The 56,689-nt window shown below is 69.4% G+C and carries 55 protein-coding genes (2 of these 55 running past the window's edge); 30 read left to right on the top strand and 25 right to left on the bottom strand.

Annotated features, from left to right (window positions below):
* From ABD164_RS02140 to ABD164_RS02115, 6 genes are all read left to right on the top strand, one after another.
* Positions 1-885: the 3' portion of a metal ABC transporter permease gene (locus tag ABD164_RS02140; RefSeq protein WP_344292926.1), read on the top strand. 75 nt of this gene lie to the left of the window's left edge; the window shows 885 of its 960 coding nt (coding positions 76-960); the start codon falls outside the window, past its left edge; it ends in the stop codon at positions 883-885.
* Positions 885-1,727 (top strand): metal ABC transporter permease, encoded by an 843-nt coding sequence (locus ABD164_RS02135; protein WP_344292925.1) that lies wholly within the window; start codon positions 885-887, stop codon positions 1,725-1,727. The genes ABD164_RS02140 and ABD164_RS02135 overlap by 1 nt, the downstream gene beginning before the upstream one ends.
* Positions 1,724-2,122, top strand: coding sequence for a Fur family transcriptional regulator (locus ABD164_RS02130; RefSeq protein ID WP_344292923.1), 399 nt, complete (start codon positions 1,724-1,726; stop codon positions 2,120-2,122). Before ABD164_RS02135 ends, ABD164_RS02130 begins: the two co-directional genes overlap by 4 nt.
* 151 nt (positions 2,123-2,273) lie before the next feature.
* Complete coding sequence (locus tag ABD164_RS02125; RefSeq protein ID WP_344292921.1) at positions 2,274-2,516, top strand: twin-arginine translocase TatA/TatE family subunit; 243 nt, start codon at positions 2,274-2,276, stop codon at positions 2,514-2,516.
* Positions 2,517-2,634: 118 nt separating this feature from the next.
* Positions 2,635-3,792 carry a sugar phosphate isomerase/epimerase family protein gene (locus ABD164_RS02120; protein WP_344292919.1) on the top strand — a complete coding sequence of 386 codons (1,158 nt, stop codon included), beginning with the start codon at positions 2,635-2,637 and terminating at the stop codon, positions 3,790-3,792.
* 87 nt (positions 3,793-3,879) lie between these two features.
* The gene (locus tag ABD164_RS02115; protein ID WP_344292917.1) at positions 3,880-6,651 is read left to right on the top strand and encodes a PQQ-dependent sugar dehydrogenase; all 2,772 of its coding nucleotides are present in this window, start codon (positions 3,880-3,882) and stop codon (positions 6,649-6,651) included.
* A gap of 857 nt (positions 6,652-7,508) precedes the next feature.
* Here ABD164_RS02115 and ABD164_RS02110 read toward each other — a convergent pair.
* Together ABD164_RS02110 and ABD164_RS02105 are read right to left on the bottom strand one after the other, a co-directional pair.
* Positions 7,509-8,558, bottom strand: coding sequence for an ABC transporter permease (locus ABD164_RS02110; protein WP_425545884.1), 1,050 nt, complete (start codon positions 8,556-8,558; stop codon positions 7,509-7,511).
* Positions 8,555-10,075 carry a sugar ABC transporter ATP-binding protein gene (locus tag ABD164_RS02105; protein ID WP_344292916.1) on the bottom strand — a complete coding sequence of 507 codons (1,521 nt, stop codon included), beginning with the start codon at positions 10,073-10,075 and terminating at the stop codon, positions 8,555-8,557. Before ABD164_RS02105 ends, ABD164_RS02110 begins: the two co-directional genes overlap by 4 nt.
* 294 nt (positions 10,076-10,369) lie before the next feature.
* On the opposite strand from ABD164_RS02105, the gene ABD164_RS02100 reads away from it, so the two are divergent.
* The 3 genes from ABD164_RS02100 to ABD164_RS02090 all read left to right on the top strand — a co-directional run bounded on the left by ABD164_RS02100 (position 10,370) and on the right by ABD164_RS02090 (position 13,746).
* Entirely contained in the window at positions 10,370-11,380 is a 1,011-nt protein-coding gene (locus ABD164_RS02100; protein WP_425545883.1) for a substrate-binding domain-containing protein, read from the top strand.
* Positions 11,381-11,498: 118 nt separating this feature from the next.
* Positions 11,499-12,662 (top strand): Gfo/Idh/MocA family protein, encoded by a 1,164-nt coding sequence (locus ABD164_RS02095; RefSeq protein WP_344292912.1) that lies wholly within the window; start codon positions 11,499-11,501, stop codon positions 12,660-12,662.
* Between the two features lie 82 nt (positions 12,663-12,744).
* Positions 12,745-13,746 carry a sugar phosphate isomerase/epimerase family protein gene (locus ABD164_RS02090; RefSeq protein ID WP_344292910.1) on the top strand — a complete coding sequence of 334 codons (1,002 nt, stop codon included), beginning with the start codon at positions 12,745-12,747 and terminating at the stop codon, positions 13,744-13,746.
* 101 nt (positions 13,747-13,847) lie between these two features.
* Here ABD164_RS02090 and ABD164_RS18055 read toward each other — a convergent pair whose 3' ends face one another.
* On the bottom strand, positions 13,848-14,018 hold the full coding sequence (locus tag ABD164_RS18055) for a hypothetical protein (protein WP_486303290.1): 171 nt from the start codon (positions 14,016-14,018) through the stop codon (positions 13,848-13,850).
* Here ABD164_RS18055 and ABD164_RS02085 point away from each other — a divergent pair.
* Positions 14,007-14,357, top strand: coding sequence for a hypothetical protein (locus tag ABD164_RS02085; RefSeq protein WP_344292909.1), 351 nt, complete (start codon positions 14,007-14,009; stop codon positions 14,355-14,357). The genes ABD164_RS18055 and ABD164_RS02085 overlap by 12 nt on opposite strands.
* A gap of 108 nt (positions 14,358-14,465) precedes the next feature.
* On the opposite strand, the gene ABD164_RS02080 is transcribed toward ABD164_RS02085, so the two are convergent.
* The 3 genes from ABD164_RS02080 to ABD164_RS02070 form a co-directional block, all read right to left on the bottom strand.
* Entirely contained in the window at positions 14,466-14,903 is a 438-nt protein-coding gene (locus tag ABD164_RS02080) for a helix-turn-helix domain-containing protein (protein WP_344292907.1), read from the bottom strand.
* Between the two features lie 437 nt (positions 14,904-15,340).
* On the bottom strand, positions 15,341-15,685 hold the full coding sequence (locus ABD164_RS02075; RefSeq protein WP_344292905.1) for a type II toxin-antitoxin system PemK/MazF family toxin: 345 nt from the start codon (positions 15,683-15,685) through the stop codon (positions 15,341-15,343).
* The gene (locus ABD164_RS02070) at positions 15,682-15,918 is read right to left on the bottom strand and encodes a hypothetical protein (RefSeq protein ID WP_344292903.1); all 237 of its coding nucleotides are present in this window, start codon (positions 15,916-15,918) and stop codon (positions 15,682-15,684) included. The genes ABD164_RS02075 and ABD164_RS02070 overlap by 4 nt, the downstream gene beginning before the upstream one ends.
* A 56-nt stretch (positions 15,919-15,974) precedes the next feature.
* Here ABD164_RS02070 and ABD164_RS02065 point away from each other — a divergent pair, with 56 nt between their 5' ends.
* Positions 15,975-16,709: an NYN domain-containing protein gene (locus ABD164_RS02065; RefSeq protein WP_344292901.1), complete on the top strand. Its 735-nt coding sequence runs from the start codon at positions 15,975-15,977 to the stop codon at positions 16,707-16,709.
* 86 nt (positions 16,710-16,795) lie between these two features.
* Here ABD164_RS02065 and ABD164_RS02060 read toward each other — a convergent pair whose 3' ends face one another.
* From ABD164_RS02060 to ABD164_RS02015, 10 genes are all read right to left on the bottom strand, one after another.
* A complete protein-coding gene (locus ABD164_RS02060) occupies positions 16,796-18,022 on the bottom strand; it encodes an ROK family transcriptional regulator (RefSeq protein ID WP_344292899.1) in 1,227 nt (408 codons plus the stop codon).
* Positions 18,023-18,093: 71 nt separating this feature from the next.
* Positions 18,094-18,645: an isopentenyl-diphosphate Delta-isomerase gene (gene idi, locus ABD164_RS02055; RefSeq protein WP_344292897.1), complete on the bottom strand. Its 552-nt coding sequence runs from the start codon at positions 18,643-18,645 to the stop codon at positions 18,094-18,096.
* The gene (locus tag ABD164_RS02050; RefSeq protein WP_344292895.1) at positions 18,642-20,075 is read right to left on the bottom strand and encodes an alkaline phosphatase family protein; all 1,434 of its coding nucleotides are present in this window, start codon (positions 20,073-20,075) and stop codon (positions 18,642-18,644) included. The genes idi and ABD164_RS02050 overlap by 4 nt, the downstream gene beginning before the upstream one ends.
* A complete protein-coding gene (gene eboE, locus ABD164_RS02045) occupies positions 20,072-21,304 on the bottom strand; it encodes a metabolite traffic protein EboE (RefSeq protein ID WP_344292893.1) in 1,233 nt (410 codons plus the stop codon). Before eboE ends, ABD164_RS02050 begins: the two co-directional genes overlap by 4 nt.
* The gene (locus ABD164_RS02040) at positions 21,304-22,182 is read right to left on the bottom strand and encodes a TatD family hydrolase (RefSeq protein ID WP_344292891.1); all 879 of its coding nucleotides are present in this window, start codon (positions 22,180-22,182) and stop codon (positions 21,304-21,306) included. The genes eboE and ABD164_RS02040 overlap by 1 nt, the downstream gene beginning before the upstream one ends.
* Before the next feature lie 2 nt (positions 22,183-22,184).
* Positions 22,185-22,826, bottom strand: coding sequence for an EboA domain-containing protein (locus ABD164_RS02035; RefSeq protein WP_344292889.1), 642 nt, complete (start codon positions 22,824-22,826; stop codon positions 22,185-22,187).
* Positions 22,823-23,713, bottom strand: a complete 891-nt coding sequence (locus ABD164_RS02030; RefSeq protein WP_344292887.1) for a sugar phosphate isomerase/epimerase family protein — start codon at positions 23,711-23,713, stop codon at positions 22,823-22,825. The genes ABD164_RS02035 and ABD164_RS02030 overlap by 4 nt, the downstream gene beginning before the upstream one ends.
* Complete coding sequence (locus ABD164_RS02025) at positions 23,710-24,612, bottom strand: SCO3242 family prenyltransferase (RefSeq protein WP_344292885.1); 903 nt, start codon at positions 24,610-24,612, stop codon at positions 23,710-23,712. Before ABD164_RS02025 ends, ABD164_RS02030 begins: the two co-directional genes overlap by 4 nt.
* A complete protein-coding gene (locus tag ABD164_RS02020; protein ID WP_344292883.1) occupies positions 24,609-25,937 on the bottom strand; it encodes an inositol-3-phosphate synthase in 1,329 nt (442 codons plus the stop codon). The genes ABD164_RS02025 and ABD164_RS02020 overlap by 4 nt, the downstream gene beginning before the upstream one ends.
* Entirely contained in the window at positions 25,934-27,067 is a 1,134-nt protein-coding gene (locus tag ABD164_RS02015; protein WP_344292881.1) for a polyprenyl synthetase family protein, read from the bottom strand. The genes ABD164_RS02020 and ABD164_RS02015 overlap by 4 nt, the downstream gene beginning before the upstream one ends.
* Positions 27,068-27,417: 350 nt before the next feature.
* On the opposite strand from ABD164_RS02015, the gene gad reads away from it, so the two are divergent.
* Together gad and ABD164_RS02005 are read left to right on the top strand one after the other, a co-directional pair.
* Entirely contained in the window at positions 27,418-28,788 is a 1,371-nt protein-coding gene (gene gad, locus ABD164_RS02010) for a glutamate decarboxylase (protein ID WP_344292879.1), read from the top strand.
* A gap of 7 nt (positions 28,789-28,795) precedes the next feature.
* Positions 28,796-29,464, top strand: a complete 669-nt coding sequence (locus ABD164_RS02005) for a hypothetical protein (protein WP_344292877.1) — start codon at positions 28,796-28,798, stop codon at positions 29,462-29,464.
* Positions 29,465-29,493: 29 nt separating this feature from the next.
* Here the strand turns inward: ABD164_RS02005 and ABD164_RS02000 are convergent, their stop codons facing one another.
* Positions 29,494-29,886, bottom strand: a complete 393-nt coding sequence (locus ABD164_RS02000; protein ID WP_344292875.1) for an MmcQ/YjbR family DNA-binding protein — start codon at positions 29,884-29,886, stop codon at positions 29,494-29,496.
* A 410-nt stretch (positions 29,887-30,296) separates the two neighbouring features.
* Here ABD164_RS02000 and rpmB point away from each other — a divergent pair, with 410 nt between their 5' ends.
* The 5 genes from rpmB (at position 30,297) to ABD164_RS01975 (ending at position 33,791) form a co-directional block, all read left to right on the top strand.
* Positions 30,297-30,533: a 50S ribosomal protein L28 gene (gene rpmB / locus ABD164_RS01995; RefSeq protein ID WP_232497630.1), complete on the top strand. Its 237-nt coding sequence runs from the start codon at positions 30,297-30,299 to the stop codon at positions 30,531-30,533.
* Positions 30,533-30,700: a 50S ribosomal protein L33 gene (gene rpmG / locus ABD164_RS01990; RefSeq protein ID WP_022892462.1), complete on the top strand. Its 168-nt coding sequence runs from the start codon at positions 30,533-30,535 to the stop codon at positions 30,698-30,700. The genes rpmB and rpmG overlap by 1 nt, the downstream gene beginning before the upstream one ends.
* Before the next feature lie 3 nt (positions 30,701-30,703).
* A complete protein-coding gene (rpsN, locus tag ABD164_RS01985) occupies positions 30,704-31,009 on the top strand; it encodes a 30S ribosomal protein S14 (protein ID WP_344292873.1) in 306 nt (101 codons plus the stop codon).
* A 428-nt stretch (positions 31,010-31,437) separates the two neighbouring features.
* On the top strand, positions 31,438-31,722 hold the full coding sequence (locus ABD164_RS01980; protein ID WP_344292870.1) for an HU family DNA-binding protein: 285 nt from the start codon (positions 31,438-31,440) through the stop codon (positions 31,720-31,722).
* 92 nt (positions 31,723-31,814) lie between these two features.
* Positions 31,815-33,791 (top strand): bifunctional copper resistance protein CopD/cytochrome c oxidase assembly protein, encoded by a 1,977-nt coding sequence (locus tag ABD164_RS01975; RefSeq protein WP_344292868.1) that lies wholly within the window; start codon positions 31,815-31,817, stop codon positions 33,789-33,791.
* Between the two features lie 199 nt (positions 33,792-33,990).
* On the opposite strand, the gene ABD164_RS01970 is transcribed toward ABD164_RS01975, so the two are convergent.
* Entirely contained in the window at positions 33,991-35,037 is a 1,047-nt protein-coding gene (locus tag ABD164_RS01970; protein WP_344292866.1) for a hypothetical protein, read from the bottom strand.
* A 216-nt stretch (positions 35,038-35,253) separates the two neighbouring features.
* On the opposite strand from ABD164_RS01970, the gene ABD164_RS01965 reads away from it, so the two are divergent.
* The 4 genes from ABD164_RS01965 to ABD164_RS01950 all read left to right on the top strand — a co-directional run bounded on the left by ABD164_RS01965 (position 35,254) and on the right by ABD164_RS01950 (position 41,219).
* Positions 35,254-36,561 carry an ATP-dependent DNA helicase gene (locus tag ABD164_RS01965; RefSeq protein WP_344293374.1) on the top strand — a complete coding sequence of 436 codons (1,308 nt, stop codon included), beginning with the start codon at positions 35,254-35,256 and terminating at the stop codon, positions 36,559-36,561.
* A gap of 60 nt (positions 36,562-36,621) precedes the next feature.
* On the top strand, positions 36,622-37,959 hold the full coding sequence (locus ABD164_RS01960) for a serine hydrolase domain-containing protein (protein WP_344292864.1): 1,338 nt from the start codon (positions 36,622-36,624) through the stop codon (positions 37,957-37,959).
* A 135-nt stretch (positions 37,960-38,094) separates the two neighbouring features.
* A complete protein-coding gene (locus ABD164_RS01955; protein WP_344292862.1) occupies positions 38,095-39,768 on the top strand; it encodes an MFS transporter in 1,674 nt (557 codons plus the stop codon).
* The gene (locus ABD164_RS01950) at positions 39,765-41,219 is read left to right on the top strand and encodes a DUF2252 domain-containing protein (protein ID WP_344292860.1); all 1,455 of its coding nucleotides are present in this window, start codon (positions 39,765-39,767) and stop codon (positions 41,217-41,219) included. Before ABD164_RS01955 ends, ABD164_RS01950 begins: the two co-directional genes overlap by 4 nt.
* Before the next feature lie 22 nt (positions 41,220-41,241).
* Here ABD164_RS01950 and ABD164_RS01945 read toward each other — a convergent pair whose 3' ends face one another.
* The 4 genes from ABD164_RS01945 to ABD164_RS01930 are packed head-to-tail and all read right to left on the bottom strand — an operon-like array spanning position 41,242 to position 43,644.
* Complete coding sequence (locus ABD164_RS01945; protein ID WP_344292858.1) at positions 41,242-41,823, bottom strand: YdeI/OmpD-associated family protein; 582 nt, start codon at positions 41,821-41,823, stop codon at positions 41,242-41,244.
* A gap of 9 nt (positions 41,824-41,832) precedes the next feature.
* Positions 41,833-42,945 carry a DUF998 domain-containing protein gene (locus ABD164_RS01940; protein ID WP_344292856.1) on the bottom strand — a complete coding sequence of 371 codons (1,113 nt, stop codon included), beginning with the start codon at positions 42,943-42,945 and terminating at the stop codon, positions 41,833-41,835.
* Between the two features lie 29 nt (positions 42,946-42,974).
* A complete protein-coding gene (locus tag ABD164_RS01935; RefSeq protein WP_344292854.1) occupies positions 42,975-43,187 on the bottom strand; it encodes a hypothetical protein in 213 nt (70 codons plus the stop codon).
* A 1-nt stretch (position 43,188) separates the two neighbouring features.
* Positions 43,189-43,644, bottom strand: coding sequence for a DUF6325 family protein (locus ABD164_RS01930; protein WP_344292852.1), 456 nt, complete (start codon positions 43,642-43,644; stop codon positions 43,189-43,191).
* Between the two features lie 67 nt (positions 43,645-43,711).
* Between ABD164_RS01930 and ABD164_RS01925 the strand changes: the two genes are divergently transcribed.
* The 3 genes from ABD164_RS01925 to zwf all read left to right on the top strand — a co-directional run bounded on the left by ABD164_RS01925 (position 43,712) and on the right by zwf (position 46,709).
* Complete coding sequence (locus tag ABD164_RS01925; RefSeq protein WP_344292850.1) at positions 43,712-43,879, top strand: hypothetical protein; 168 nt, start codon at positions 43,712-43,714, stop codon at positions 43,877-43,879.
* A 299-nt stretch (positions 43,880-44,178) separates the two neighbouring features.
* Positions 44,179-45,192 (top strand): phosphogluconate dehydrogenase (NAD(+)-dependent, decarboxylating), encoded by a 1,014-nt coding sequence (gnd, locus tag ABD164_RS01920; RefSeq protein ID WP_344293372.1) that lies wholly within the window; start codon positions 44,179-44,181, stop codon positions 45,190-45,192.
* Entirely contained in the window at positions 45,189-46,709 is a 1,521-nt protein-coding gene (gene zwf / locus ABD164_RS01915; RefSeq protein WP_344292848.1) for a glucose-6-phosphate dehydrogenase, read from the top strand. Before gnd ends, zwf begins: the two co-directional genes overlap by 4 nt.
* Before the next feature lie 55 nt (positions 46,710-46,764).
* Here zwf and ABD164_RS01910 read toward each other — a convergent pair whose 3' ends face one another.
* Complete coding sequence (locus ABD164_RS01910; protein WP_344292846.1) at positions 46,765-48,210, bottom strand: DUF1254 domain-containing protein; 1,446 nt, start codon at positions 48,208-48,210, stop codon at positions 46,765-46,767.
* A 224-nt stretch (positions 48,211-48,434) separates the two neighbouring features.
* Between ABD164_RS01910 and ABD164_RS01905 the strand changes: the two genes are divergently transcribed.
* From ABD164_RS01905 to ABD164_RS01885, 5 genes are read left to right on the top strand one after another with little or no spacing between them, the layout of a single operon-like run.
* Positions 48,435-49,883, top strand: coding sequence for an APC family permease (locus ABD164_RS01905; RefSeq protein WP_344292844.1), 1,449 nt, complete (start codon positions 48,435-48,437; stop codon positions 49,881-49,883).
* A gap of 3 nt (positions 49,884-49,886) precedes the next feature.
* On the top strand, positions 49,887-51,191 hold the full coding sequence (locus tag ABD164_RS01900) for a type I glutamate--ammonia ligase (protein WP_344292842.1): 1,305 nt from the start codon (positions 49,887-49,889) through the stop codon (positions 51,189-51,191).
* Positions 51,181-52,365, top strand: coding sequence for an amidohydrolase family protein (locus tag ABD164_RS01895; protein WP_344292840.1), 1,185 nt, complete (start codon positions 51,181-51,183; stop codon positions 52,363-52,365). The genes ABD164_RS01900 and ABD164_RS01895 overlap by 11 nt, the downstream gene beginning before the upstream one ends.
* Positions 52,362-53,615, top strand: coding sequence for a M20 metallopeptidase family protein (locus ABD164_RS01890; protein ID WP_344292838.1), 1,254 nt, complete (start codon positions 52,362-52,364; stop codon positions 53,613-53,615). Before ABD164_RS01895 ends, ABD164_RS01890 begins: the two co-directional genes overlap by 4 nt.
* Positions 53,612-54,949, top strand: coding sequence for an aspartate aminotransferase family protein (locus ABD164_RS01885; RefSeq protein WP_344292836.1), 1,338 nt, complete (start codon positions 53,612-53,614; stop codon positions 54,947-54,949). The genes ABD164_RS01890 and ABD164_RS01885 overlap by 4 nt, the downstream gene beginning before the upstream one ends.
* Positions 54,950-54,992: 43 nt before the next feature.
* Here the strand turns inward: ABD164_RS01885 and ABD164_RS01880 are convergent, their stop codons facing one another.
* Both ABD164_RS01880 and ABD164_RS01875 read right to left on the bottom strand, forming a co-directional pair.
* Positions 54,993-55,853, bottom strand: a complete 861-nt coding sequence (locus tag ABD164_RS01880; protein ID WP_344292834.1) for a MurR/RpiR family transcriptional regulator — start codon at positions 55,851-55,853, stop codon at positions 54,993-54,995.
* A 50-nt stretch (positions 55,854-55,903) separates the two neighbouring features.
* Positions 55,904-56,689, bottom strand: the 3' portion of a protein-coding gene (locus ABD164_RS01875; RefSeq protein WP_344292832.1) for a LysR family transcriptional regulator. The gene runs 123 nt beyond the window's last position; only the last 786 of its 909 coding nucleotides appear in the window; its start codon lies off the right edge, out of view — the gene reads right to left on this strand; the stop codon is at positions 55,904-55,906.

Genomic DNA, 56,689 nt, shown 5'->3' with positions numbered 1-56,689 from the left:
CTCGCCGTCGTCGCGGGCGTGGTCGGCGTGCTCGTGAACCTGCGCGGTCTCGAGTTCATCAGTGACGGCCTGACGCACGCGGTCTTCCCGGGCCTCGCGATCGGCCTCGTGGTCGGAGGAACCGCGGGCCTCGTGCCCGGGGCGACGATCGCGGCGCTGGCCGGTGCGGTCGCCCTGACCTGGCTCGACCGGGCCGGAATCACCGCCGACGCCGCGATCGCCATCGTGCTGACGGCGACGTTCAGCATCGGCGTGATCGTGGTGTCGAAGAGCGACGACTACACCGGTGCGCTCGAGGCGCTGCTGTTCGGGCGGGTGCTCACGATCCCGCCCGGCGAGGTCGTGCCGCTCGTGGTCGTGAGCCTGATTGCGCTCGCGGCGACCGCAGTGACGCTGAAGCAGCAGTTGTTCCGCGCGTTCGACGCGCGGGGAAGCCGGGCGGCCGGCAACTCGCCGCTCACACTCGACCTCGTGCTGAACGCGTCGATCGCGCTGGTCGTGGTCGCCGCCGCCAGCACGATCGGCACCCTGCTCGTGCTGGCGTTGCTGATCGTGCCCGGCGCGGTGGCGCGGCTGACCACGCGCCGGCTGTGGTGGCTCTTCCCGATCGCTGCACTCTTCGCCGCCGTCGGCTCGTGGCTCGGTCTCGCCGCCGGATTCGCGTTGTCGGTCGGCGCCGGCGTCGACCTTCCGGCCGGGGCGACGATCGTCGGGGTGTTCGTGGTCGGGTACGCGTTGGTGCTGCTGGGGTCGTTCGCGGCCGGGCGTATACGTGCGGGTCTCGATACGCGTCCTCCTTCGTCGGGCGCTACTCGACCGACGGTTGTTCCTTCGTCGGGCGCGCCTACTCGATCGGCGGTCGGTGCCGCGGGGGAGGGGCGCTGATGGGCTACTTCGAGCGCGCGCTCCTCGCCGCGGTGGTGATCGGCGCCGGGGCCGGATTCGTCGGCGCCCTCGTGGTGCTGCGCCGCCGCACCTTCTTCGCCCAGGCGCTCACCCACGGCACCTACCCCGGTGCCGTGGCCGCTGCAGCACTCGGCGTGAGCGTGCCCGCGGGCGCGGCAGCGGCATCCGTCATTCTCGTCGCGGTCATGGCCGGCATCGCGCGTATTCGGCAGCAGGGCGCCCAGGTCGCAGCCGGCATCGTGCTCACCGGTGGATTCGCCGCTGGGGCGCTGCTGCAGGCGATGATTCCCGGACTCCCCGTGCAGGCGGAATCACTGCTCGTCGGCTCGATCCTCACCGTGAGCGACGCCGATATCGCGCTCGCCGCCGCCGTCGCGCTGATCGCCTTCATCGCGGTCGCGTTCGTCGGCAAGGAGATCGCCTTCTCGACCTTCGACCCCGCCGGGTTCCGGGCCGCGGGCTACCGCGAGTGGCCGGTCGACCTGCTCGTGCTCGCCCTGACCGCCGCAACCGTCGTCAGCGCCCTCCCCGCGGTCGGTGCGATCCTCGCCATCGCCCTCATCGCGGCCCCGGCCGCGGGCGCGCGCCTCGTCGTCGGCTCGTTCCGCGGAGTGCTGCTCGCGGCGCCGGTGATCGGCGCGGCATCGGGCGTGATCGGCGTGCTCGCATCGCGGGCGTACGCGGTCGCGGCAGGACCGGCCATCGCCTTGGCGGCCACCGCCTTCTTCCTGCTCGCCTTGGGAATCTCCAAGGTGCGGGGGCTACCGTGGAAGCGAGTCGACATTCCCGTCGAGACCGCAGAGGACGCACGAATCGCATGAAACGCAACACGTGGCAACGCGAGGCGGTCCGCGAGGCGCTCGACGCCACCGAGGGCTTCATCAGCGCCCAGGCGCTGCACTCCACGCTGCATGCGAGCGGATCGCCCATCGGCCTCGCCACGGTGTACCGGGCGCTCGGCGACCTCGCCACGAGCGGTGAGGCAGATTCCCTGCAATCCCCCGAGGGCGAGTCGCTCTACCGTGCCTGCACCACGACCGCGCACCACCACCACCTCATCTGCCGCAACTGCGGGCTCACCGTAGAGATCGAGGCCGACGAGGTCGAGGCGTGGGCGAAGCGCGTGGCCGCACGCCACGGCTTCACGCAGGCGGCACACGTGGTCGACGTCTTCGGCCTGTGCGAGAACTGCACGAGGCTCGCGGCGGGGGAGTGACCGGGGCGCGCAGCGGGGGCGTGGGGCGACGGCGCCGCATACGCGGTACGCGTTTCCAGCGTCGAACAGTCGACTTTCACCAGCGAGTGTGATTAGTCTGGCCAAGCCTGCGGCGCCGCCGGCGTCGAACGGGCCTTCGACTGGAGGAATCATGTTCGCGAATCTCAACGGATGGCACGCCGTCATCATCATCGCCGTCATCCTGCTGCTCTTCGGCGCCCCCAAGATCCCGCAGCTCGCCCGCTCGCTCGGGCAGTCGATGCGCATCCTGAAGACCGAGATCCGCCAAGAACCGGGCGCGAAGGGCGCTTCGGACACCCCGACCGCCGGGGTGGCGGACGGAGTCGAGTCGCGTGTCCCCACTTATGACGACACTTCGACTAAAGCTATCTGAGAACCCGCCAGCTTTTGCTTGACCCGTTTATCATTAATGCCGTAGCGTTCCGAAAAGCGAGCATGTGGTTCCCCTACCTGTGAGCTGAATCACCCCTCTTCTCGTGCAAAGGAGCATCATGAACGACGATCTCATCGATCGCAGCGACGATCCTCAGCTGGGGCGCAGCCTCGGTCTCTCCCGACGCCAGCTGCTCGCGGCGACGACGGGCATGGCCGCGGCCGCCGCACTGGGAGCCGCCGCATTCGGCGCAGGCAGCCCGGCCCGTGCCGCGACCGCGGCAGCGGCTCGAACCGCCCCCGGCGCCAACGGAGTGCTGATCCCGCCCGGCAAGCGCGGCATCATCCTCTACACCGTGCGCGACGCCATCTCGCGCGACCCGAACACGACCGACCTGGCCTCGGGCTTCAAGGAGGTGTTCCAGGAGCTCTCGCGCATCGGCTACAAGCAGATCGAGTTCGCCGGCTACGGCCAGCACGCCAATGCCGAGGGCGGCAACGTCAACAATGTCGCCGGCGCGCACCTGCTGCGGTCGTGGCTCGACGACAACGGGCTCGAGGCCGAGGGCAACCACGGCTCGATCCCCTCGACGATCACCGACGCGTCGCTCGCGGCGTTCGACGCCCAGTGCGAGGTCGCGAACATCCTCGGGTTCGGCCACATCGGCACCGGCGGCGACCCCACGGGCAGCGCCTACGTCGCCGACTGGCAGGCCGCAGCCGATCGGTGGAACATCCTCGGTGAGCGCGCAGCCGGTCACGGGCTGAAGCTGTACACGCACAATCACGACGTCGCGTACAGCTTCCTGCTCGACAGCGGCCCGCTCGACGCGCTCGGCCGCCCGACCCGGTCGAGCGGCACCCGGCGCCTCGAGTACTTCCTGGCGAACACCGACCCGAACTACGTGTACCTCGAGATGGACATCTACTGGGCGCACGTCGCGCAATACAAGCACAAGGTGTTCACCGCCCCCGATGGCAGCTCGGTCGAGAACATCTTCGACCCCGCCGCCGTCGCCGCAGCCCAGACCATGCGGTTCCCGCTGTTCCACGCCAAAGACGGGCGCAGCAACCCGAACACGGGCAACGGCTACGACATGGTTCCGTTCGGCACTGGAGACATCGACTACACGACGTTCTTCCAGCGCATCGGAGCGGGCGGCTACCACAACCCCATGTGGGAGCAGGACACGGCCCCGGGCGGCGCAGCCAACCCCGGCCAGTCCCTCGCGTTCGCGCAGACGTCGTACGACAACATGGCCGCTCTGCGCGGCTAGCGCACCTGCCCCGGGCCGGCCCGTAACGCCGGCCCGGGGCATCCGCAATTTCCTTTCTCATGACACCCCTCTTCCAAGGAGACACTCATGTCAACACCCCGGTTCCGCTTGGGCGCGCTCGTGCTCAGCGGACTCCTGGCGGTCACGTCGCTCGCGTTGAGCGCCGGGCCCGCCTCTGCCCATGAAGGGCACGACCATGGCGACGAGGTCAGCGCCACCACGTGGGCCAACTACGAGCGCGTGACCCTGTCACGCGACGTCGGCGAGCCGATCGACCTCGCCGTGCTTCCCGACTCGAGCGTGCTGCACACGACCCGCAGGGGAGAGGTGCGCCTCACCGACCCCACCCAGGGCACGACGACCGTCGTCAACACGATCGACGTCTACGCCAACTCCGAGGACGGCCTGCAGACGATCGCCCTCGACCCAGGCTTCGAAGAGAACAACTGGGTCTACCTCTACTACGCGCCCCGCACGATGACGGCGCCGTATCCATCGACGACGCCGACCGGTTCGGCGCCCAACACCCTGCCTGCGGGTGCCGACGAGTCGTACTGGGACCAGTGGAAGGGCTACAACCAGCTCAGCCGCTTCACCTGGAACGCCGAGACGAAGTCGCTCGACCTCGCGAGCGAACAGGTGATCATCAAGGTCGACGTGCAGCGCGGCCAGTGCTGCCACGTCGCCGGTGACATCGCCTGGGACAACGACGGCAACCTGCTTCTCTCGACGGGCGACAACACGCCCGCGGGCACCCCGGGTGCCAACGGGTACGCGCCGAACAATGACCGGGTCGGCTACAACCCCGGTCTCGACACGCGTCGCGGTGCCGGCAACTCGAACGACTTGCGCGGCAAGATCCTGCGCATCGACGTGCAGGACGACGGCTCCTACACGATCCCCGCGGGAAACCTCTTCGCACCGGGAACCCCGCTGACTCGACCCGAGATCTTCGTCACCGGCCTGCGCAACCCGTTCCGCATGGACTACAACGCCGAGACCGGCGCGGTCACGTGGGGCGACTACGGTCCCGACGCGGGCACCGCGAGCGACTTGCGCGGCCCGATGGGCTATGTCGAGTGGCAGAGCACGACCAAGCCGATCAACGGCGGATGGCCGTACTGCCATGGTCCCAACGCGAACTACAACGACTGGGACTACGAGAACCTGACGCAGGGTGACTGGTTCGACTGCGAAGCCGGTCCGCTCAACACCTCGCGCCACAACACCGGTCTCGAGCAGCTGCCGCCCGCAACCGCACCGCAGATCTGGTACGGCGACCAGCCGACGCACCAGCCGTGGCCCGAACTCGGGGCCGGAGGCCAGGCGCCGATGGGTGGCCCGACCTACCAGTACGACGAGGAGAACCCGGCGACGACCAAGTTCCCCGAGTACTGGGACGGCAAGGCCTTCATGGCCGAGTTCTCGCGCGACCGCATCTTCGCGTTCAGCCAGGACGACCCCGACGGCGAAGTCACGAAGATCGAGGACTTCCTGCCGAACTCCGCGCTCAACGCCGCGGGCATGCCCCCGTGGGACAACGTGATCGACTTCGAGTTCGGCGCTGACGGCTCGCTCTACGTGCTCGACTACGGCGACGGCTTCTTCCGCCCGAACCCCGACGCCGGCCTCTACCGGGTCGACTACGTCGAGGGCACCAAGGGTCCGCGCGTCCAGCTCGACGCATCGGTGACATCGGGCCAGGGCCCGCTCGCGGTCGACTTCTCGGCCGCCGAGAGCACCCACCCCGACGGCCTCGCGCTCAGCTTCGCGTGGGACCTCGACGGCACGGGCACGTTCACCGATGGTGAAAGCGAGATCAGCCACACCTACACCGAGGACGGCCAGTACACCGCACGTGTGCGGGTCACCGACTCGAGTGGGCGCGTCAGCCTGTCGTCGGTCGTCATCACGGTGGGCAACACGGCACCGACGATCGAGATCGTGACTCCCGAGAACGGTTCGTTCGCCGACTGGGGCGACACCGTCGCCCTCGAGGTGAAGGTCACCGACGCCGAAGACGCCGAGATCGACTGCTCGCGTGTGCTCTGGAGCTACGCCCTGGGTCACGACAACACGCACTCCCACCCGCTGTTCACCGGAACCGGCTGCACCGCGGAGATCGAGATGCAGGAGGAGGCCGGCCACGGCGAGACCGAGAACATCTACGCCCAGATCGGCGCCTCGTACACCGACGGCGGCAGCGCGACGGCTCCGGAACTCTCGGCCGACGACGTGACGCTGATCAACCCGCGCGAGCTGCAGGCCGAGCACGCCGACGCGAAGGGTGGCGAGACGACGATCGTCGATGACGAGACCGCGCACGCGTTCCGCAAGGTCACGTCGTTCGACCCGGGTGACTGGCTCGCCTTCGACCCGGTGAACCTCGTCGGGATCACGGGCGTCGAGGCGCGGGCGACCGGCACCGGCACCCTGGCCCTTCGCTGGGGCAGCGATGACGCCGAGCCGTTCGCGACGATCGATGTCGCGAGCACCGGCACCGAGTGGCAGAACGCCGCGACGCCGCTGGTGAACGTGCCCGAGGGCACCGACCGGCTCTACGTCACGAGCACGGGCGGGGTCGACCTCGACCAGCTGGCGTTCACGACGTCGGCGAGCGACATCGGGGCGCTGCTGAACGCGCTCGACGCCGATGGCCGCATCACGCACGGCGCGGCGACGTCGTTCGGCGACACACTGGCGGAGATCGACGCGGCGCTCGCTGCCGGCGACACCGCCACGGTCATCAGCAAGCTCGAGTTCATCGTCACGCAGGTCCCGAACAGGATCCGCACCGACGATGACGCAGCGGCGCTGGTCATCCGCGCGGCAGAGGCGGTGATCGCCGACCTCGAGTAGCCCGTCGCGAGACGCCTGCCACGGAAGCCCCGGTTCGTACGCGAACCGGGGCTTCCGCCGTCCCGGGCCGGGGCTTTCGGCTGCCCGCGGTCGGTCGGCTCGGTCGACGCCCTCCCGCTCTGCGCGAATCACCCCAAAGTGTCGCCCGGCGGCTTCGAGGACGGCATTTTCGGGTGACTCGGTAGTGCGAGCAGCGAGTCGGACGGTCGGGTCGGTGCTCTGGCGGGTGATCGGATGTCGCAGCGAAGTGTCGAGGCTTTCGGCCGTCGATCGACAGGCTCGATCGACGCGCTCTTGCGCGAGTCACCCCGAAGTGCCGCCTGGCTGCGTTGCGAACGGCATTTTCGGGTGACTCGGCAGTGCGTGCGGCGAGTCGGACGGTCGGGTCGGCGCTCGAGCGCGGCGAGCGGATGTCGCAGCTGGGTGCCGGGGCAGGCGGCCAGGTCACGAGCAGTCGGATGTCCCGGCCGCGGCTGTCTCTCGCACAGACGCGCTCACCGGGGCGAGGCGACATCTACGGTCGCCGCGAGCGCATGGATCGTGCGCCGGGGGAGTGGCGCAGCATGACCGTGAAACGCGTTCTGGGCCGCACCCGTAACGTGCGACCCAGAACACTGCGGCACCCCTCTTCCAAGAGGACCAGCCCCAGAATTCTAGTTCTCGCAGCTGGATGCAAGCTCCCCCCCAGCCCGGGGGTGAACTGCGCACGAGCATGGCCGGGGCAGCGGCATCCGCTCGCTTGCCGGTTACTGCCCCGCGAACAGGCCGTCGAGCCCACGACAGACGGCGCCGAGCACACGACTGCGCCCCGACGACCGATGATCGCCGGGGCGCAGAGAGGGGGATGGGTCGCCCCGCTAACTCGATCGGCCGGGGCGGCTCGCGAAGCGCTGCTGCAGCAGCACCGCCACCACGATGATGACGCCCTTGACGATCTGCTGCACCGATTGCGAGAGGTTGTTCTGGGTGAACACGTTCGTGAGCGTCGAGAAGATGAGCACGCCGAGCACGGTGCCGACGATCGTGCCGCGGCCACCGACGAGCAGCGTGCCGCCGACGACGACGGCCGCAATCGCATCGAGCTCGTAGAGCAGGCCGTGGGTCGAGGTTCCGGCGGTGGTGCGGCCGAGCATCATGACCGCGGCGATGCCGGCGCTTACCCCGACGAGCACGTACAGCCAGACGAGGTGGCGCTTCACGCGGATGCCGGCGAGGCGCGTCGCCTCGAAGTTGCCGCCGATGGCGACCGTGCGGCGACCGAAGGTCGTGCGACCCAGCAGGAACCAGCCCGCGACGGCGGCGAGCAGGAAGATCCAGTTGAGCCACGCGATGCCGAGGAAGTCGCCGCGGAAGAAGTCGAGGAACCCCTGCACCGAGACGACCTGCGTCGTCTTGTTCGAGAGCAGCTCGGCCAGCCCGCGCGCACCTACCAGCATGGCCAAGGTCGCGATGAACGGCACCACCTTGCCGTAGGCGATCACGATGCCGTTGACGAACCCGGCGGCACCGCCGACGGCGAGGGCGACCACGACCATGAGCAGCCAGCTCGTCTGGTCGGCCGCGGCCTGCACCCACGACAGCGAGGCGACGACCGAGGCCAGCCCCATCACCGAGCCGACCGAGAGGTCGATGCCGCCCGCCGTGATGACGAACGTCATGCCGATGCTGATGACGCCGATGATCGAGGCGAACCGGATGATCGTGAGGAAGTTGTCGACGTTCCAGAACCGGTCGCCGGCCGTGATCACGCCGACGACGATGAGCAGCGCGAGTGCGATGACGAGGCCGAGGTTGCGCCCTGCGGCACCGCTGAGGAATCGCTGCATCGCATTGGCCGACTTCTCAGGAGGGGCCGCCTGGGTCGGCGCCGACGGCTCGTTGACGGTGGTGGGGGTCTGCTCGCTCACGCGGCCGTTCCTTTCATGACGAGGTCGAGCACGCCGTGCTCATCGATCTCGGTTGCGGGGGTGGAGTGGAGGACGTGGCCGTCGCCGATGACGAGCACGCGGTCGGCGAGGCCGAGCACCTCGGGGATCTCGCTCGACACCACGACGATCGCGGTGCCGGCGTCGGCGAGTCGACGGATGAGGGCGTAGATCTCGGCACGGGCTCCGACGTCGACGCCGCGGGTGGGCTCATCGAGCAGCAGTACCCGGGTGCCGTGCACGAGCCAGCGGGCGAGCATGATCTTCTGCTGGTTGCCGCCCGAAAGGGTGCCGGCGGGGCGATCGGGATCGGCCGGCCGCAGCTCGAGCGCTTCGATCTGCTCGCGCGTGACGGCCCGTTCGCGGCGCTCGTTGAGCAGGGCGCCCCGCGCATAGCGGGCGAAGCTCGAGAGTGTGACGTTCTTGAAGATCGGCTCGTCGAGGATCAGGCCTTGGCTCTTGCGCTCTTCGGGAGAGAGGCCGATGCCCGTGGCGACCGCGGTGTCGACGGCGCCGGGGCGCAGCCGCTTGCCGTCGACCGAGACCCTGCCGGTGGTGGCGCGGCGCGCGCCGTACACCGTCTCGAGGATCTCGGAGCGGCCCGAGCCGACCAGGCCGGCGAGCCCGACGACCTCGCCGGCTCGCACCTCGAACGAGACATCGGTGAACACGCCGCGTAGACTCAGCCCGGCGACATCGAGCACGACCGGCGCGTCGGCCGGCAGTTCGCCGCGCGGCGGGAAGACGAACTCGACGTTGCGGCCGGTCATGAGGCGGATGAGCTCGGGCGTCGGGGTGTCGGCGACCGCGAGGCCGCTCGCCATGCTCGCGCCGTCTTTGATGACCGTGATGCGGTCGCCGATCTGGCGGATCTCTTCGAGGCGGTGCGAGATGTAGATGATCGCGATGCCCTGCGAGGTGAGCTCGTTGACGACGCGGAACAGGTTCTTCACCTCTTCGGCGTCGAGCACGGCGCTCGGCTCGTCCATGATGATGAGCTTCGCGTCATGCGAGAGGGCGCGCGCCATGCTGACGATCTGCTTGTTCGCCGCCGACAGCGTGCCGACCTCGCGGTGGGGCGAGAGGTCGCCATGCCCGAGCCGCTCGAGCAGCTGGCGTGTGGTGCGCGCGGCGCGGGCGCGGTGCAGCACCCCGCCGGTGGCCAGTTCGTGACCGAGGAAGATGTTCTCGGCGATGGTCAGGCCGTCGACGACGTCGAGCTCTTGATACATCGTGGCGACGCCCATGTGGATCGCCGCAACCGGATTGGGGATCTCGCGTTGCTCGCCCTGCCAGAAGATCTCGCCGCCCGAGGGCTGGTGAGCGCCGGCGAGGATCTTGATGAGCGTCGACTTGCCCGCACCGTTCTGGCCGAGCACGCAGTGCACCTCGCCCGCGACCACGTCGAGATCGACGCCGCGAAGCGCCTTGACTCCGGCGAACTCCTTCGTGATTCCGCGCATCGAGAGTAATGACGCCGTGTTATCACCTTTGATCATGCGATGAACATAACAGATGTACCCGTCGCGGTACCAGTCTCTTCGGACGAACGTCTTCGCATGACGCGCGCGCGATGTGCGTGCGCGCAGCATCCTCAGGCGGGACATCCGCACTTATGACGATTGACAGAATTAAGTTGACAACGAACGAGCCACTTATGCTACGGTGACGAAGTCAGCGAGGACGACACACGGCCAGCCTCCCCGGGCAGACGCCGGCACCCGCCCCGCCGGCACTTCTGCGAATCACTCACATTTGGAGGAACCATGCGCGCAGCGCGTACTCGAGGGCGAATGCTCGCCGCAGCCGGCGCCATGCTGGCGGTCGCCGGGCTCGTCACCGGTTGTACAGCCGGCACCGACAGCACCAGCTCCGGTCCGACGAACAACGCCAACAACACCGAAACCGGCGAGACCGTTCGCATCGGCTGGTCGGGCCCCGCCGCCGACCACGGCTGGCTCGGTGCCATCAACTCCGCGGCCATCGCCCAAGCCGAGCAGTACGACGACGTCGAACTGATCGTCGCCGAGGGCACGAACGACGCGAACCTGCAGATCAGCCAGGTCGAGACGTTCATCAACGACGAGGTCGACGCCATCGTGCTGCTGCCGACCGACGGCGCAGCGCTCACCGAGGTCGCAATCAAGGCGATGGAAGCCGGCATTCCGGTCATCAACGTCGACCGCGAGTTCTCGAGCACGTTCGCCGCCCGCGTCACCGTGCTGGGCGACAACTACGGCATGGGCGTCAGCGCCGGCACCTACATCTGCGAGCAGCTCGGCGACAACCCCGACGCCGTCGTCGCAGAGATCGCCGGCATCGACTCGCTGCCGCTCACGCAAGATCGCTCGCGCGGCTTCGCCGACGCGCTCGAGGACTGCGGGCTCGAGGTCAGCAACCGCGTCGCCGCCGACTTCACCGTGCAGGGCGGCGAGGCAGCGGCATCGCAGCTGCTCGCCGCGGCGCCCCAGATCGACGCGCTGTGGAACCACGACGACGACCAGGGCGTCGGCGTGCTCGCGGCGATCGACGCGGCCGGCCGCGACGAGTTCTTCATGGTCGGCGGCGCCGGTTCGAAGAACGCGATGGAGGCCATCAAGTCGGGTGACTCGGTGCTCGAGGCGACCGTCATCTACCCGTCGACGCAGGGTGCCGACGGCGTTGCACTCGCCCGTCTCGTCGCCCAGGGCAAGTCGCTGAGCGACCTCGTCGAGCAGGACGTGCCGACCCGCATCGTGCTCTACGCACCCGTCGTGACGGCCGACAACGTCGACGAGTACCTGCCGACCGCCTTCACCTCCTGATCGCGTGGGGTGCCGCCGCGACGGCGGCACCCCCGCAACACCCTCGGAACGCCCGCGTCGCATCCACGATGCGGGCGTTCCCCAGACTCGCCCAGCGCGGCAGACGAGAGAGAGAACGATGACCTCGATGCGGGTAGCCATGGTCGGCTACGGATTCATGGGTGCCGCGCACTCGCAGGGGTGGCGCGTCGCGCCCCGCTTCTTCGACCTGCCTGCGCAACCCGAGATGTCCCTCCTCGTGGGGCGCAACGGCGGGCCCGTCGCCGACGCGGCAGCCAAGTGGGGCTGGGCCGAGACCACGACCGATTGGCGCGAGGCCATTCGCCGCGACAACATCGACGTGATCGACATCGTGACGCCGGGCGACTCGCATGCCGAGATCGCGATCGCCGCCCTCGAGGCCGGCAAGCACGTGCTGTGCGAGAAACCCCTTGCCAACACCGTCGACGAGGCCGCCGCCATGGCTGACGCAGCCGCGAGCGCCGCCTCCCGCGGGGTCTATGCAATGGTCGGCTTCACCTACCGCCGCGTCCCCGCAGCCACGTTCGCTCGCGACCTCGTCACGAGCGGCGCCATCGGCGAGGTGCGCCAGGTGCGCGCCGAGTACTTGCAGGACTGGCTCGTCGACGAGAACGCCCCGCTCGCGTGGCGCCTGCAGAAGGAGCACGCCGGGTCGGGCGCGCTCGGCGATATCGGCGCGCACGCCATCGACCTCTCCCAGTTCATCACCGGCCGGCGACTCACCGGCGTCTCGGGCATCATCGACACGGTCGTCGGAGAGCGCCCGCTGCTCGCCGAGGGCAGTGGCCTCTCGGGCACGGCCGGCGCGGGGTTCGGCACCGTCACCGTGGACGACATCGCGTTGTTCAACGGCCGCTTCGACGGCGGCGCCCTCGGGTCGTTCGTCGCCTCGCGTATGAGCACCGGCCGCAAGAACGCCCTGCGCATCGAGGTCTCGGGCTCGCGCGGCGCGATCGCGTTCGACCTCGAAGACATGAACGCGCTCGGCTACTACGACAGCACCGCCCGGGCCGACCGGCAGGGCTTCGCGAAGATCCTCGTCACCGAGCCCGAGCACCCCTACGTCGCCTCGTGGTGGCCCGCGGGCCACATGCTGGGTTACGAGCACGGCTTCGTGCACCAGGCGAAGGACTTCGTCGAGGCCATCGCCACCGGCACCCAGCCGCGACCCTCGTTCGACGATGGCTACCAGGTGCAGCGCGTGCTCGGCGCCGTCGAGCAGAGCTCGGGCGCAAACGGCCGCTGGACCCCCATCGACTGACCACCGTAACGTCGCCAAGGCAACATCAGGCACCAAGGCGGCACCCGACACGAACGCATCACCAGGCATCATGGAGGATTCAGTGACTCGACCGATCACCCTGTTCACCGGCCAGTGGGCCGACCTTCCGCTCGAGGAGGTCGCACGGCTCGCCTCGGGGTGGGGCTACGACGGCCTCGAGATCGCCTGCTGGGGCGACCACCTCGACCCGTGGCGATGGGACGACGACGACTACATCGCCGACCGGCTCGCCCTGCTCGAGCGGCACGGCCTCAAGCTCTACGCGATCTCGAACCATCTCAAGGGCCAGGCCGTCTGCGACGATCCGATCGATGCCCGGCACCGCGACATCCTCTCGGCGAAGGTCTGGGGCGACGGCGACCCCGAAGGGGTTCGGCAGCGCGCCGCCGAAGAGATGAAGCACACCGCGCGTCTCGCGGCCCGCCTCGGCGTCGATACCGTCGTGGGCTTCACCGGCTCGTCGATCTGGAAGTACGTGGCGATGTTCCCGCCGGTCTCGCAAGAGATGATCGACGCCGGCTACCAGGACTTCGCCGACCGCTGGAACCCGATCCTCGACGTGTTCGACGAGGTGGGCGTGCGCTTCGCGCACGAGGTGCACCCGTCAGAGATCGCGTACGACTACTGGACGACCGTGCGCACGCTCGAGGCCATCGGCCACCGCGAGGCGTTCGGCCTGAACTGGGACCCGAGCCACATGGTCTGGCAGGACATCGACCCGGTCAGCTTCCTGTGGGACTTCCGCGACCGCATCTACCACGTGGACTGCAAGGACACGAAGAAGCGCATGGGCAACGGCCGCAACGGCCGCCTCGGCTCGCACCTCGCGTGGGCCGACCCGCGCCGGGGCTGGGACTTCATCTCGACCGGTCACGGCGACGTGCCCTGGGAGGACGCGTTCCGCATGCTCAACACGATCGACTACCGCGGACCGATCTCGGTCGAGTGGGAGGATGCCGGCATGGACCGGCTCATCGGGGCGCCCGAGGCCCTCGAGTTCGTGCGCCGGCTCGCCTTCGACGCGCCCGACGCGGCCTTCGACGCGGCGTTCAGCACGAAATAGCGTCGCCGCCTGAGAACGACGGATGCCGCGGGGTGGGTCTTCCCCCGCGGCATCCGTGATCTGCGTGCGCGGGCTTCGCCCGCAGCGCGTCGCCGACACTTTCAGACCCTTCGCGAGGCTGGGCGCTCCGACGACCGTCTATCCCAGTCCGTCGTCAGCCAGCATCTCGCCGACGGCTTTCGCGACTTCGGAGCCCCGCTGCGGGCCAGTCTCGCCAACAGCACTTCGGCCGCGACCGGCGGATGTGTCATCGCCGCAGCTTGCTCGGTGATGACCTGGCACGTGGCGGCCGGTCCGAGGTCGAACTGGTCCAGCAGGAAGTCATCCAGCCGGATGGCTGCCAGACCGAAGGGCTGGAGGGCAGAATCGGGAAAGTCGCTGACGTTCTCGGTGACGATCACATCAGCACGACCGCGAATCGCTGCCGCAACGACATGGCGATCGTCGGGGTCAGGAAGCTCGATCCCGCGCTCCAGGGGCTCCCACCCTTCGACGAGAGCATCGTCGAAGGCCTCACCCATGGACCGAAAACGGCTCTGGAACCTGCTGGGGTCGATGTGGGGGTGAATGCGCTCAAGCGCACGCAGCGCCTCATCGACAACGCGTTGTGATCACAACGGCCGGAACGCACCTGAGTCGGCCATCCTCAGCATGTTGTCGCACGGCGCAATCGGAACCACCACGCAAGCATCGAGGAACGCCGTGAACAGCGCCACCGCCTAGGACTTCCTCGCCTCGGCAAGGGCGCTCCGATACGCCCCGGCGTCGACGTCGTACAGGCCGTCCTCGCTCGCCTGACGGGTCAACTCGTCAAGACGACTGCGACGATCGATCCGCTTCCGCTCACGGTACGCAAGCACATCCTGAAGACGAAGACGGCGATGCCGGGAGGCCCCGAGGCGTTCAAAGGGCAACTCATGCTCGTCGAGCAGCCTGACCAACGTGTTCCGACTCACGCCCAGCAAGTTCGCCGCCTGTTGGGTGGTCAGTTGACGGTCAATCGGCTCGACGCTGACAGACGCACCGCTTCCCATGGCGCTCACGACCTGCCGCAGCACCTCGTCAACCTCAAGAGGCAGAGGGATCTGCTCACCGTCGGGCCCGAGGAGCATCGCGGGGGCGGAGCAGTCCTCGAGCAGTCGCGCGAGGTTGAGCATCTCCTGAAGGTCCTCCGGCGGAGCGACCACGCGTGGCTCACGGGATGGGGTGGGAACTGGAGTACTCATATCTCCATTATCGCCCAAAACGTTCAAAACGTCCATATCGCCCACGCTATGCACGTTCCTCCGTTTCCGGTCCGCCATGACCACGTTCAACGCAACGCTGGAAGAGACGCTCGATTGGCTTGACACCGATCCGTCATCCGAGCCGTGGAGCGCATGACTGCTGAGAACCTTGACCGGAGGGCGGACCTGGTCGAGGCCATCGCCGGCTATGAGCATGTGTGCTCGACGACGCTCGACCAGAGCCGCTTGAAATTGCAGTAGCGGCGGTGGAGAGCCTCCATTCGAGAAAACTGCTGAATGTTGGGATCCCTCTGCGGGACACTCCCGGGTGGAAGCGGATGCTGGGCACCCGAAGGTCGAGCCGCATCTCAGAGATCGAGAAAGTCACCGAGCCACGATCTGACCGACATGAGACAGTCCGTGGAGATCTGGCCGGCAATCCGCGTGAGTCGGTCGCGCGAAAGGGTCCGTGGCTGCTCGGTCATGATCCACGATTGCCGGTCGAGTCCGCTGGGTCCGTCGACGCGGATGTGGTTGGGCCATCCGCGGTCAGTCGTCGTGATCGGCAACACGATGACGAGCGTGGTGACGGCGTCCAGATATCCGGCGGAGGCGATGACCAGCACCGGGCGGTGGCCGCCTTGCTCCCGACCGCGAACCGGCTCGAGTGCAGCCCAGGCGATGGCGCCGGGAGCGAGCTCGGTCTCGGTCACGAGTCGGCGTCAGTCAGCTCGGTTCGCTCCCAATCGGAGGACTCCGCCGCATGCGATTCCGCATCCGCGGTCGAGGATCGGGTGGTCGCTGCCTTCAACCGACTCAGCCGCCACCTGCGATCCTCAGCATCTGCGAGACGAGCGAGGTGCGCGCCGAGAGTGAGCCCGTCGCGTGACGCCTGCTCTTTGAGGCGGTCGCGAAGCTCGTCGCTCACCTTGATCGTCGTAGTCATACTTTGAGTATACCGAGCGGTCCAGATGGCCGGGAGTCGGCTGCCATGCTTGTCGCATGGTGCAGCCGAACGACCTCCTCGCCGTCCTTGTCGACGCTGATAATGTGTCCCCTTCGAAGATCGGTGCGGTTCTCACTGAGGTCGCTCGTTTCGGCACTGCCTCGGTCAAGAGGGTCTACGGCGACTGGACCAAGCCGAACTTGAGCAGTTGGAAGCCCGTCGCCAGCGAACACGTGATTCAGCCGATGCAGCAGTTCGCCAACACGATCGGCAAGAACGCGACCGACAGCGCGCTGATCATCGACGCCATGGATCTGCTCTACACGCGTCGATTCAGCGGATTCTGCATCGTGTCGTCCGACAGTGACTTCGCCCGGCTCGCGTCCCGCATTCGCGAAGAGGGTGTCACCGTCTACGGGTTCGGTGAGCGGAAGACGCCCGAAGCGTTTCGCAACGCCTGCGATCAATTCACCTACCTCGACGTGCTCGACGAGCCGTCAGCGGAGAGCACCTCGGCAGTGCCCAAACGGGTTCCGACACCGAAGCTGCGCAACGACACCAAGCTCGTTTCCGGGCTCCGGGCATGTGTCGCCGCGGCGTCGGGAGAGGACGGATGGGCGAACCTCGGCGCAGTGGGTCACCTGATGCGGAAGCAACAGCCCGACTTCGACTCGCGCAACTGGGGCTACGCAAAGCTCTCCGACCTGGTTCGCGCGACGGAACTCTTCCGCATCGAGCCTCGACCCGCCGGGGGATTGCAGGTACAGAACAGAAAGAAGAACGGCGACTGATCGTGGTCGCAACCGGGTCCTGAAAACATCGGATGCCGCGGGGTCACAGTGAACTGCACCCCGCGGCATCCGTGATTCTTCGTGTTTCAGACCTTGGTCAGGCTCGGCGCGCCGACGACCATCTCCTCGATGTTGGCGGGCGAGAGGGCGTGGTGGATCGCGAGCATGCAGGCACCGAGCACGGCGGCATCTGCCCCGGCCTTCGACTGCGTGATCTGCAGGTGCTCGGTGGCCAGCGGCATGGAGCGCGTGTAGACGATCTCGCGCACACCGGCGATGAGGTGCTCGCCCACCTGGGCCGCCGAGCCGCCGATGACGATGACCGACGGGTTGATGAGGCTCACGCAGGTGTTGAGCACCTCGCCGATGTCACGGCCGGCCTGGCGCACGGCCTGGATCGCGTCGATGTTGCCGTGCTTGACGAGCTCGACGACGTCTTGGCCGGTCTCGGCGGTGAGGCCCATCTCGCGCAGGTCGCGTGCGAGCGCAGGCCCCGAGGCGAGCGCCTCGAGACAGCCGCGGTTGCCGCACTTGCAGGGCACGTCGGCGCCGCGCGCCACGTAGACGTGGCCGATGTCGCCCGCGGTGCCCTGCGCGCCGCGCTGCAGGATGCCGCCCGAGATGACGCCCGAGCCGATGCCGGTCGCGACCTTGACGAACATGAGGTGGTCGACGTCGGGCCACGAGAGTTCGCGCTCGCCGAGGGCCATGATGTTGACGTCGTTGTCGACGAGCACCGGCACGGGCCAGCTGTCGTGGAACCAGCCGGGCACGTCGAAGCGGTCCCAGCCGGGCATGATCGGCGGGTTGATGGGGCGGCCCGTGCTGTATTCGACGGGGCCGGGCAGGCCGATGCCGATCGCGAGCACGTCGTCCTGCGAACGGCCGAGTTGGGCGAGCAGGTCGAGGCCTGCGGTCGACACCCAGCTGAGCACTGCTTCTGGGCCCTGTGCGACCTGGACGGGTTCGCTGGCCTCGGCCTGCAGGCGACCGGTGAGGTCGCTGACAGCGATGCGCACGTGCGACGCGCCGACATCGACGCCGAGCACGACGCGGCCGCTCGCCGCGATGGCGAACTGCGACGAGGGGCGGCCGCCGGTCGAGACGGCATCGCCGACAGGGCCGACGAGGCCGAGTTTCATGAGTGCGTCGATACGCAGGGCGACGGTCGAACGCGCGAGCCCGGTCATAGCGGACAGCTCGGTGCGCGTGCGCGGCCGGCCGTCGCGGAGGATCTGGAAGAGGTCGCTCGCGACGGACGAACCGAGGGCGGTGATGTGCCCATCGGCGCCATCGTGACTTATGTCGGTCATAGTCTTATTGTTCCACGGTTTCTGGTCAAAGGGTGCATGCTTCGGTCGTTTGGGTGACCCCAATTCAGTGGTCACGATGGATATTCGAGTTCTCCCGCGGCGCGCAGCTCGTCGGCTTGCAGCACACTCCAGGGGCTGAGCAGGAACGGCACCGCCTCGGCGGCGGCGAGGAAGCCGGCGACGCTTGTCCATCGCCAGTCCATGACCTCGTCGGAATCCGGCCGGGGATCGGATCGCAGCCGCGCGAAGTACACCGGACACACCTCGTTCTCGACGATGCCGTCGGGGGCGACCGCGCGATAGCGGAACTCGGGCAGCACGAGTCGCAGGGCGTCGACCTCGGCGCCGAGTTCGAACCGCATCCGGCGCCGGATCGCGTCTTCGAGGCGCTCGCCAGGCGCCGGATGCCCGCAGCAGGTGTTCGTCCACACGCCGGGCCAGGTTCGCTTCGCGAGCGATCGCCGGGTGAGGAGCATCCGCCCCTCGGAATCGAACACGTAGCACGAGAACGCGAGGTGCAGGGGGGTGTTCGCGGTGTGCACGCGCGACTTGTCCATGGCGCCGATCGGCGCGCCGTCGGCGTCGAGCAGCACGACCTGTTCGTCGGCGAGCGTCGTGCTCATGGCGCGTACGCCGCGTCGTCGGGAATCGATGCCGGCGCCGCGACGCCGGCCGCCTGCAGCACGAGGTCGCGCACCCGCGCGGCGGGCACCGCATCGCCCGCACCGCCCGCGCCGCCCCAGAACGCGAGGTCGGGGTCGGAGCACAGCAGCAGTGGGGAATCGGCCACCGAGTCGGGCAGGCGCCCGTGCGTGCCGCGCACCCACGACCCGTCGAGCGGCACGACGTTCATCGCGTAACGCAGTCCGACCTTCTTCTTCAGCAGGCCGAGCCCGGCCTTCGCCTTCGCGAACCGGTCGCCGGGGTCGAGGAACAGCTCGGCGGGGTCGTAGCCGGGCTTGCGGTGGATGTCGACGCCGCGGGCGAACTCGGGCGCGCGCTCGTCGTCGAGCCAGTAGTAATAGGTGAACCAGGCACCCGGCTCAGCGATGACGACGAGCTCGCCCGAGCGCTCGTGGTCGAGGCCGTAGCGCGCCTGCTGCTCGCGGTCGAGCACCTCGTCGACACCGGGCAGCGCTTCGAGCAGGTCGCGTGCGCGCTTCAGGTCGGCGGGGTCGGCGACGTAGACGTGCGCGACCTGATGGTCGGCGACGGCGAACGCGCGCGACGTCCACGGGTCGAGCTGCTCACGCCCGGCCTGCGTGTAGACCTCGAGCAGGCCCTCCCGGCGCAGGGCGCGGTTGACGTCAACCGGTCGGTTCGCCTGCTCGATGCCGTACTCGGCGACCGCGATCACGGTGACCCCGGCGGCAGCGGCGTCGTCGAGCAGCGGCGCGAGCACCTGGTCGAGTTCGGCCGCGGCCCGGTCGGCAGCGGGCGCGTCGGGCCCGAACCGCTGCAGATCGTAGTCGAGGTGCGGCAGGTACGCCATGACGAGGTCGGAGCCACGCTCGCGCATGATGGTGCGTGTCGCCTCGACGATCCATCGGCTCGACGCGATCGAAGCGGTCGGACCCCAATACTGGAAGAGCGGGAACTCGCCGAGCGCACCCGTCAGCTCGTCGTGCAGGGCCGGCGGGCGCACGTAGGCGTCGGGCGACTTGCGGCCGTCGGCGTGGTAGATCGGGCGCGGGGTCACCGTGACGTCGGTGCTCGCCCCCATCGCGTACCACCAGCCGATATTCGCGGCGGTGAAGCCGGGCTGCGCCCGCCGCGCCGTCTCCCACACCTTCTCACCCTGCACGAGGGCGTTGTGCTGGCGCCAGAGGTGCACCTCGCCGACGTCTCGGAAGTACCAGCCGTTGCCGACGATGCCGTGCTCGCTGGGCGCGAGGCCGGTGAGCATCGTCGACTGCACGCTGCACGTGACCGCCGGCAGCACCGTGTCGAGGCGGGCCTGCGCGCCCGCCGCCGCGAGGGCCCGCAGACGCGGCATGTGCGCGAGGGTGCGCGGGGTCAGGCCGACGACGTCGAGCAGCAGGGTCGAGGTCACGACGCCACCTCCGCCGGTTCCGATTGTGCGGTTTCCGATCGCGCGGGCACCGATCGCGCGGGCACCGATTGCGCGGGCACGGATGCCGCATGCGCGGCTTCTGGCGTCACCTCGAGCAGGTGCTCAGCCGCCCAGCGCAGTTCGCCGGCGATGCCTGCGACGAGGTCGTCGACGGGTTCGGGCAGCACGCTCCACGTGTAGGTCTCGACATCGAGGTGGGCCTCGTCGCCGTGGGGCAGTTCGCGGACGGCGGCAAGGGCGGTGGTGAGCACCTCGGTCGTCGCGGTGATCGGCGGCCGTGGCGAGAGGTGCAGGGGCACGTGGAAGTGCACCCGCCACGGGCCATCCGTCGGCAGCGTCTCGAGTGCCTCGGGAAGGTCGTCGGCAGCGCCCACCGAACCGTCGGCGCGAAGCGCACGGGTCTGGTGCAGGTAGCGCTGCTCGACGAACTCGGCCACCGCGTCGCGGCTCGCCGGGTCTGACGGATGCTCGACGTGCAGGGCTGCCGAGGCCTGCACCTTGACGACGCGCAGGCCCGCGGCGCCGATGCGCTGCACGGCGGCGATCGGGTCGGCGAACGACACCGCGAGGTGACATGTGTCGAGGCAGACGCCCACGAACTCGGGGTCGATGTCGTCGTCGCCCGTGCCGAGGCGTGGCTCGAGCCATGCGACCACATCGGCCACTGTGTCGAGCACGCAACCCGGCTCGGGCTCGATCGCCAGTCGCACCGTGCGGCCGGTCGCGGCGCGCAGCGCACGCAGGCCACGCGAGACCGTCGCGACCGCCTCGGTCGCGCGCAGGTCGTCGTCGGCGGTCCACGGTTCGCGCCACCCGAGCGGCAGGGTCGAGATGCTGCCGGCCGCGCCCTCGGGCAGCAGGTCGGCGAGCACTGCCGCGCAGTCGAGGGTGTACCGGACCCGGCGCAGGTCGGTCCAGTCGGGGCGGTAGACGTCGAGCTTGACGACGTCGGCGTGGAACGCGCGGTACGGGAACGCGTTGATCGTGCGCAGCGTGAGGCCGTTCACGTCGAGCCGCTCGCGCAGGCGCTGCCGGTCATCGGCGCTCGACGCGAGCTGCCGGGCGAGGCCGGCGGGAAGCCAGAGTCCGACCCCGAGCTCGTCGAGGCCGGCCGCGCGTCGCACCGGCCCGGCGAACGCGTCGAGCTGGGCGAGCACACCCTCGAGGTCTTCGGCAGGGTGCACGTTGGTGCAATAAGAGAGGTGCATCAGACCCGTGCCCCGCGCAGCACCGAGTTGCCCTCGAAGGTGACGCCCGCCGCAGGCGGCTCGTGCTCGGCGAACCCCGGCACCGGGTCGAGGTGCAGGCGCCCGCTCTGCCCGTAGAACGCTACGGGGTTCTGCCAGAGCACGACGTCGACGTCGTCTTCGCTGAACCCGGCCTCGAGCATCGCCCGCGCCGTCTTGCGGGTCTTCAGCGGGTCGGAGTTGCCCCAGTCGGCGGCCGAGTTCACGAGCACCCGCGCCGTGCCGAACTCCTGCAGGATCGCGACCATGCGCTGCTCGTCCATCTTGGTGTCGGGGTAGATCGAGAAGCCCATCCAGCAGCCGCTGTCGGCAACCGCGGCGACCGTGGTTTCGTTGAGGTGGTCGACCACGACCCGCTCGGGGGCGATGCCCGACTCGCGCACCACGTCGAGGGTGCGGGTCGTGCCCGCCGCCTTGTCGCGGTGCGGCGTGTGCACCATCGCCGGCAGTTCGAAGGCGACGGCCAGGGCGAGTTGCGCCGCGAACACCTCGTCTTCGTCGGCGGTCATCGAGTCGTAGCCCAGTTCGCCGACCGCGACGACGCCGTCTTTGGCGAGGTAGCGCGGCAGCACGTCGAGCACCTCGCGGCAGCGGGCGTCGTTCGCCTCCTTCGGATTGAGGCCGATCGTGCAGTGGTGACGGATACCGTACTGCGCGGCACGGAACCGCTCCCAGCCGATGAGCGCGTCGAAGTAGTCGATGAAGCTGCCCACGTTCGTGCGGGGCTGGCCGAGCCAGAACGACGGCTCGACCACGGCGCGAACGCCCGACTCGTACATCGCACGGTAGTCGTCGGTCGTGCGCGCGCTCATGTGGATGTGGGGGTCGAAGATTCGCATGGTCAGCCTCCCGGCGTAGGGGTCGAGGTGGTGGAGGAAGCAGAGAAAGAGGCCGCGACCCGGCGCATGTCGTCGTTGATCTCGCGACCCGCGGCCCGGCGCTCGGCGACGAGCCCCGCTGCCATGCGGGCGAGCTCGTCGTCGGCGCGGTCGTCGAGCCGGGCGACGACATCGACGGGGATGCCCATGAAGAGCACCTTCAGCACCCCGTGCCGCCACGCGTGGTCGTCGAGGTGCGCACCGGCGAAACCGCCGAGCGCGGCCGCCACGAGCCGCGGGTCGTTCGTGCGCAGGGCGTCGGCCACGAGCTCGAGGCCCGCGTCGACGACCACCGACGCGAGCAGCGACTCGGGCGCGGCGTTCAGCCCGCGCAGCACACCGCGCCGTTCGGCGTCGTCGCCGTAGCGGTAGAGCTCGCCCAGCGTGGCAGCCGCTTCGTCGGCGGGCAACGCCGTGAGCACCGCGGCGACGAGCTGCTCGCGGGCGAGGTCGTCGGCCGTGCCGTACCTCAGCCCGAGCGGATCGCCCGCCGGGTCGACCGGCTCGCGGCCGACGGCACGCCCGGCGGCAGGGAACAGCACCGCGATGCGCTGCGGCTCGACGGCGATGTCGCTGACGGCGTTCGCCGTCCACGGGTGTGTCATCGTTCCTCCCAAGCCGTGCGCAGCGCACGCATGCTGCGTGCGGCGGCGCCCGGCGCGTCGTGCGAGTGGCGGGGCAGTTCGACCGCCGCCACACCGCGGTATGCGATCTCGTGCATGGTCGTGAGCGCCGCGGTCAGGTCGAGCTGCCCGCGCCCGAGCTCGAGGTGCTCGTGCACCCCGGGCATCATGTCGTCCACCTGCACATTGACGAGCAGGTCGCCCGCGCCGCGCAGGGCCCCGACGACCCCGTCGGGTTCGACCGCGACGCAGTGCCCCAGGTCGACGGTGATGCCGAGCGCGTCGGGCGCGCCGAGCTCGTCACGCAGGCGCAGGGCGTCGGCGACGGTCTCGACGAGCATTCCGGGTTCGGGCTCGAAGCCGAGCACCACCCCCGATGCCTCGGCGTACGCGACGACCTCGCGCATGCGGCCGACGAGCAACGACCAGGCCTCGGCACGCGGCATCCGATCGGGCACGACGCCCGACCACAGCGAGACGCAGTCGGCCCGCAGCACCACCGCGAGGTCGATCGCGCGGCGCAGGAACCGCATGCGCGATTCGGCGTCGACGTCGACGAGGGTGGGGCGGTGCTTGACGAACGGATCGAGCAGGTACCTCGTGCCGGTCTCGACGACGACGCGCCAGCCGAGTGCGTCGAGCCGCTCACGAAGGCGGGCGGCCTGCGCGTCGGCGTCGGCGGCGAACGGGTCGAGGTGCGGATGACCCAGGGTGAGCGCGATCGCCCCGTAACCGGTCGCCTCGAGCACGTCGAGGGCGCGGTCGAGTGGGTGGTCGGCGAAGCCGTTGGTGCCGTATCCGAGCGCGAAGTCTGCGCCGGGCAGCGGATGCCACAGCGCGTCGATCGCGGAGGCCAGGGTGTCGCTCACGTGACATCACCCCGCGATCGCCGTGCCGAGAGCGCTCGGCGGGCGGCGTCGACCCCGCCGAGCAGTGCTGCCGGGCCGAGCGCGCCCGCGCGTGCGGTGAGCGTCGCCTGCAGCGGCACCATCGCGCCGATGCCCGCCCGCGTCGCGGTGCGCACGTTCGCCGCCGAGGGGTCGTCGAGGGTCTTCAACTGGGCGGGCAGGGTTGTGGCGAGGTATGCGGCCGCCCCGGCGACGGCGGCGAGCACCGAGACGACGCCGTGGGCCCGGCCCCCGGCGCGGGCGCGTCGACGCGGCGCGCCCGCGCCGGCGAGTGCCGCCACCGCCGCCGCTCCGGTGATCGCGATGCCGGCGCGCGCCGTGCCCACCGAGCCGCCGTGCACCTCGCCGCGCGAGGTGGCGGTGACGCCCGCCGTGTGCAGGGCCACGGTCGCCGCGGCAGGCAGTGCCCTGCGTGCGCCGCCACCGCCCATGAGCACGTCGAGCCCGCGGCATGCCGCCATCGACACGGGGCCGGCCGCAGTGCTCTTCGCAACCGTGTTGTACAGCACGATGGCGCCGACGAGCGGTGCGGCGACCGCGAGCGATCGGCGACCGCCTCCGGCCGCCGCGAGCCCGACGCCGACGGCCATGCACGCCGAGGCGATACCGAGTGCGCGCCGCGCCGGCACCCGACCCGACGGGATCGGGCGCTCGGGTCGCTCGACGGAATCGAGGTCACGATCGGCGTAGTCGTTCAGTGCCATCCCGCCGCTGTACAGGAAGACCGACGCGAGCGGCAGCAGCCACTGCCGCGGCGCGAAGCGAGCGCCGCCCGAATGGCCGCCCGCGATGGTGTCGCCGAGCACCGTGAGCGCGGCGGGCGCGCGCACGAGCTCGAGGACGTCACCGGCGGTCGTCATCGTCCGAGTGCCTCTGCGGGCCGGGCCGGCGCCGATGCTGCCGGCGCCGATGCTGCGACCGCCGCCGCGGTAGATGCCGCCGCGGCGGCGACGCGCTCACCGGTGGCGTGCGCCCAGGTGTAGAGCTCGCTCGCCTGCTGCGAGAAGTCGTGCACGTCGCTGCCCCACGGGTCTTTGAAGAAGAACCCGAGCTCGGGCACCACCCCGCGCACGCCCGCGGATTCGGCCAGCGCGAGCAGCCGCGCGATGTCGAGGATCAGCGGCGCTGCGAGCATCGAGTCGTAGGCGCTCCATATGGTCTGCATCGTGATGCGCGACCCGAGGAATCCTTCGGCGTGGATGTGGTCCCACGCGGTCTTGATGTCGCCGAGGTCGGGCACGTTGTCGATGTGCAGGGGTGCGACGACGTGCTCGCCGACGAGGCTGCGCAGGCCGCGGGTCTTCGACGCGAGCTTGCTGCGCACCGCCTCTGGGTCGGCGAGCGTCGCGCCGTCGCCCCCGCCGAGCAGGTTCGCGCCCGCCCACGAGTGCACGTGCATGCCGCGCGCCACGAACATCGGCGCGATCGCGGTGCGCAGCAGGGTCTCGCCGGTCTTGCCGTCTTGACCGGCGAAGGCGATGCCGCGTTCGTCGGCGAGCGCCCGGACCGCCGGGAGCGTGAGCCCGGTCGACGGGGTGAAGCACGCGTACGGGCTGCCCGACTCGATCGCGGCGAGGGCGGTGATCGCGCTTGCCGGCAGCAGCGCGGCTGTGGGGTCGGCGAGGACCGCGGCGAGCAGAGCGGTGTCGTGGAACTCGGGCCGGTCGGCCGGGAGGGGCTCGGTCGACGAAACGTCGACGACGACCACGGTGCGAAGCCCGTGCCGTTGACGGAACCCGGTAATGTCCCCCGCGAGCCGGCGCACGGCGGCGGCCTGGCTGCCGTGGTGCGCCGACGGTTCGTAGCCGGGCCGGATCTCGTCGTCGGCCTGCTCGAGACCCGCCCGCGCCGCCGTCACCAGGCGGGGCGGGATCATGCCCGAGTCTGCGAGCTGCTGGGCGCGATCGACCAGCGGGGTGCGGCTGATGTCGTGGCCGCCGAGCACGAGGCCGGAGAAGTGCGGCAGGGGCACGCCGACGAACTCGTCGCCCGCCGTCGTGCAGCCCGTGGGTGCGGCCAGGTCGTTCGCGATCACGTGCAGCCCGACGGCGACGGTCGTGCCGATCGAGCCGCGCGCGCCGACGAGCCAGACCCCGACGCGGTCGTTGGGGCGGTCGGCCGCGGGGGCCTCGTTTCGTGGGGTGTCGAGCATGGTCACGTCGTTCCTCCAGGTGGTGTCGTTCATCGCCGCCGCCCGCGCATCGAGCGTGCGAGGTCGGCCAGGTGAGTCGCCAGCGGTTCGGGCAGCGCCGTGTCGGCGAGTCGGATGCCCCGGCTCATGTACTCGTCGACGATGCGTGCCACCGACTCGCGTGCGCCGGTTCGCAACACGATCTCGCGCACGAGGTCGGCGTCGGCGTCGGTCGCGTCGGGCAGCCCGAGCACGGCGTCGAGGGTCGCGCGGTCGGCGAAGCCGGCTCGCGCGTAGGCGATGCGGATGTGCTCGGTGCGCTTGCCCTGGCGCACGTCGGAGAGCACCGACTTGCCCGTCGCCTCGGTGACGCCGAAGAGACCGAGGTCGTCGTCGGCGAGCTGGTAGGCGATGCCGAGCGCGATGCCGATCTGCGTGAGGCTGTGCAGCGTCGCCTCGGACTCGCACCCGGCCGCGACCGCGCCCAGTCGAAGCGGCAGCACCACGCTGTACGCGGCGGTCTTCAGTTCGGCGACCCGCAGCGGCGTGGCACGATCGGGCGTGATCGTCTCGGACTGCACGTCGAGCAACTCTCCGGCGATCGTGCGCTCGAGTTCGGTCGTCGCCTCGAGGGCCAGCCGGTGTCGCACCGGGAGCGGCGCCGCCGACTCGAGCAGCGCGAGCAGCGCGGCGTTCAGCGCGAGGTCGCCTGCCAGCAGCCCCGCCGCGAGCGCCTGCCGTTCGGCCGCATCAGCCCGCGTGCCGGCCGCGAGTGCCGCGTCGTGCGAGCGGCCGATCAGGTTCGGCACGCCGTGGCGCACCCGGTCGCCGTCGATGAGGTCGTCGTGCATGCAGAGACCGAGGTGCAGCAGCTGCTGGGCGCCGGCGACCTCAGCGAGCAACTGCCGTTCGGCGCCCCCCATGCCGAGGTAGGCCGCGGCGACGAGCCGTGGACGCATGTGCTTGCCGCCGTCAGAAGCCTCAGCGTCGTCGATGAGGCGTGTCACCGCCGGGCCGATGTCGGCGCACCGCGCACGCACGCGCTGCCAGAGTGCCGAGGTCGCGGCCGGTGAGTGCACCGCGAACGCCTCGACGAGCGCCGCGAGCCCGTCGCCGGTCGCATCATGCGCTTGCGCCGGGGGAACCGGGTCTTCGACCACCGAGGCCGCCGGTACTGGCTTCATGGTGCTCCTCCGTCGACGGTGACTGGCTCGACCGGCCCAGAACGTGGAACAGCGGCCCCGAGATTCGAGGCCGGCTTCTGCTTCTGCCGCCGGATGCGATGAAAGTCACGCTATCGCCGACGTAAGTAGCGCGCAAGACCCCGTTCTTACGATTCTAGATCGATGGAACCTGTCCGCGGTCGCTCGATACCCCGGCGACTCGGGGTATCGAACGCAACCCGCAGCGCGTAATGTCTGGCGCGTAGACGGTGACCGACCCGGGGGTTCGGCACTTCTCGGGGTCGATCACCTCCGATGCATCTCGCGCGGCGCGCGGGCCGGGAGCCGACCCCGTTGGAAGGACATCACCGATGACTCACGACCCCAATGTGCTCGCTCCCACCTACACCCGCACGGCCGTGCGGGCGGTTGCCCCGCGGCTGACGATCCCCGACTCCGAGATGGACCCGGGCTCGGCCCGCCAGATCGTGCACGACGAGACGATGCTCGACGGCAACGCGCGCCTGAACCTCGCGACTTTCGTCGCCACCTGGATGGGCGACGAGGCCGACCGCCTCTACGCCGAGTCGTACGACAAGAACATGGTCGACAAAGACGAGTACCCGCGCACCGCCGCGATCGAAGAGAACTGCTGGCGCATCCTCGCCTCGCTGTGGAGTGTTCCCGACGTGACGAACGCCATCGGCACGTCGACCATCGGGTCGTCCGAGGCGTGCATGCTCGGCGGTCTCGCATTCAAGCGGCGGTGGCAGATCGCGCGACGGGCAGCCGGCAAGTCGACCGAGAAGCCGAACCTCGTGATGAGCTCGGCCGTGCAGGTGTGCTGGGAGAAGTTCTGCAACTACTTCGAGGTCGAGATGCGCCTCGTGCCCATCACCGACGAGCACCCGTGCCTCGACGGCAGCCAGCTCGAGCAGTACGTCGACGAGAACACGATCGGCGTCGTCGCGATCATGGGGGTGACCTACACCGGCATCTACGAACCCGTGAAAGAGATCGCGGCCGCACTCGACGCCCTGCAGGAGAAGACCGGTCTCGACGTGCCGATACACGTCGACGGGGCATCCGGTGCAATGATCGCGCCGTTCCTGCAGCCCGAGATCGAGTGGGACTTCCGCCTCGCCCGCGTGCACTCGATCAGCACGTCGGGCCACAAGTACGGGCTCGTGTACCCCGGCGTCGGCTGGGTGGTCTGGCGCTCGCTCGACGTGATGCCCGAAGAGCTCATCTTCAGGGTCAGCTACCTCGGCGGCGACATGCCGACGCTCGGGCTGAACTTCTCGCGCCCGGGCGCGCAGGTGCTGCTGCAGTACTACCAGTTCCTTCGGCTGGGCCGCGAGGGCTACACGGCGATCCAGCAGGAGTGCCAGGACGTCGCGAAGTACCTCGCGAAGGGCATCAGCGAGATCGGTGCCTTCGAGCTGTGGAATGACGGCAGCGACATCCCCGTCTTCGCCTGGCGCATGAAGGCCGGCTACACCGACAAGTGGAACCTCTACCACCTGCAGGACCGCCTGCGCATGAAGGGCTGGCTCGTGCCCGCCTACCCGATGCCCGACGACATGAGCGATCTCACCGTGCAGCGCATCGTCGTGCGCAACGGCCTCAGCCGCGACCTCGGCGACGAGCTGCTCGACGACATCCGCACCGAGACGGCCTGGCTCGACAACCTGAGCTCGCCGATGCCGACCGAGGGGCAGAAGCCCGGCTTCCACCACTGAGCGTCAGATGAGCACGGATGCCGCGTCGCTGGGCTCCCCCGCGGATCGCGCCGAACGACCCCGGCGGTTGCGTCGTGAGGCGTGGGGCTTCGCCGTCGGATCGCTGTGCTTTCTCGTGGGGGCGGTGCCGTTCTATGCGGAATGGGCCGGGGCCGTCGCCACGGGGGTCACGTTCTTCGCGGGGTCGATCTTCTTCACCGTGGCGGCGTTCATCCAGCTGAGCCTCAGCGGGCGGCGGCCACCGCGCTCCGACACGAACCGCGCCGACCGCGCCGACTGGTGGGCCGCCGTCGTGCAGTTCTTCGGCACCCTCTGCTTCAACGTCAGCACCCTCGTCGCGCTGCTCGCGGCGATCGCCGACCCGACCCGCCTCGGCGCGGGCTGGCGGCCCGACGCCTGGGGTTCGATCGCGTTCCTCGTCTCGAGCGCGCTCGCCGTGGTCGCGACGAAGGATCGCGGGCGGCTCTGGGACACCGACGCCCGCACCTGGCACGGCACCTGGCTGAACCTGGTCGGCTCGATCGCCTTCGGTGCCTCGGCGGTCGGCGCCTACGTGGTGCCCGAGACCGGCACCCTGCTGAGCATGTTCTGGGCGAACCTCGGCACCCTGCTCGGTGCGATCTGCTTCCTCGTGGCGGCGCTGCTCTCGCGGCGCACGATCGACGAGGAGGCGTGAGCGCAGCGAGCGGATGCCGCGACCGGGCTTCAGCCGACATCTCGGTGCAGGTACTCCCGAAGCAGCTTCGCGGGAGCCCTCGCCGCCCACGCCTCTGCGACGACCTCGGCGAGGCGCTCCTTCGGGATGCGGTCGAGATGCACGAGCACGGCGGCGTAGCCGTCGAAGTGCGGCGTCGTGAAGAAGACCGACGGGTCCTCGGAGATCAACGCGAACTTCACCGCCTCGTCCTCGGTCCATGCGCCGAGCACCGGCCCGTCCTGGGCGTCGAAGCCGAGCGCATCGAGGTCGGCGCGCCGCAAAGGGCGCTCCCAGACGAAGCCCTTGGCCCGCACCTTCCACTGCGCGCTCCCGCGCGAGACGTGCTCGCTCGTCTCGGGCAGCGCGAGTGCCAACTCGCGCACGTCGTCCCACGTCGCCATGGGCGAAGGCTACGCCCGCGGATGTCGCGACGCAGCAGATCGCGGACCACTGGCCACGGGTGCCCCGGCCGGAGTGCCTGCCGCGGGGTGCTCTGCCCCGGGGGTGCAGGAAGAACGGCGCGGCACGCCGCTTCGGGCGTCGTGGACTGCGGCGTGGCGCACAGGAGTTCCTGCATTCGGGTGCGGCCCGGCCGATGTGGAACCCCGGCCACGGGACATCCGCTCGATCGTCGATTCGGATCGCAACAGGCGCTCTGGTAAGCTGGCTCGTTGGCTGGGTACTTCCACTGCCCAGACCGTCGACAATCCCATCGAACTCCGCGAGAAATCGCGGGCTTCAGCGTGGAGATCGTCAGCAGACAAGAGACCTTGGGAGGGGCATCCGCCCCTCGGTATTGGAGGAAAGACCAATGGCAGCAGTGTGCCAGGTGACTGGAGCCGTTCCCGGCTTCGGGCACAACATCTCGCACTCGCACCGCCGGACGAAGCGCCGCTTCGACCCGAACGTGCAGAAGAAGACCTATTACGTGCCGTCGCTGCGTCGTAGCATCACCATCAACGTGTCCGCCAAGGGCATCAAGGTGATCGACGCCCGTGGCATCGAAGCAGTGGTCAAGGACATGCAGGCACGTGGGGTGAAGCTCTAATGGCGAAGGCACAGGACATCCGGCCGATCATCAAGCTTCGGTCGACGGCAGGCACCGGGTACACCTACGTGACCCGCAAGAACCGCCGCAACAACCCCGACCGTCTCGTGCTCAAGAAGTACGACCCTGTAGTGCGCAAGCACGTCGACTTCCGAGAGGAGCGCTAAGACATGGCGAAGAAGAGCAAGATCGCGCGCAACGAGCAGCGCAAGGTGATCGTCGACCGCTACGCGGCCAAGCGCCTCGAGCTGAAGAAGGCGCTCGTCGACCCCAACGGCACCGACGAGACCCGCGAGGCTGCCCGCGTCGGCCTGCAGAAGCTTCCCCGCAACGCATCGCCGGTTCGCGTGCGTTCGCGTGACGCCATCGACGGTCGCCCCCGCGGCAACCTCTCGAAGTTCGGCATCTCGCGCGTGCGCTTCCGCGACATGGCGCACCGTGGCGAGCTGCCCGGCATCACGAAGTCGTCGTGGTGACACGACGACAGTAGGCACAGCCGAGCAATTCAGCTCGCGCTCCGGCGCGAGCTGGTAGCAGTAGCTTCAGGCTTCACCCGCTTCACGAAAGGGGCGTCCCGGATCATCCGGGACGCCCCTTTCGCCATCCCACCCGCGCCGCGCTCCCGCGCCGCGCCCCGCGCGCATTCCTCCCTTCCCGGGGTGCTTTTGCGCAAGTCGGATGCCCCGAACGCGCCTTCGATTGCGCGAAAGCACCCCCGCAACGTGGCCGACCTGGTGCGACACGCCGAAGAGAAGGCGCGGAAAGGGCCGGAAATCCGCGGGATTCCGCGGATCTCTGTTACATTCGAGGCGGCCTGAAGGCCACGGGGGCGTTCGAATGATCGTTCTCGCTCCAATTCAATTTGCTGTACTTTTCACAGCGGAAGTCCTGAGGAGGACATTCAATGGCTGACACGCTGAACAAGTCCGAGCTCGTCGCGAAGATCGCTTCGTCGACCGGCCAGAGCCAGGCCACCGTCGACGGCGTGCTCAACGGCCTGTTCGAGGCGCTCGCCCAGTCCGTGGGCTCGGGCACCAAGGTCTCCATCCCCGGCTGGCTCGCCGTCGAGCGCACGCACCGCGCTGCGCGCACCGGCCGCAACCCGCAGACCGGCGCCACGATCGAGATCCCGGCCGGCTACTCGGTCAAGGTCTCGGCCGGATCGAAGCTCAAGGCTGCTGCCAAGTAGCAGGGCCGTTCAGAGGGGGCGCGCGGCATGAGCCGTGCGCCCCTTCGCCGTCTGCGAGCGTGCGCGCAGACGACGACGTCTAGGCTGGTTCAGTGCCCCGCTCCGTCCGCGTGCTCGGCCCTGCCGTGCTCATCACCGTCGCGATCGCCGCGACCTTCGCCGCGCTCGCATTCGGGGGCGGCGCCGACGCGCAGCTGATCCAAGATCCGGGGGCGATCACCCGCTACGGCGTGCCGATCGCGAAGCTGCTCACGAACCTCTCGGCCGCCGGCATGATCGGCGCGCTCGTGCTCGCGGTGTGGGCGCTGAGCCCGAAGCGCCGCGAGTTCGACCTCGCCCTCGATGTCGCCGCGGCCTCTGCGGCGGTGATGACGGTCGCGAGTGCGGCGACCGCGTTCTTCACGTTCCTGCTCGTCACGGCCGTGCCGTTCGACCTGAGCGATGACTTCGGGCAGAAGCTCGGCCAGTTCGTCACCACGATCGAACTCGGCCAGGCGTGGCTCGCGACCACCCTCATCGCTGCCGCCGTGACAGTGCTGTGCTTCGCCGTGCGCAACCACACGGCGCTCGTGTTCGTGACCGCGCTCGCGGTCGCCGCGCTCGTGCCCATGGCGCAGCAGGGTCACGCGGCGGGCGCGGCCGGTCACAACGCCGCCATCTCGGCGCTCGGCCTGCACCTCGTGTTCGCGGCGGCCTGGCTGGGCGGGTTGCTCACGATCGTGTTGATGAAGCGCACGCTCGGCGCCGAGCGGCTCGTGGTCGTGCTCACCCGGTACTCGACGGTCGCGCTCGTCTGCTTCATCGTCGTGGCCGTGTCGGGCTATGCGAGCGCGGCGCTGCGCATCGGCACGCTCGACGAACTCGCCACGCCCTACGGCGGCCTCGTCGTCGTCAAGGTGACGGCGCTCATCGCGCTGGGACTGTTCGGTGCGGTGCAGCGTCGGTTCCTGATCGGGCGGATGACCCGTGGTGCGGGCACGGCGGGCGGCGGGGCGTTCTGGTGGCTCGTCGTCGGCGAGCTGGTCTTCATGGGGCTCGCGTCGGGTGTCGCCGCTGCGCTCGCGCGCACCGCGACGCCCGTCGCCGAAGCTGCAGGCTCGCTCGCTCGCACCCCCGCCGAGATCCTCACGGGCGAGCCGCTGCCGCCGTGGCCCGAGTACTTCCGGTTCTTCACCGAGTTCAAGCCCGACCTGCTCTGGGTCGTCGCGTGCGGGTTCGGCATCTTCTTCTACCTCGCGGGCGTGCTGCGGCTGCGCCGGCGCGGCGACCACTGGCCCGTGTACCGCGCGGTGCTGTGGGTCGCCGGCCTGCTGCTGCTGGCCTACGTCACGAGCGGCGGTGTCAACGCATACGAGCAGTACCTCTTCTCGGCGCACATGCTCGGCCACATGGCGCTGACCATGGCGGTGCCGGTGCTGCTCGTACCGGGTGCCCCGGTGACACTCGCGGCACGGGCCATCCGGCCTCGAAAAGACGGCAGTCGCGGCGGCCGTGAGTGGATCCTGCTCGCCGTGCACTCGAAATTCGCCGGTTTCATCGCGAACCCGATCGTCGCGGCAGTGCTGTTCGCCGGCTCGCTGTGGGTGTTCTACTACACGCCGCTGTTCCGGTGGTCGATGCTCGACCACATCGGCCACGAGTGGATGGTCACGCACTTCCTCATCACCGGCTACCTGTTCGTGCAGTCGCTCATCGGCATCGACCCGGTGCCCTACCGCCTGCCGTACCCGTTCCGTTTGCTGCTGCTGCTCGGCACCATGGCGTTCCACGCGTTCTTCGGGCTGGCGATCATGAGCGGCACGGGGCTGTTCCTCGCCGACTGGTACGGCGCGATGGGCTGGGGCACTGACGCGCTTGTCGACCAGCAGCTGGGCGGCGGCATCGCGTGGTCTGTCGGCGAGATCCCGACGGTCGCGCTCGCCATCACCGTCGCGGTTCAGTGGGCGCGCAGCGACGAGAAGGAATCGAAGCGGCTCGACCGGCACGCCGACCGCACGGGCGACGCCGAGCTCGCGGCGTACAACGCCCGCCTCGCCGCGATCGCCGAGCACGACACACGTACTCCGTAGCTCGCCCGTACTCCGTAGCTCGCCCCGCCTGTTCCCCGCCGTCCGGAGAACAGGAAACCGCGCACGCCACGCCGCAGCGGTTCCTGTTCTCGACACGTCGGCGGCGTGTCTTCCTGTTTTCGCGATGGGACGGGACAGGGCGGACGGGACGGGCGGGACGGGCGGGGCTGGGCGGGACAGGTGGAGCGGGCGGATGTCGCTACTTGAGCTGGATCGCGATGGAGCCGTCGGGGTTGATCGTCGCCGCGAGGGCGAGCGTGAACGGCCGGTCCTGCTCGACCGTGTAGAAGTGGCCGTCGAACAGGTCTTGGGCCTCGACCGAGATGTGCGCGACGCCCTCGGTGGGCGGCATGTCGAACGAGCTCTCGCCCGCCGTGAGCGTGACCTGCGGGGAGGTCAGGATGGACCACTGCGGCTCGGCCGTGACCCGGTCGTCGATCTCGATGCCGAACGGGCACCCGGCGGGCTGCAGTACCGGCTGCTCGGCGCACGCGGTGAGGTACTCGTCGACCTTGAGCTGCACGCGCTCGACGAACGCGGGGGTGGGCTGCGCGTCGACCGTGACCGGCACCTGCTCGGCAGCGCCGGCGACCACCGAGACGTGGGCCGCCTCGAGCAGCACGGAGTCGTATTCGAACGTGTAGGCCGCGGGGGCGATGGCGAGGTACGGTGCCGTGTGGCTGAATGCGGTGAGCTCGTCGCCGGTTTTGTTCGCGCGCGTGTCGAGGGTGAGATCGCCCACCGTGAAGAGCGGGTTGTGGGCCGCCGTCACATCGATGACCGCGATGGGGCTGTCGGCGAACTCCCACCGGTGCAACACTCCGTAGAGCGGCTCGAGCGGGCGCACGAGGAAGGTCGACTCGGCGATCTCGTCGCCGAGCCGGTAGCTCGCCGTGACCGAATGGCTGCCGTCGGGATTGGCGACGTCGCTCACGATCGTGATGTCTTCGGGGCCGGCCGAGACGACGCCCGAGCGCAGCATCGCCGTGGAGATGTCGGCGGGCAGGCCGAAGGCCTCGAGCTCGGCGTCGTCGAGGGCGACTCCGGGTGTCGACGCGGCCGCGGCGATGTCGTCGTCGGCGATCGCCTCGAGGTAGCGCTCGACGAAGCTCGAAGAGCCGTAGATGGTGGCGTTCAACCCTCCGAGGGCGGCGAGGAACGTACCGACGACGAGCATCGCGAGGGCAGCCCACCCGATGACGGCCATGGCGGATACCCGACCTCGGCGCACGTCTGAACTCCCCACCCGGCCCAGTCTATGGGTGGGCTCTGCGGCAACCTGAGCATATCCACAGCCCCGATGCCGACCCCGCTGTGCACAGGTGCGGGCGCCGCAGGGAAACACCCGGCGCACGCGGTTACAGTGGGAGCGCGCATGCTCGGGGACCGTGCGGTGCCGACGGCCGGCACCTGCGCGCGGCGACCGGCCGCGACATCCGCTCGCCTCACCGAAAGACTCCCCGTGCAGAACGTGACCCTCACCCGCGAACAGGCCGCGGTGTTCCAGGCGATCGAGGGAACCCGCGAGCACGTGTTCGTCACGGGGCGGGCGGGCACCGGCAAGTCGACGCTGCTGAACCACCTGAACTGGCACACGCAGAAGCAGATCGTGATCTGCGCGCCCACGGGCGTCGCGGCGCTCAACGTGGGCGGGCAGACCATCCACTCGCTGTTCCGGCTGCCGATCGGGGTCATCGCCGACCACGACATCGACCAGAACGACGCGGTGCGCAAGATCTTGAACGCCATGGACACGCTCGTGATCGACGAGGTGTCGATGGTGAACGCCGACCTGATGGACGCGATGGACCGGTCGCTGCGACAGGCCCGCCAGCGCCCGCTCGAGCCGTTCGGCGGCGCCCAGGTCGTGCTCTTCGGCGATCCGTACCAGCTCGCACCGGTGCCCGGCGACGGCGACGAGCGCGCCTACTTCGCCGACACCTATGACTCGATGTGGTTCTTCGACGCGAAGGTGTGGAGCGACGCCGACCTCAAGATCTTCGAGCTCGGCGAGGTGCACCGCCAGCACGACGACGAGTTCAAGCTCATGCTGAACGCCGTGCGGCACGGCAGGGTCACCGCCGAGATCGCCGGCGTGCTCAACGGCGTCGGCGCGCGCCGACCGCTGCCCGAGCACGGGGCCATCACGCTCGCCACGCGCAACGACACCGTCAACCGCATCAATGCCACCCAACTGCATCGGCTGCCGGGCACCTCGCAGGCGAACGAGGCCGAGGTCAACGGCGACTTCGGCGGGCGGGCGTTCCCGGCCGACGAACGGCTCGAGTTGAAGGTCGGCGCGCAGGTGATGTTCCTGCGCAACGACACCGCCATCGGGCACGAGGCCCAGCGCTGGGTGAACGGCACGATCGGCACGATCACGTCGCTGAAGCGCGAGGTGAAGGTCGAGATCGACGGCGACGAGCACGAGGTCGAGCCGGTGACGTGGGAGAAGTTCAAGTACTCGTGGGACCCGGTGCGCAAGAAGCTCGAGCGCGAGATCGTCGCCGAGTTCACCCAGTTCCCGCTGCGGCTCGCGTGGGCCGTCACGATTCACAAGTCGCAGGGCGCGAGCTACGAGACCGCGATCGTCGACCTGGGCTCGCGGGTGTTCAGCCCCGGCCAGACGTACGTCGCGCTGAGCCGCCTCACCGCACTCGACGGGCTCTATCTGTCGCGTCCCCTGCGGCCGAGCGACATCATCGTCGACCGCAATGTCGAGCGGTTCATGTCGGGCGCGATCCGCGAGATCGGGCCTGCTGACGCCTGATCGGGGTACATCGGCGACGTCGGGTTACAATTCGTACGGACACACAGCTGAGGGGGCTTGGTGGGTGACCGGTACAGGGGCAGGCGGCGATGGCGAACAGCCGTCGCCGCGTTCGCAACCGCTGCTGCGCTCACGCTGACCGCCTGCACCGGCGGCGCAGCCGACCCCGGGCAGCAGTTCGATCCCGTCGATGCCGAATTCGACGAGCAGCTCGTGACGTCGCTCGACGCGGTGCTCGACCAGGCGATCGCGCTCAGCGGATCGAGCGGCGGGGTCGCCGGGGTGTGGGCACCTTGGTCAGGATCGTGGTCTGCGGCGTCGGGTGTCGTGGGGTTCGGCGAAGACGCCCGGCCGGTGTCGACCAGCACTCGGTTCCACCTCGGCACCCTCACGGCTGAGCTGACCTGCACGGTTCTGCTGCGTCTCGTCGAGGCCGGCACCGTCGCGCTCGACGACCCGGTGACCGAATACGTCGACCGCGTGGCGGGGCTCGAGGGCATCACGCTCGAGCAGCTGTGTCGTCACACCTCGGGCCTGGCCGACTACTACCCCGGCCTCGAGGCGCACATGATCGCGAACCCCGAGCGCATCTGGTCGCCGAACGAGTTGCTCGCGACCGGCCTCGCGGGCGAACGCATCGGAGCACCGGGCGAGACGTGGTCGTACTCGCGCACGGGCATCCTGCTGCTCGGCATGGCACTCGAAGCGGCCACTGACCGCAGCTGGAACGATCTCGTGGATCAGTACGTGGCCGGGCCGCTCGGCCTCGACGACACAACCCTGCCCGCCCCGACCAGCACCCGCATCGACGGCGTGCTGGGGGCGTATGCGGCGACCATCGGGGCCGACGGCAAGCCCGTCTGCGATGCCATTCTCGACGACTCGGCGCAGTCGAGTTCGACGGGCGGGGTCGCCGCCGGTGCGGTGTCGAGCCTCGACGACGTCTACCGGCTGAGTGAGGCGTTCGCGACGGCGTCGCTGCTGGGCGAGCACCACGCTCGCGCCCAGTGGACGACGACTCCCCTCGGCGGATCCGCACCTCCGTGGCAGTCGTTCGGCATCGGCGGCGCCGAGTACGGGCCGCTGCGCGGCGGGCTCAGCGAGTCGCCCGGCGCATTGACCGCGGCGTTCACCGACCCCGAAACCGGCCTCACGGTCGTGGTGGCACTCAACAACTCCACCTCGGGTGCCGATTTCGTGCGCGAGACCGCGTTCGCCCTCGCGTCGCTCGGCTCGAAGGCCGCGCCCGCCGACGACCGCACGCGGCCGCTCGTCGAGCTGCCGTGGTCGTTCGAGCAGGCGACGGCGAAGATGACCGAGCTCGGCCTGTGCCCCACGGCGCCGGATGCCCCGGAGGAGGCCCCGGCCGAGACGCCGGCGCCGCCCGCCGAGGGCTGACGCGCGCCGCACTGCCGGGCACCACTTCGACCCGGTGTCGCTCTTCCCGTGAGGGCACGATCAGTGGGAACATCACCGTAGACGTTCGTCCAGCGTCGGGGGTGCCGCATGGGGATGCGGCGGATCGGGGTCGCGATGAAGAACTGGCCGGTCATCGCGATCCTCGGCAGCGCCCAGTTCGTGATGGTGCTCGACGGCACGGTGATGAACGTGTCGATCTCGACGGTGGTCGACGATCTCGACACGACGGTCGACGCGATGCAGGCGGCGATCACGTTCTACACCCTCACGATGGCCGCGCTGATGCTGCTCGGCGCGAAGCTCGGCGATGTCTGGGGCCGGCGCCGGGCGTTCGTGATCGGTTCGATCGTGTATGCCGTCGGCTCGCTCACGACGGCACTGAGCCCGAACGTCACGACGCTCTTCATCGGATGGTCGATCATCGAGGGCCTCGGCGCCGTGCTCGTGATCCCCGCGATCGCGGCCCTCATCGCCGACAACTACGAGGGGCACGCACGCGTGGCGGCCTACGCGATCATCGGCGCCGCGTCGGGTGCCGCAGTCGCGGCCGGGCCGCTCATCGGAGGCTTCATGACGACCTACCTGAGCTGGCGGTACGTGTTCGTCGCCGAGGTCGTGATCATGGCGGGCGTCGTGCTGTTCGCCCGCCGCATCGACGATCGCACCGGCGCCACCCCTTCGCGGATCGATGTGCTGAGCGTTCTGCTCTCTGCGGCGGGCCTCGTGTCGGTGGTCTACGGCATGTTGCAGAGCAAGAACTGGGGATGGGTCGTGCCGCTGCATCCGCCGACCATCGGCGGTGTCGAGTTCGCGCCGCTGGGCGTATCTCCGACCACGTGGCTCATCCTCTTGGGGGCCGTGCTGATCTGGGCGTTCGTCGCTCGCCAACGACGTCTCTCGGCAGCCGGCAGGCCGCCGCTGGTCGACATCGGGCTGTTCCGCATCCTGCGCCTGCGCAGCGGGCTCACCGTGTTGCTCGCGCAGTACGCGATGACCGCCGGGCTGTTCTTCATGATGCCGGTCTACCTGCAGATGACGCTCGGACTCGATGCGCTGCAGACCGGTATCCGCATCTTCCCCCTGTCGATCTCCCTGATCCTGTTCTCGATCCTCGGCACCCGGCTCTCGCTCATGTGGTCGCCCCGTCGCATCATCCGCGTCGGGCAGCTGCTGCTGGTGCTCGCCTCGTTCGTACTGCTCGGTGCCGTCGAGATCGAACTGCAGAGCCCGGCGTTCGGCGCGGGAATGTTCATCGCCGGTGCGGCACTCGGACTGCTCGCCTCGCAGATCGGCAACGTCAACATGTCGAGCGTCGGCGAAGCGCAGTCGAGCGAGGTCGGCGGCCTGCAGGGGGTCTTCCAGAACCTCGGCTCGTCGCTCGGCACCGCCCTCATCGGCTCGGTGCTGATCGGCGCGCTCGCCACGTCGTTCGCCGGGCTGGTGGCCACGAGTTCGCTACCAGAAGAGACGCAGGCGGTCGTCGCCGAGGCGACGAGCGGGGGCGTCGACATCGTGCCCGCGGCATCCGTGCCCGAACTCGCCGCCGAGGCCGGCCTCGACGACGCCGAGGCAGCCGAGCTCGAGCGCGTCTACGCCGAATCGCAGATCGAGTCGCTGAGGGTGGCGCTCGTGGCGCTCATCGTCATCTCGCTGGGCTCGCTGCTCTTCTCGCGAGGGATCCCCGGCGAGGTGCTCGGGAGACCCGACGAAGACGAGCCTGCCGCCGACGAGCCCGATGAAGATGAGCCCGCCGCCGACGACGGCGAAATGAAGGGAGCCGTCTCATGAGTGACGCAGCCGACACGAGTGGCCCCGCCGATGCAACCGGCATGCCGGCGCCGACCGACTTCGATGCGCGCGCCGAGCTCGGCCGCGCTGCCCGTCGGCGCACCCCGCGGTCGAACCACGCGGGCTGGTCGCCGCCACCCGACCGCCCCGACCCGGTCACCCTGCTCGAGCAGCAGGCGACGACCCGGGTACCTGAACTCGTGCCGATCCGCTACGCCCGCATGCTCGTGTCACCGTTCACGTTCTACCGCGGCGCCGCGCTGATCATGGCGTCGGACCTCTCGGGCACTCCCGTCTCGGGCATCACCACGCAGATCTGCGGCGACGCGCACCTGTCGAACTTCGGTGTCTTCGGCACCCCCGAACGCCGACTCGTGTTCGACATCAACGACTTCGACGAGACCCTGCCGGGACCGTGGGAGTGGGACGTGAAGCGGCTCGTGGCCAGCTTCGAGATCGCCGGCCGCCACCGCGGCTTCTCAGATGCCGAACGCGACGAGACGAACCGTGCCGTCGTGCGCGGCTACCGGGAGTGGATGCTGCGCGCCGCGGATTCGAAGGTGCTCGACAGCTGGTACGACAGCGTCGACACCGACACGTTCATGCAGACCATCGAGGCCGAGCGCAAGGCCAAGCGCATCGCCGGCAAGCAGTTCAAGCGCACCGACGCCGCGCTGGCCAAGGCCCGCACGCGCGACAGCATGCGCGCCGTCGCGAAGCTCGTCGAGGTCGTCGACGGCAGGTTGCGCATCGCCGCCGATCCGCCGCTCATCATGCCCGTCGAGATGATCGCGCCGGCCGGCCATGCGCCTGAAGACGACCGGGCACTGATGCAGGAGTTGATCAGGTCGTACCAGTCGACGCTTCGACTGCCGCGGCATCCGCTGCGCGAGTTCTCGTACGTGCACATGGCGCGCAAGGTCGTCGGCGTCGGCAGCGTCGGAACCCGCGCGTGGATCGTGCTGATGCGCGGGCGCGATGACGGCGACCTGCTGCTGCTGCAGGCGAAGCAGGCCGAGCAGTCGGTGCTCGAACGATTCCTGCCGCCGAGCGAGTTCGCCGAGCACGGGCAGCGCGTCGTCATGGGGCAGCGGCTCATGCAGGCGGCGAGCGACATCTTCCTGGGGTGGCAACGGGTGACGGGATACGACGGCGTCGACCGGGACTTCTACCTGCGCCAGCTGCACGACTGGAAGGGTTCTGCCGACGTCGAGATCATGGAGCCCGCTGGCGCGAGGCTCTACGCGGGCCTGTGCGGAGGCACGCTCGCCAGGGCGCACGCGCGCTCGGGCGACCGCGTGGCGATCGCCGCCTACCTCGGCCGCAGCGACCGGTTCGATCGCGCGCTCGCCGAGTTCGCCACTGAGTACGCCGACCAGAACGAGCGCGATTACACGGCGTTCGCTGAAGCGGTCGCGTCGGGCCGGCTGGAGGCGGCCGAGTCGGTGTGAACGAGGCGGATGTCGCGACGATTCATTTCGGCCCGGGGCGTTGCCCCTTCGACGCGTCGCTGACGATCGACGCGATGCGCTGCGACTTGGTCTCGTCGCGCGCGGCGAGCGCGATCCACGACAGCGCCGACCTGCGGATCGACGGGGGGTAGGCGTTCCAGTTGGCGCGCGCGGCCGGGTCGACGTCGAGCAGGATCGCGAGCTCGGCGGGCTCGATGAGCCGCTCGGCATCCTCGAACACGTTCCACATGCCGTTGGCCTTGGCCTCGTCGATGGCGGCCCGGCCCGCGGGCTGCATGAGCCCGTCGGCCTCGAGCTGCTCGACGCGCTGCTTGTTCGTCGCCGACCACGGGCTCTTCGGGGTGCGCCGTGTGAACCACATCATGGTGCGCTCGTCGTCGACCGTCTTCGCCTGCCCGTCGACCCAGCCGACGGCGAGCGCCTCGAGCACCTGTTCTTCATAGGTGGGCCGGGGGCGCCCCGTGGTCTTCTTCCACACGACGAGCCAGACCCCCTCACTGGACTCGTGATGCTCGGCGAGCCAGGCGCGCCACTGTGCGCGTGACTCGACGTGGAGACGTTCGGCAGCGTCGCGATCGACCATCCCCGAATGCTACCGGTCGGCGCCGACGGGCACTGCGAGCGCGTTGACGAAGCGGATGAACACCGAGATCCAGCCGAAGATGATGCTGAACGCGATGAGCTCCAGCGCCGTGAGGTTGTAGTAGCCGATCGGTTCGAACAGCAGGAACGATCCGATCAGCACCGCGAACGTGCCGATGCAGAAGATGAAGAAGCGGCGGGGGAGTCCGGCGAGGATGCGCGGCGAGCCGAGCACCATGATCGAGAAGGCGATCGCCATTCCCGTCGCGCACAGGTTGTGCAGCGGCATGCTCACGTTCACGGGAAAAGCGCCGACGCCGGCGAGCATGAGCCCCATGACGATGAAGATCACCGAGATCGTGCGCGGGGCGGTCGGATGCTCCAGCACGCCCCGTTCGACGAGGGTGGTCAGGTCGCGGTTCAGGTAGAGCGCGAACGTCGTGACGAAGAAGCCCGCGACGATGAGCGCGAGATTGAACAGCGACGACGAGAAGTCGCCCGCCGTGCCGAGCTGGCTGAAGTGGTACTCCCACCAGGCGGGATCCTGCGCGGTCGCGATGCTCGTCAGCACGCTGATCGCCATGAACGCCACGAGCATCGACGACAACTTGCGCGTCGTGACGTCGGACACCGACTGGTAGATGAGGTACGCCGTGGCGCCGGCGCACACGGCGACCGCGATCGAGCCGCTGTACACATCGAGCACGAGGCCCTCGAAGCTGCGCTGCAGCAGCACGAAGACGGCCATGGTCAGGATCGCCGCGATCATCGCGTGTACGAGCGCGACCGTCGTCGAGTCGATGACGAACTTCCACGACGCGGTGTGCAGCCGCCACTGTTGCCCCGGGCGATGCCGCGAGCGCCAGTAGCCCGTGTAGCCGGCCGCGATCCCCGCGACGAGCCCGCTGAGGGCGGCGACGGCGCCGACCGACAGGCCGCCCCAGAGCGGCGTGACCTGCCCGGCGAAGATGATCGCGGCGACGACGCCGAAGAGCACGGCGGAGGCGAGACCGGCGACGATCGCCTCGGTCTCGACGCGGAGGCCGTAGGAGCGCGGGTTCACCCCGCCCGACCGGATGCGCGTGGCCGGGCGGGATGCCGGTGGTTGATCTGCGGCGAGCATGATCAGTGATCGTCGAGCGGATGTCCCGGTCAGATGCGGCGCCGTCGGCCCGGTGTGACGGCGGCGCCGACCACGGCGGCCCTCGCGACCGGCGATGGACCGGGAGTGACCGCCGCTCCGACCACGGCGGCCCTGGCGACCGGTGACGGACCCGGCGTCACTGCGGCCCCGATGACCGCGGCCCTGGCCACGGGTGCGCCGACGACGCCGACCCGCCCCATTCGTGCTGCCCTGAGTGGCATGTCATGCTCCTGTCGTGTCGAGCGCATCGGCCTCGAGCGAGGCGATGATCGCCTGGGTGGGGATTCGGCCGTTGGCGATGAGCTGGCCGCCGGCGCGGCGTGCGGCCGACCCGAACGGTGCCGCCCAGAGATTCTCGTAGACGAGTACGCCGGCCACGCTGCCCGGCTGCATCGCGACCGAGAGATTCGCGACGTCTTCGGCGGCGAGCAGTTCGGCGAGCTCGGACTCGAGCTCGACCAGCGGGCCGAGTTCGCCGAGGTCCTCGAGCTCCATGGCGTCGACGCCGCCGTCGTCGTCTTTCGTCAGGATGATGAGGTCGATCACGCGGATCGTACCGGCGTCGACGAGCCGCACGAGCTCTTCGGCGATCTCGCCGGTGAAGTTCGCCTGCCCTGCCGGGAATTCGAGAACGAGGAAGTCCACCGGCCCCATCTCGTCAAGTGTGCGTTCGGCCATCTCGATTCCTCTCGTCGATACACCGCACGATGCCCCGCGCCGCCCTGGGCCGCATCACGCTGATCGCGTGATTGCGATTTGCCGCAGCCGCGACGGGGTGCAGCAGGTGAACGTCGACCTGGTTGCCGGCGGGGTGTCGCGGGTCACCGTGGCCAGCGCCACCGCGCTCGAGCACACCGCGGTCGTCGCGGCGATCGACGAGGCCGGCTACCGGCTGGCAGACCTGCCGCGATGACCGCCCAGCAGGTCGAACCGCTCGTCGGCGGCATGACCTGCGCATCATGCGCCACCCGCATCGAGAAGTAGCTCGACCGTATGCCCGGTGTCGAGGCATCCGTCGTGCTTGCTCGTCTGCACAGGTGAAGCAGATGCTGGAGCCGAGAGCAGCCGCCTGGGGTCCGAAATGCCGCGCCTTCGATCTGAACCTGGCCACGATTCCACCCGGATGGGGTGTCCGACGGCAGGCCCATCACCCTAGGGTGAGAGTCGTCAGGGAACTGACGGCTACGGAGGGGGTCCGTTGTGCAGCTCGGGATGATCGGACTGGGGCGGATGGGGGCGAACCTCGTTCGCCGTCTGATGCGCGAAGGCCACGAATGCGTCGTCTACGACGTCGCAGCTGAGGCGATCGAGCAACTGGCAGGCGAGGGCGCGATCCCGGCCGCGTCGCTGGCCGAGCTTGTCGCGAAGCTCGATCCGCCCCGAGCGGCGTGGATCATGGTGCCTGCGGGCTACGTGCATGGCGTCGTCGACGAACTCGCCGGGCTGATGGAATCCGGCGACGCGATCATCGACGGCGGCAACAGCTACTACCGCGACGACATCGACCGTGCAGTGGCGCTGAAACCTCGTGGCATCGACTACCTCGACGTCGGCACGAGCGGCGGCGTCTTCGGCCTCGATCGTGGCTTCTGCCTGATGATCGGCGGCCCCGACGACGCGGTCGCGCGACTCGACCCCATCTTCGCCACGATCGCCCCAGGGGTCGAGGCGGCCGAGCGGACGCCCGGCAGGACGGGCGACCCGACGCCGGCCGAGCAGGGCTACCTGCACTGCGGGCCGACGGGCGCCGGGCATTTCGTGAAGATGGTGCACAACGGCATCGAGTACGGCATGATGGCCTCGTTCGCCGAGGGCCTGAACGTCATCGCGAACGCCGACATCGGCACCCGCGAGCACGACATCGATGCCGAGACTGCGCCGCTGCGTGACCCGCAGTACTACCCCTTCGACATCGACGTTCGCGACGTCGCCGAGGTGTGGCGGCGCGGCTCGGTGATCTCCTCGTGGCTGCTCGACCTCACCGCGTCGGCCCTGCAGGCCTCGCCGAAGCTCGAGGAGTTCGGCGGTCGCGTCTCGGACTCGGGCGAAGGGCGCTGGACCCAGCACGCGGCCATCGACGAGGGCGTGCCGGCGCCGGTGCTCGCCACGGCCCTGTACGAGCGGTTCTCGTCACGCGACGGCGACGAGTTCGCCAACAAGATCCTCTCGGCGATGCGCAAGCAGTTCGGCGGCCACGACGAGAAGCCGGCAGGGGGCGCGTCGTGAGTGCCGCCGCCGCCTCTGCCGCCGCCGCCTCTGCCGCCCCCACAGCCGCCGCGAGCATCGCTTCGTTCCTGCCGGCGGCCGGCGCCGACGATCCCAAGGTCGAGATCCCCGACCCGCACGTCGTCGTGCTGTTCGGCGCCTCGGGCGACCTCTCGGCCCGCAAACTGCTGCCGGGGTTCTACCACCTCGAGCGCGCCGGGTTGCTGCCCGCCGCCTACCGGATCGTCGGCACGGCGACCGACGAGCTCGACGACGAGAGCTTCGCCGAGCACGCGCGCCAGGCGGTCGAGGAGTTCGGCCGCACCGAGGTCGACGCGCACGTCTGGGATCGGTTCGCCGCCCGCCTCTCGTATGTGCCGACGACCGCCGGGCCCGCGGCACTCGGTGCAGCTGTCTCGAAGGCTCGCGAAGAGCTCGGCGAATGCCGGCTGCTGCACTATCTCGCGGTGCCGCCGGCCGCGTTCGGGTCGATCATCGCCACGCTCGTCGAGCTCGGGCTGAACGGCGACGACGCCCGCGTCATCCTCGAGAAGCCGTTCGGGCACGACTACGACTCGGCGGTCGCGCTCAACCGCACCCTCGAGCAGGCGTTCGACGACGCGCAGATCTTTCGCATTGACCACTTCCTCGGCAAAGAGGCGGTGCAGAACATCCTCGCGCTGCGCTTCGCCAACGGCCTGTACGAACCGCTCTGGAATCGCACCAACATCGAGTTCGTGCAGATCGACGTCCCCGAGACGCTGTCGATCGGCGATCGCGCGGGCTTCTACGAGGGCACCGGCGCGTACCGCGACATGGTCGTCACCCACCTGCTGCAGCTGCTGAGCTACATCGCGATGGAGCCGCCCGTCGAGCTGTCGGCGAAGGCGCTGCGCGACGAGAAGACGAAGGTGATGCAGTCGATGCGCATGATCGACCCCGCCAAGGTCGTGCGCGGTCAGTACGAGGGCTATCTCGACGAAGACGGGGTGGCGCCCGACTCAGGCACCGAGACGTTCATCGCGATGGAGGTGCAGATCGACAACTGGCGTTGGGCGGGGGTGCCGATCCACCTGCGCACCGGCAAGTGCATGGCCGAATCGCGCCGCACGGTCGTCCTCGACTTCCACGAGCCGCCGATGCGGATGTTCCCTGACGAGGCCCAGCATCAGGGCGCCAACCAGCTCGTCTTCGATCTCAGCGAACCGGGTTCGATCACCGCCGACTTCCAGGCGAAGGTGCCCGGCCCGACGATGCGGCTCGGCCCGGCCCGCATGATCTTCCGCTACGAGCAGTCCTTCGAGACCGACAATCAGCTCATGGCGTACGAGCGGCTGATCCACGATGCGATGCTCGGCGACGCGACACTGTTCACGGGCGCCGAGGGCATCGAGCGACTCTGGGCGATCAGTGCCGATGTGCTCGCCGACCCCGGCCCGCTGCATCCGTACCCGAAGGGAAGTTGGGGGCCAGAGGCGGCACAGCACCTGGTCGCGCCGTTCTCGTGGCGGTTGCCCGAGGCCGACTCGACCCGTTGATCGCTGGGTGGTTCGGGCGACTTCGGATGCCGCGGGCGGGGCGATCGGGCCGAGGTCAGCCCCGCTCACGGATGAACTCGGGCAGTTGCCACGTCATGTCGAACCACGGCTCGAGCGGGCCGTACAGGCGCAGCAGCGGCCACCACGACTTGCCCGGAAGCGTCGGGATCCAGTTGGACTCCTTGCCCTCCGGGGCGATCGGGGCGAACCACAGCACATACGAACCATCGGCTTCGGCCTGGAGGCCCTCGCCGAGGCTCGACAGCGCCGGGTACGGCGCCGACTGCAGCAGCGATCGGGTCTGCGTGTCGTAGATGTCGATCGCCCAGAAGTTCTTCGCCGGCGGGTTCGGGGGGATCCGCAGCGAGTAGGTGGCGGCCCCGTCGAGCAGGGCGCCGTCGGCGTCTTCTGCCGTGTAGATGTAGGCGGAGCCGGCACCGACCTGCGCGTGCGCCATCGCCGGGGTGATCACCGTCGCCGCGTAGTGGAAGAGGGTGCGTGCGTCGAGGTTGCGCGCGCCGTCGTGCAGGAACTCGTAGTTGCCGCCGACGAAGCCCTCCTTCCATGACGACCCCTCCCAGCGGAACGACTCGGCGTTGCGCGACCGGTACAGGGTGGCCCGCGCCATCGCCGCGCCGATGCGAGCCGCGTCATCGAGGATGCCGCGCAGGCGCTCGTCGGGCGCGAAGGGCTTGCCATGCACGATGCCGAGCGCGCGCAGTGTGCCCGCCCGCTCGGGGTCGAGCGCGGCCGGGGGTTCTTCTGCGACCAGTTCGGCGATCTCTTCGAAGAACGAGAAGTCATTCGAGTGGATGGTGTTGAACACCTGGTCGGCGATGTTCACGAACGTGTTCTCGGGCGGGGCGTCGGCGTCGCTCAGCCGGTAGATGCGGGACTGCTTGATCGCGGGTACGCCGCCGAGGGCGCGGATCACGACGAAGTTCGTGAATGTCGCACTCTCGAAGGTGTAGTATCCGTCGGGGCGCTCGCCGTCGTACCCCGGCGGCAGGAAGAGGTACTTGCCGCCGACGCCCTTGTCGGGACCCGCGATGCCCATGTCGGCGACGTAGCGGAACCAGAAGTCGTCGACGACGCCGAGCGCCTGCGGGGGCGCCTCGATGACCGTCGGGCCCCAGGCCTTCAGATCGAGGAACGCGACTCCGTAGGTGGTCTCGGTGTTCGGCGTGAGCCAGAGGGCACCGGAGTTGGCCTTCGGATCGGTGTAGGCGATCTTGTCAGGCGAGTCGACGCCGGCGGTGCGCAGCCCGGCGCGCATCGCGACGAGCGACGCACCCGGAACCAGGTTCAGGAACGCGGTGATGCCGCGAACGAGGTCGAGGCCATCGAAGATCGTCTGCACCGACTCGGGCTTCGGAACCCCGTCGAAGAACTCGAACTCGCCGAACGGCGTCGACAACCGGTCGGGTGTCGAGAGGTGAGCCACCTCCTCGGCCAGCTGCTCGTTGGTCAGTCCTGACTCGGTGGTGCCTTCGGTACGCACGATGATCCCCCTGATTGGTCGGTACCCACGTGAGTGTGCCAGTGACGCTGGAAGGCGGCGTCACGCAGACTGCACGAAAGTCTCGTCGGCGATCGTGGCTCTTGGCAGAGAAGCGGCGAGCGTGTAATCTTTGTTTCACCAACGCCACATCGAGCACAATGCGCACGGTTTGGTTCACGTCCCTCGGGGGTCAAGGCAGACGCCCGCACGAAAGGTTCGACGAAATGACTTCAACGACGAAGCAGGGCGAGGCCGTGCCCGATTCCCGGTCGACGCCGCGCAAGACCCTCAGGCTGTGGGAGGTCGTGGCGATCTCGGTCGGCTTCATGGGCCCCGTGATGGCGATGTCGCTCAACGGCATCGGTGTCGCCGGGCTCGTCGGTCCATCCGTTCCGTTCACGTTCGTCGTGTCGTTCATCGGCACGATGCTCGTCGCGTACGCGTTCATTCGCCTCACGCGGTACATCACCCACGCGGGCTCGGTCTACGCGCTCGCAGGCTCGACGCTCGGTCCGCGGGCCGGATTCTTCGGCGGGTTCGCACTGCTGGGCACCTACCTGTTCTTCGCCGTGTGCATCGCGGGCGCGTGCGCGGTGTTCTTCGAGGCGATGATGGCCGAGCTCGGGGTCGCATTGCCGTCATGGACCTGGGTGCTCGTGCCCGTGGTGGTCGCGATCTTCGTGCTGCTGCTCAACGTGCGCGAATCCACCGTCACCGCCCGAACGCTGCTGGGCATCGGCTTCGTCGGCATCGCCGCCATGGTCGTGCTCTCGGTCGTGATCATCGCGCGAGTGGCGGCGGGCGACGCGCCCGTCTCGACGGGCGTCGACTTCGCGGTCCTGCTCCCCGGCGATGCGCCGATCAGCGCGGTCATGACGGCGGCCGTGTTCGGGTTCCTGTCGTGGGCAGGATTCGAGTCGGGGACCTCGCTCGGCGAGGAGACGCGCAACCCGAAGCGCGTCGTGCCCATCGCCCTGCTGCTGGCTGTCGTGCTCGCGGGTGTCATCTACATCCTCGTGATGTTCGCACAGACCATCGGCTTCGGTACCGACGAGGCGGGTGTCGCGGCATTCGCCGGCGCCTCCTCGACGCTCACGACGCTCGCATCGACGTACATCGGCCAGTGGTTCGCGGTGCTGATCTCGATCTTCGCGTTCCTCGTGGCCTTCGCCTCCCTGCTGAGCTCGACCGCAGCGGCCGCACGACTGCTGTTCGCGCTCTCGCGCGACGGGTTCGGACCCAAGACGTTCGCCGCCACGAGCCCGAAGACGGGGGTGCCGGTGCACAGCACGGTCTTCGTCGTCGTGCTGACCGTCGTGCTGGCCGTCGGCTTCGGTCTCTTCGGAGCGACGAGTGTCGACGTGTACTACTGGTTCGCGACGATCGCGACACTGTGCATGGTCGTCGCCTACGGCATGACCTCGGTGGGGGTCATCCGCCACGCCTTCAAGCGGGGTTCGAAGATCCCGAAGTGGGAGGTCGTCATCCCCGTGCTCGGCCTTGCCTTCCTCGCCTACGTGTACTTCATCCAGATCGCCGGACAGTCGCCGCCGTACACGTACTTTCCCTGGATCGCAGGCGCATGGTGCATCATCGGCCTCGTGATCGTGCTCGTGAAACCTGCGCTCGCCGATCGCATCGGCTCGCGCCTCACCATGGAAGACCTGGACTGAATCATGACCGCCACCGATCTCGACGAGTTGATCTTCGTCGCAACGACCGACATCGCCGCCCGCACGAAGGGGCGCTCGATGCGGCTGGCCGACTTCGACGAGCGAACCTCGCTCGGGTGGGTGCCGGCCAACCTCGGCATCGGCTCGCTCGGGCACATCGTCGACGACATCCCGTATGGCTCGACCGGCGACCTGCGGCTCAAGCCCGATCTCTCGTCGCTTGCCCGGGTCGACGGAATTCCCGGACGCCCGCCGCTGAACATCGTGTTCGCCGACCAGGTGAACACCGACGGTACGCCGTGGGAGAGCTGCCCGCGCACGTTCCTGCGCGAGACCGTCGATCAACTGCGCACCGAGTTCGGCATCACGACGCGCTGCTCGTTCGAGCACGAGTTCGTCGACAGGACCGCGAGCGGCGACCACCACCCGTTCTCACTCCAGGCGTTCCGGCGCGCCGAACCCATCGGTTCTCAGCTCATGACGGTGCTCGACCGCGCCGGCCTCGAACCCGAGACATGGCTGCCGGAGTACGGCCGGCACCAGTACGAGATCACCGTGGCGCCGACCGACCCGCTCGCGGCCGCCGACCGTGCGATCCTCGTACGCGACATCGTCTACGACCTCTTCGAGGCGCACGGCCGCGAAGCGTCATTCGCCCCGGTGATCGCACCCGGAGAGTCCGGCAACGGTGTGCATGTGCACTTCGGTCTCGACGACGTCGACGGCAACACCCTCGTGTTCGATCAGACGCGCCCGGGCCGGCTGTCGAGGCTCGCGGGCAGCTTCGCCGCGGGGATCGTTCGCCACGGTCCCGCGATGGCGGCACTGTTCGCCCCTCTCGCGACCAGCTATCTGCGCCTGGCGCCGCACAACTGGTCGACAGCTCGAGCGTTCCTCGGCCTGCAGAATCGCGAGGCGCTGTTGCGCATCTGTCCGACGAATGAGATCGACGGGCGCGACCCCAGTCGTCAGCTGCACTTCGAGTTCCGCGGCGGCGACATCGGCGCCAACCCGTGGATCCTGCTCGGCATGATCCTGCGCGCCGGCATGCAAGGCCTGCGCGACGAACTCGAGACGCCCGAGATCGTCGTCGGGGAACTCGACCTCGAGAACACGCACGCCGACCTCGCCAAGCTTCCCCGCGATCTCGAGCAGGCGCTCGAGGCGCTGAAGCACGACGAGGTCGTGTCAGGCTGGTTCTCGCCGGCATTCCTCGCGACCTACGAGACCGTCAAGCGCGATGAGTTCGCCTCGGTGCAGGCGCGCTCTCTGGCCGAGCAGTGCGAGGTGTACGCCCGTGTCTACTAGCGCGAGAACCCCGGCGGCGGCCGTCGCGACCATCGGCGACATCCCGCTGCTCGACCACCACTGCCACGGCGTGACGACCGAGACGCTCGACCGCGCCACGTTCGAATCGCTCATCACCGAGTCCGATTGGGCGGCGCCCGAGGGCACGACGCACTTCGACTCGCAGCTCGGCTTCGCCATCCGTCGCTATTGCGCGCCCGTGCTCGGGCTCGAGCCGTTCGCGACGCCGGAGGCGTACCTCGATCGCCGACGGGAGCTCGGCGGAAGCGAAGCGAGCGAGCGGCTCTTGCGGGCGACCGGAATCAGCGACTACTTCATCGAGGTCGGCCACCGCGGCGATGAGATCCTCGATCCCGCCGGCATGGCGACCGCGGCACGGGCGCGCGCGTTCGAAGTCGTACGACTCGAACGCCTCGCCGAAGAGCTGGTGCTCGCGGGATGCGACGCGGCGGGATTCGGGGCTGCGTTCGCCCGCGTGCTCGACGAGCGTCTCGAACACGCCGTGGGCGTGAAGTCGATCGCCGCCTACCGCATCGGCCTCGACTTCACCCCTGGCCCGCCCTCCGAGGGTGACCTCGAATCGGCGGTGGCCGCGTGGCTCGAGCGCACCGCCGCCGGTGCACCGGTACGCCTCGACGACCCGGTGATCGTGCGCCACCTGCTGTGGGCCGCGGTCGACCGCGGTTGCGCCATCCAGTTCCATATCGGCTACGGCGACGCCGATGTCGACCTGCACCGCTGCAATCCGCTGCTGCTCACCGAGTTCCTGCGGCGGACGCGCGAATCGGGTGCACGCGTGCTGCTGCTGCACTGCTACCCGTTCCACCGCGAGGCCGGCTACCTCGCACAGGTCTTCCCACACGTCTACTTCGACGTGGGCCTCGCCATCAACTACACCGGTTCACGCTCTGACGAGATCATCGCCGAAACGCTCGAGCTCGCCCCGTTCCACAAGATCCTGTTCTCCTCCGATGCCTTCGGCGCGGCCGAACTGTACTTCCTCGGCGCGCTGCTGTTCCGCCGCGGGCTGGAACGCGCCCTCGACACCTTCGCTCGGCGCGACGACTGGCCGGCGGCCGAGCGCCGCCGCATCGCCGAGCTGATCGCGTGGCGCAACGCGCGGCGAGCCTATCGACTCGACGACGATGTGTTCGCGGAGGCCGAGCGACCATGAGCCCGACCATCGTCCGGCTGACCGAGCTGGCAAGCCGTTGGAACGTCGCACTCGAGCGGGAGCTGCCCGCGGCGGTGCGGCTTCGTCGTGAACTGCACGCAGCGCCCTGCCTCTCGGGCCGAGAGCACCCGGCCAAGGAACGTCTCGTCGAGGCGCTTCGTGATCACATCCCGATCGAATCGATCGCAGACGCCGGCGGTGTCGGACGCATGGGTCCCGCCGACGGGCCCGCGATCGCGGTGCGAGCCGAACTCGACGCGCTGCCCGTGACCGAACTGACGGGCGCGCCATTCGCCGCAGCGAACGGGGCGATGCACGCGTGCGGCCACGACGTGCACCAGGCCGCCCTGACGGCGCTGCTGCGCGCGGCCCACGGGCTCGACCTCCCCCTCGGGCTCGTCGCCCTGCTGCAGCCGCGCGAGGAGAGCTACCCGTCGGGGGCCCTCGACGTCGTCGACGCCGGCGTGCTCGAACGGTTCGGGATCGCGCATGTCATCGGCGCGCACGTGCACCCCGGCGTTCGCAAGGGCGCCGTCGCCGCCGGCGGCGGATTCATCAACGCCGCAGCCGATGAGATCGACATTCGCGTGCAGGGTCGCGGCGGGCACGCCGCCTACCCGCACCAGGCGACCGACACGGTCGTCGCGATCGCGAACATCGCGATCGCGATCCCCGAGGTCATCCGCCGCACCGTCACGCCGTTGCGGCCGGCGATCATCAGCATCGGCACGCTCACCGCAGGCGAAGGTGCGGCCAATGTGCTGCCCGGGCAGGCGCGGATCCTCGCGACGATGCGCACCACCGACCCCGCCGATCGGCAGCCGCTGTTCGACGCCGTCCGCGTGATGGCGCAGCGCACGGCCGAGGCCTACGGCGCCCGCGCCGAGGTCACCCGCATCGAGGGCGAGCCCGCGCTCATCAACGACCCGGCGCTGGCCGCAGGCGCAGACGACTGGCTCGCACGGTTGGGCGTGGATGGCGCCGAACCCATGCGCTCGCTCGGCGCCGACGACTTCTCGTACTTCTGCGACGCCGTGCCCTCGCTGATGCTCTTCGTCGGGGTCGAGACACCGGGACAGCATCCGCAACCGGCGCTGCACCATCCGAGTTTCCTTCCGGGCGACGAGAGTGTGGGCGCGGTCGCACGCGCCCTGATGGCCGGATATCTCGCCGCCGCCGAACGAGTCCTCGGGATCGAGCACCACCGCTCCGACCTCGCTGCCCTCGAGAACGCGCCCTTCGACGCATGACGCCCGGCAGCCCCTCACTCGTCGCACGAGACGCCCAGGTGATCGCGGGCGTCGAGAAGCTGCGGTTCTTCCCGCTCGCCGCCCAGTCGGGCCGTGACGAGATGCTGGTCGAACCCGGCGGTCGCGAACTGCTCGACCTGAGCGCGAGTTGGACCGCCTCGGGTTTCGGGCACGGCAACCCCGTGATCGCCGCGGCCATCGCGCGGGCCGCGCGCGACGCTCCCGGGGCGTCGATCCTGTCGGGCACGCATCCCGAGGCCGTTGCCCTGGCCGAGGAACTGCTCGAACTCGTCCCGAGTCGCCTGCCGGCCGGCGAACGCCGCGTCTACCTCGGCCACGCCGGCACCGACGCCAACGACGTCGCGCTGCGAGGATGCCGCCACGCGACCGGCCGCCCCGGCGTCATCGCCTTCGAGAACGGATACCACGGCGGTCTCGGAACAGCGCAGGCCGTGTCGGGTGTGCACGTTGCGGCTGGAGTGCCGGCCGATCCGGGAGTCGTACTCCTGCCCTACCCCGATGCGTACCGGCCGCACACCGGCGCCGCAGCGACCGTCGTCGCCGACGTGCTCGCTCGTGTCGCCCGCGAGCTCGCGCGCGGCACGACCGCGGCCGTGATCGTGGAGCCGCTGCAGTCCGATGGCGGCGTCATCGTGCCGCCCGAAGGATTCCTCGCAGGGCTGCGCGCCCTGTGCGACGAGCACGGCGCCTACCTCGTCGTCGACGAGGTGAAGGTCGGATTGGGCCGGACCGGCCGCACGCACGCGTTCTCGCACGACGGGGTCATCCCCGACGTCGTGACGCTGGGCAAGGCGCTCGGCGGCGGCCTGCCGCTCTCGGCCGCGATCGGGCCGGCCGAGGTGCTGGATGCGCCGGTCGCGTCGGCACTCATGACGACGACCGGCAACCCGATCTCATGCGCGGCGGGCCGTGCCGTGCTCGAGATCGTGCGCGACGGTGCAGCGACCAGGAACGCGCACGAGCGGGGAGCCCGACTTCGGGCACTGCTCGATGAGTACGCGAGGGGCAGCCGTCCGGGTGCGCGTCGCGTCGGCGACGTGCGCGGACGAGGCCTTGCCATCGGCGTCGAACTGGTGCTCGACCGGGCCTCGAAGGCGCCCGACGCCGATCTGGCGGCGAAGGCGGCCTATCGAGCCTGGGAGCTGGGTGCCGTGGCGTACCCCGTGCGCGGCAACGTGATCGAACTCACCCCGCCGCTCACGATCTCCGCAGACAGGGTCGACAGCGCCGTCGAGATGCTCACCCGCGCCATCGACGATGCGGTGGCCGGCGCGGTGACCGATGAACAGGTCGCGCCGTTCCAGGGCTGGTGATGCGCCCGGCGATCACCGGTGTACCGTGCCACCGCGTGCCGTGTCAGCCCGACCGCTCGGCGGCCGCCCGGCCGCGGAGGTTCTCGATGTCCTCGAGGCGCTGCCGGCCCGACTCGCCGAGCCGGTCGGTCACGCCGGCGATCGCCGTCTCGACGACCGCCATCGCCGGCACCAACGAGTCGAACGGCGAGGGGGCATCGACGTTGGCCGGCAGCACGGTCGACGCGACATCAGCCGCGGGCGACAGCCAGCGGTCGGTGAAGAGCACGAGGTCGGCGCCACGATCGGTGACCCGTTGAGACAGCCGGATGACGTGCGGGTCGTATCGTCGATAGTCGAACACGGCGAAGACATCGCCTCGGCGGGTGTCTGCGACCGCTGCGAGGCGAGCGAACTCGTCAGCACCGATGACCTCGACATCGGGTCGCAGCAGCTTGAGGTGGGCGCCGAGGTACTCGGCCAGCAGATGACTGAATCGTCCGCCGATCAGCCGCACCGGATGCCGCAGGTCGGTCAGCATCGAAACCGCCCGTTCGAACTCGCTCACCGGCAGTTCGCCGATAGTGCTCGCGATGCTCGACGAGAAGATCCGCGACGCGCGCGCGAGATCGCTGTCCCCCGAGCGCAGGTCTTCACGTGCGTACTGCTCGAGCGGCGATCCGAGGCGCTCATGCACCTCGCGCACCAACCGCTTCTGGAAGGCCGGGTACCCGCTGAATCCGAGCCGGCTCGCAAAGCGCACGACGGTCGGAGGGCTGACATTGGCCCGCTGAGCGAGTTCGGCGACCGTCTCAAGGCCGGCGATCGGGTAATTCGCGAGGATCGCTCGGCCGACCTTTCGCTCACCCGAGCTCAGCGAGTCGAGTGATTCGCGAACCACCTCGCTGAGCGGGCGCTCGCCCATCGGATCCGTCTCATCGACCAACGTCAGGCCTTCCGTTCGTGAAACATACGTTACATGCTCGCCATGCCTCCCGCGATCGCGGTTCGCGCGATCACCTCCACGATCGATGGATGGAGGGTCGGCGTCGTGAGCAGCACGATCTCGCGCGAGAGATCTGCCCCGATCAGCTCGACCACGCCGAGGTCGTCACGCCGCTCGGCCGGGCTGGGCAGTGCGAGTTCGGGCACCAAGGCGACGCCGAGTCCGGCGGCGACGTATGCGGCGACGACTCGGTAGTCGTCGCTGCGCGGGCCGACGACCGGTTCGAATCCGGCGCCGCGGGCCGCGGCGACGAATGCGGCATCGCCGGGGTCGGTGTCGCTGGTGCCGAGGATCCACACGTCGCCGCCGAAGTCGCGAAGCGGGCGTGCGCCCGCATCGGCGAGCGGATGTCCCGACGGGACGATGAGCGAGAACCGCTCGGTGAACAGGCTCGTGCGTTCGAGGCCGGGCGCGACCGGCGTGGGATCGCCCGGGCGGTCGAACACCACGGCCGCATCGAGCGCGAGCCGACCGAGCTGGTCGGTGAGCTCGTGCAGTTCGCCCTCGGTGATGTGCGGGTCGTATCCCGCGCCGGTCAGTGCACTGACGAGCTCGGGCAGCAGGCGTGCCGCCGCCGTGGGGAAGATTCCGAGACGGATGCGCCTGCGCGCGTCGGCAAGGGTGGCCGCGACCTCGGTTCGGGCTCGGTCGGCACGATCGAGGATCGCGACGGCGTGGGGGAGCCACGATCTGCCCGCCGTGGTGAGGCGGGTTCCCGACCTGGAACTCTCGACCACGGGTGCACCGGTGACGCG

Origin of the sequence: Agromyces neolithicus, from assembly GCF_039529735.1 — a bacterium.
GTDB classification, from domain to species: domain Bacteria; phylum Actinomycetota; class Actinomycetes; order Actinomycetales; family Microbacteriaceae; genus Agromyces; species Agromyces neolithicus.
Note: the sequence above shows the minus strand (reverse complement) of the source record. Positions and strands in the feature narration are given on the sequence as shown.

Coding starts and splice junctions, on each gene's coding strand:
- gnd (WP_344293372.1), top strand. CDS start 44,179: ATGATCGGACTGGGGCGGATGGGGGCGAACCTCGTTCGCCGTCTGATG.
- ABD164_RS02070 (WP_344292903.1), bottom strand. CDS start 15,918: ATGACTACGACGATCAAGGTGAGCGACGAGCTTCGCGACCGCCTCAAA.
- ABD164_RS02115 (WP_344292917.1), top strand. CDS start 3,880: ATGTCAACACCCCGGTTCCGCTTGGGCGCGCTCGTGCTCAGCGGACTC.
- ABD164_RS02005 (WP_344292877.1), top strand. CDS start 28,796: ATGAGCACGGATGCCGCGTCGCTGGGCTCCCCCGCGGATCGCGCCGAA.
- rpsN (WP_344292873.1), top strand. CDS start 30,704: ATGGCGAAGAAGAGCAAGATCGCGCGCAACGAGCAGCGCAAGGTGATC.
- rpmB (WP_232497630.1), top strand. CDS start 30,297: ATGGCAGCAGTGTGCCAGGTGACTGGAGCCGTTCCCGGCTTCGGGCAC.
- ABD164_RS02080 (WP_344292907.1), bottom strand. CDS start 14,903: ATGCTCAACCTCGCGCGACTGCTCGAGGACTGCTCCGCCCCCGCGATG.
- ABD164_RS02020 (WP_344292883.1), bottom strand. CDS start 25,937: ATGAACGACACCACCTGGAGGAACGACGTGACCATGCTCGACACCCCA.
- ABD164_RS02100 (WP_425545883.1), top strand. CDS start 10,370: ATGCTCGCCGCAGCCGGCGCCATGCTGGCGGTCGCCGGGCTCGTCACC.
- ABD164_RS02035 (WP_344292889.1), bottom strand. CDS start 22,826: ATGACACACCCGTGGACGGCGAACGCCGTCAGCGACATCGCCGTCGAG.
- ABD164_RS02040 (WP_344292891.1), bottom strand. CDS start 22,182: ATGCGAATCTTCGACCCCCACATCCACATGAGCGCGCGCACGACCGAC.
- ABD164_RS02105 (WP_344292916.1), bottom strand. CDS start 10,075: ATGATCAAAGGTGATAACACGGCGTCATTACTCTCGATGCGCGGAATC.
- idi (WP_344292897.1), bottom strand. CDS start 18,645: ATGAGCACGACGCTCGCCGACGAACAGGTCGTGCTGCTCGACGCCGAC.
- ABD164_RS02135 (WP_344292925.1), top strand. CDS start 885: ATGGGCTACTTCGAGCGCGCGCTCCTCGCCGCGGTGGTGATCGGCGCC.
- ABD164_RS02125 (WP_344292921.1), top strand. CDS start 2,274: ATGTTCGCGAATCTCAACGGATGGCACGCCGTCATCATCATCGCCGTC.
- ABD164_RS02025 (WP_344292885.1), bottom strand. CDS start 24,612: ATGACGACCGCCGGTGACGTCCTCGAGCTCGTGCGCGCGCCCGCCGCG.
- ABD164_RS02120 (WP_344292919.1), top strand. CDS start 2,635: ATGAACGACGATCTCATCGATCGCAGCGACGATCCTCAGCTGGGGCGC.
- ABD164_RS01955 (WP_344292862.1), top strand. CDS start 38,095: ATGAAGAACTGGCCGGTCATCGCGATCCTCGGCAGCGCCCAGTTCGTG.
- ABD164_RS02000 (WP_344292875.1), bottom strand. CDS start 29,886: ATGGCGACGTGGGACGACGTGCGCGAGTTGGCACTCGCGCTGCCCGAG.
- ABD164_RS02015 (WP_344292881.1), bottom strand. CDS start 27,067: ATGAAGCCAGTACCGGCGGCCTCGGTGGTCGAAGACCCGGTTCCCCCG.
- ABD164_RS01885 (WP_344292836.1), top strand. CDS start 53,612: ATGACGCCCGGCAGCCCCTCACTCGTCGCACGAGACGCCCAGGTGATC.
- ABD164_RS01930 (WP_344292852.1), bottom strand. CDS start 43,644: ATGGCCGAACGCACACTTGACGAGATGGGGCCGGTGGACTTCCTCGTT.
- rpmG (WP_022892462.1), top strand. CDS start 30,533: ATGGCGAAGGCACAGGACATCCGGCCGATCATCAAGCTTCGGTCGACG.
- ABD164_RS01935 (WP_344292854.1), bottom strand. CDS start 43,187: ATGCCACTCAGGGCAGCACGAATGGGGCGGGTCGGCGTCGTCGGCGCA.
- ABD164_RS01980 (WP_344292870.1), top strand. CDS start 31,438: ATGGCTGACACGCTGAACAAGTCCGAGCTCGTCGCGAAGATCGCTTCG.
- ABD164_RS02065 (WP_344292901.1), top strand. CDS start 15,975: ATGGTGCAGCCGAACGACCTCCTCGCCGTCCTTGTCGACGCTGATAAT.
- ABD164_RS01945 (WP_344292858.1), bottom strand. CDS start 41,823: ATGGTCGATCGCGACGCTGCCGAACGTCTCCACGTCGAGTCACGCGCA.
- ABD164_RS01890 (WP_344292838.1), top strand. CDS start 52,362: ATGAGCCCGACCATCGTCCGGCTGACCGAGCTGGCAAGCCGTTGGAAC.
- ABD164_RS02060 (WP_344292899.1), bottom strand. CDS start 18,022: ATGACCGACATAAGTCACGATGGCGCCGATGGGCACATCACCGCCCTC.
- ABD164_RS01900 (WP_344292842.1), top strand. CDS start 49,887: ATGACCGCCACCGATCTCGACGAGTTGATCTTCGTCGCAACGACCGAC.
- ABD164_RS01950 (WP_344292860.1), top strand. CDS start 39,765: ATGAGTGACGCAGCCGACACGAGTGGCCCCGCCGATGCAACCGGCATG.
- ABD164_RS01880 (WP_344292834.1), bottom strand. CDS start 55,853: ATGGGCGAGCGCCCGCTCAGCGAGGTGGTTCGCGAATCACTCGACTCG.
- ABD164_RS01940 (WP_344292856.1), bottom strand. CDS start 42,945: ATGCTCGCCGCAGATCAACCACCGGCATCCCGCCCGGCCACGCGCATC.
- ABD164_RS02095 (WP_344292912.1), top strand. CDS start 11,499: ATGACCTCGATGCGGGTAGCCATGGTCGGCTACGGATTCATGGGTGCC.
- ABD164_RS02130 (WP_344292923.1), top strand. CDS start 1,724: ATGAAACGCAACACGTGGCAACGCGAGGCGGTCCGCGAGGCGCTCGAC.
- gad (WP_344292879.1), top strand. CDS start 27,418: ATGACTCACGACCCCAATGTGCTCGCTCCCACCTACACCCGCACGGCC.
- ABD164_RS01905 (WP_344292844.1), top strand. CDS start 48,435: ATGACTTCAACGACGAAGCAGGGCGAGGCCGTGCCCGATTCCCGGTCG.
- eboE (WP_344292893.1), bottom strand. CDS start 21,304: ATGCACCTCTCTTATTGCACCAACGTGCACCCTGCCGAAGACCTCGAG.